Source organism: Delftia sp. HK171 (assembly GCF_001886655.1).
Lineage (GTDB): Bacteria > Pseudomonadota > Gammaproteobacteria > Burkholderiales > Burkholderiaceae_C > Comamonas > Comamonas acidovorans.
Genome location: NZ_CP018101.1, coordinates 2043896 through 2100018, shown reverse-complemented (window position 1 = coordinate 2100018; position 56123 = coordinate 2043896). Strand labels below are relative to the sequence as shown.

General features: G+C 67.6%; 49 protein-coding genes and 2 tRNA genes (2 of these 51 running past the window's edge). 24 read left to right on the top strand and 27 right to left on the bottom strand.

Annotated features, from left to right (window positions below; all coding sequences use genetic code 11):
• The 3 genes from BO996_RS09545 to BO996_RS09535 all read right to left on the bottom strand — a co-directional run.
• A protein-coding gene (locus tag BO996_RS09545; RefSeq protein ID WP_232240495.1) for a multidrug transporter MatE crosses the window boundary here: on the bottom strand, positions 1-807 show its 5' portion. It extends 426 nt beyond the left edge of the window; 807 of the gene's 1233 nt are visible here — the first part of the coding sequence; it begins with the start codon at positions 805-807; the stop codon falls past the left edge of the window.
• Positions 808-1330: 523 nt separating this feature from the next.
• Complete coding sequence (locus tag BO996_RS09540) at positions 1331-2446, bottom strand: 3-deoxy-7-phosphoheptulonate synthase (RefSeq protein ID WP_043825515.1); 1116 nt, start codon at positions 2444-2446, stop codon at positions 1331-1333.
• 71 nt (positions 2447-2517) lie between these two features.
• Positions 2518-4776 (bottom strand): hypothetical protein, encoded by a 2259-nt coding sequence (locus tag BO996_RS09535; protein WP_071954595.1) that lies wholly within the window; start codon positions 4774-4776, stop codon positions 2518-2520.
• Positions 4777-4966: 190 nt separating this feature from the next.
• On the opposite strand from BO996_RS09535, the gene BO996_RS09530 reads away from it, so the two are divergent.
• The 5 genes from BO996_RS09530 (at position 4967) to BO996_RS09510 (ending at position 10268) form a co-directional block, all read left to right on the top strand.
• The gene (locus BO996_RS09530) at positions 4967-5710 is read left to right on the top strand and encodes a GntR family transcriptional regulator (RefSeq protein WP_012203963.1); all 744 of its coding nucleotides are present in this window, start codon (positions 4967-4969) and stop codon (positions 5708-5710) included.
• Positions 5707-6525 carry a 3-hydroxybutyrate dehydrogenase gene (locus BO996_RS09525; RefSeq protein WP_071954594.1) on the top strand — a complete coding sequence of 273 codons (819 nt, stop codon included), beginning with the start codon at positions 5707-5709 and terminating at the stop codon, positions 6523-6525. Before BO996_RS09530 ends, BO996_RS09525 begins: the two co-directional genes overlap by 4 nt.
• Before the next feature lie 73 nt (positions 6526-6598).
• Positions 6599-7915 (top strand): fumarylacetoacetase, encoded by a 1317-nt coding sequence (gene fahA, locus BO996_RS09520; RefSeq protein WP_071954593.1) that lies wholly within the window; start codon positions 6599-6601, stop codon positions 7913-7915.
• A gap of 150 nt (positions 7916-8065) precedes the next feature.
• Entirely contained in the window at positions 8066-9766 is a 1701-nt protein-coding gene (locus tag BO996_RS09515) for an SPOR domain-containing protein (RefSeq protein ID WP_071954592.1), read from the top strand.
• A gap of 151 nt (positions 9767-9917) precedes the next feature.
• Positions 9918-10268 (top strand): I78 family peptidase inhibitor, encoded by a 351-nt coding sequence (locus BO996_RS09510; RefSeq protein WP_012203959.1) that lies wholly within the window; start codon positions 9918-9920, stop codon positions 10266-10268.
• 78 nt (positions 10269-10346) lie between these two features.
• Here the strand turns inward: BO996_RS09510 and hemW are convergent, their stop codons facing one another.
• From hemW to BO996_RS09490, 4 genes are all read right to left on the bottom strand, one after another.
• Positions 10347-11591: a radical SAM family heme chaperone HemW gene (hemW, locus tag BO996_RS09505; protein ID WP_012203958.1), complete on the bottom strand. Its 1245-nt coding sequence runs from the start codon at positions 11589-11591 to the stop codon at positions 10347-10349.
• A complete protein-coding gene (rdgB, locus tag BO996_RS09500) occupies positions 11588-12190 on the bottom strand; it encodes an RdgB/HAM1 family non-canonical purine NTP pyrophosphatase (RefSeq protein ID WP_071954591.1) in 603 nt (200 codons plus the stop codon). The genes hemW and rdgB overlap by 4 nt, the downstream gene beginning before the upstream one ends.
• A 99-nt stretch (positions 12191-12289) precedes the next feature.
• Positions 12290-13195, bottom strand: coding sequence for a PP2C family protein-serine/threonine phosphatase (locus BO996_RS09495; protein ID WP_012203956.1), 906 nt, complete (start codon positions 13193-13195; stop codon positions 12290-12292).
• Complete coding sequence (locus tag BO996_RS09490; RefSeq protein ID WP_012203955.1) at positions 13192-14223, bottom strand: serine/threonine protein kinase; 1032 nt, start codon at positions 14221-14223, stop codon at positions 13192-13194. The genes BO996_RS09495 and BO996_RS09490 overlap by 4 nt, the downstream gene beginning before the upstream one ends.
• Positions 14224-14312: 89 nt before the next feature.
• Here BO996_RS09490 and BO996_RS09485 point away from each other — a divergent pair, with 89 nt between their 5' ends.
• The 4 genes from BO996_RS09485 to BO996_RS09470 all read left to right on the top strand — a co-directional run bounded on the left by BO996_RS09485 (position 14313) and on the right by BO996_RS09470 (position 18470).
• Positions 14313-15206, top strand: a complete 894-nt coding sequence (locus tag BO996_RS09485) for a YicC/YloC family endoribonuclease (protein WP_071954590.1) — start codon at positions 14313-14315, stop codon at positions 15204-15206.
• Positions 15207-15250: 44 nt separating this feature from the next.
• Positions 15251-15880 carry a guanylate kinase gene (gene gmk / locus BO996_RS09480; protein WP_013803794.1) on the top strand — a complete coding sequence of 210 codons (630 nt, stop codon included), beginning with the start codon at positions 15251-15253 and terminating at the stop codon, positions 15878-15880.
• An 18-nt stretch (positions 15881-15898) separates the two neighbouring features.
• Positions 15899-16102 carry a DNA-directed RNA polymerase subunit omega gene (gene rpoZ, locus BO996_RS09475; protein ID WP_012203952.1) on the top strand — a complete coding sequence of 68 codons (204 nt, stop codon included), beginning with the start codon at positions 15899-15901 and terminating at the stop codon, positions 16100-16102.
• A gap of 100 nt (positions 16103-16202) precedes the next feature.
• Positions 16203-18470 carry a RelA/SpoT family protein gene (locus BO996_RS09470; protein WP_012203951.1) on the top strand — a complete coding sequence of 756 codons (2268 nt, stop codon included), beginning with the start codon at positions 16203-16205 and terminating at the stop codon, positions 18468-18470.
• A gap of 30 nt (positions 18471-18500) precedes the next feature.
• Here BO996_RS09470 and BO996_RS09465 read toward each other — a convergent pair whose 3' ends face one another.
• Positions 18501-19367: an NAD-dependent protein deacetylase gene (locus tag BO996_RS09465; RefSeq protein WP_071954589.1), complete on the bottom strand. Its 867-nt coding sequence runs from the start codon at positions 19365-19367 to the stop codon at positions 18501-18503.
• A gap of 86 nt (positions 19368-19453) precedes the next feature.
• On the opposite strand from BO996_RS09465, the gene BO996_RS09460 reads away from it, so the two are divergent.
• Positions 19454-20815 carry a lytic murein transglycosylase gene (locus BO996_RS09460; RefSeq protein WP_071954588.1) on the top strand — a complete coding sequence of 454 codons (1362 nt, stop codon included), beginning with the start codon at positions 19454-19456 and terminating at the stop codon, positions 20813-20815.
• A gap of 4 nt (positions 20816-20819) precedes the next feature.
• Here BO996_RS09460 and greB read toward each other — a convergent pair whose 3' ends face one another.
• The 3 genes from greB to BO996_RS09445 form a co-directional block, all read right to left on the bottom strand.
• The gene (gene greB / locus BO996_RS09455; protein WP_012203948.1) at positions 20820-21386 is read right to left on the bottom strand and encodes a transcription elongation factor GreB; all 567 of its coding nucleotides are present in this window, start codon (positions 21384-21386) and stop codon (positions 20820-20822) included.
• A gap of 117 nt (positions 21387-21503) precedes the next feature.
• Positions 21504-21580, bottom strand: a tRNA-Arg gene (locus tag BO996_RS09450).
• 179 nt (positions 21581-21759) lie between these two features.
• A tRNA-Arg gene (locus BO996_RS09445) sits at positions 21760-21836 on the bottom strand.
• A 182-nt stretch (positions 21837-22018) separates the two neighbouring features.
• On the opposite strand from BO996_RS09445, the gene pdxR reads away from it, so the two are divergent.
• On the top strand, positions 22019-23542 hold the full coding sequence (gene pdxR, locus BO996_RS09440; protein WP_071954587.1) for a MocR-like pyridoxine biosynthesis transcription factor PdxR: 1524 nt from the start codon (positions 22019-22021) through the stop codon (positions 23540-23542).
• Between the two features lie 47 nt (positions 23543-23589).
• Here the strand turns inward: pdxR and BO996_RS09435 are convergent, their stop codons facing one another.
• Together BO996_RS09435 and BO996_RS09430 are read right to left on the bottom strand one after the other, a co-directional pair.
• Complete coding sequence (locus tag BO996_RS09435) at positions 23590-25032, bottom strand: amino acid permease (protein ID WP_012203946.1); 1443 nt, start codon at positions 25030-25032, stop codon at positions 23590-23592.
• Positions 25033-25156: 124 nt separating this feature from the next.
• Entirely contained in the window at positions 25157-25555 is a 399-nt protein-coding gene (locus BO996_RS09430) for a nuclear transport factor 2 family protein (protein WP_013803799.1), read from the bottom strand.
• Positions 25556-25890: 335 nt separating this feature from the next.
• Here BO996_RS09430 and BO996_RS09425 point away from each other — a divergent pair, with 335 nt between their 5' ends.
• Positions 25891-27312: an NAD(P)/FAD-dependent oxidoreductase gene (locus BO996_RS09425; RefSeq protein WP_013803800.1), complete on the top strand. Its 1422-nt coding sequence runs from the start codon at positions 25891-25893 to the stop codon at positions 27310-27312.
• An 80-nt stretch (positions 27313-27392) separates the two neighbouring features.
• Here the strand turns inward: BO996_RS09425 and BO996_RS09420 are convergent, their stop codons facing one another.
• Together BO996_RS09420 and BO996_RS09415 are read right to left on the bottom strand one after the other, a co-directional pair.
• Positions 27393-27794 (bottom strand): group II truncated hemoglobin, encoded by a 402-nt coding sequence (locus BO996_RS09420; protein ID WP_012203943.1) that lies wholly within the window; start codon positions 27792-27794, stop codon positions 27393-27395.
• A 39-nt stretch (positions 27795-27833) separates the two neighbouring features.
• Entirely contained in the window at positions 27834-29333 is a 1500-nt protein-coding gene (locus BO996_RS09415) for an MFS transporter (protein WP_232240540.1), read from the bottom strand.
• A gap of 238 nt (positions 29334-29571) precedes the next feature.
• Between BO996_RS09415 and BO996_RS09410 the strand changes: the two genes are divergently transcribed.
• Entirely contained in the window at positions 29572-30585 is a 1014-nt protein-coding gene (locus BO996_RS09410) for a LysR substrate-binding domain-containing protein (protein WP_232240494.1), read from the top strand.
• 630 nt (positions 30586-31215) lie between these two features.
• Here the strand turns inward: BO996_RS09410 and BO996_RS09405 are convergent.
• Together BO996_RS09405 and BO996_RS09400 are read right to left on the bottom strand one after the other, a co-directional pair.
• A complete protein-coding gene (locus tag BO996_RS09405) occupies positions 31216-33750 on the bottom strand; it encodes an ABC transporter permease (protein WP_071954585.1) in 2535 nt (844 codons plus the stop codon).
• Between the two features lie 96 nt (positions 33751-33846).
• Positions 33847-35067, bottom strand: coding sequence for a porin (locus BO996_RS09400; protein WP_071954584.1), 1221 nt, complete (start codon positions 35065-35067; stop codon positions 33847-33849).
• Between the two features lie 246 nt (positions 35068-35313).
• On the opposite strand from BO996_RS09400, the gene BO996_RS09395 reads away from it, so the two are divergent.
• From BO996_RS09395 to BO996_RS09385, 3 genes are read left to right on the top strand one after another with little or no spacing between them, the layout of a single operon-like run.
• Positions 35314-36282, top strand: a complete 969-nt coding sequence (locus BO996_RS09395; RefSeq protein WP_071954583.1) for a Bug family tripartite tricarboxylate transporter substrate binding protein — start codon at positions 35314-35316, stop codon at positions 36280-36282.
• 20 nt (positions 36283-36302) lie between these two features.
• Positions 36303-37148 carry a TauD/TfdA dioxygenase family protein gene (locus tag BO996_RS09390; protein WP_071954582.1) on the top strand — a complete coding sequence of 282 codons (846 nt, stop codon included), beginning with the start codon at positions 36303-36305 and terminating at the stop codon, positions 37146-37148.
• Between the two features lie 54 nt (positions 37149-37202).
• Positions 37203-38261, top strand: coding sequence for a 3-keto-5-aminohexanoate cleavage protein (locus tag BO996_RS09385; protein ID WP_071954581.1), 1059 nt, complete (start codon positions 37203-37205; stop codon positions 38259-38261).
• A gap of 4 nt (positions 38262-38265) precedes the next feature.
• Here BO996_RS09385 and BO996_RS09380 read toward each other — a convergent pair whose 3' ends face one another.
• From BO996_RS09380 to BO996_RS09360, 5 genes are read right to left on the bottom strand one after another with little or no spacing between them, the layout of a single operon-like run.
• Entirely contained in the window at positions 38266-39348 is a 1083-nt protein-coding gene (locus tag BO996_RS09380) for an AraC family transcriptional regulator (RefSeq protein ID WP_071954580.1), read from the bottom strand.
• A 12-nt stretch (positions 39349-39360) separates the two neighbouring features.
• The gene (locus tag BO996_RS09375; RefSeq protein ID WP_071954579.1) at positions 39361-40332 is read right to left on the bottom strand and encodes a quinone oxidoreductase family protein; all 972 of its coding nucleotides are present in this window, start codon (positions 40330-40332) and stop codon (positions 39361-39363) included.
• A 39-nt stretch (positions 40333-40371) separates the two neighbouring features.
• Positions 40372-41340 (bottom strand): Bug family tripartite tricarboxylate transporter substrate binding protein, encoded by a 969-nt coding sequence (locus BO996_RS09370; protein WP_071954578.1) that lies wholly within the window; start codon positions 41338-41340, stop codon positions 40372-40374.
• A gap of 14 nt (positions 41341-41354) precedes the next feature.
• Complete coding sequence (locus BO996_RS09365; protein ID WP_071954577.1) at positions 41355-42413, bottom strand: 3-keto-5-aminohexanoate cleavage protein; 1059 nt, start codon at positions 42411-42413, stop codon at positions 41355-41357.
• 29 nt (positions 42414-42442) lie between these two features.
• The gene (locus BO996_RS09360; protein WP_016454322.1) at positions 42443-43291 is read right to left on the bottom strand and encodes a TauD/TfdA dioxygenase family protein; all 849 of its coding nucleotides are present in this window, start codon (positions 43289-43291) and stop codon (positions 42443-42445) included.
• Between the two features lie 162 nt (positions 43292-43453).
• On the opposite strand from BO996_RS09360, the gene BO996_RS09355 reads away from it, so the two are divergent.
• The 3 genes from BO996_RS09355 (at position 43454) to nirD (ending at position 47609) form a co-directional block, all read left to right on the top strand.
• The gene (locus BO996_RS09355) at positions 43454-44461 is read left to right on the top strand and encodes an AraC family transcriptional regulator (protein WP_071954576.1); all 1008 of its coding nucleotides are present in this window, start codon (positions 43454-43456) and stop codon (positions 44459-44461) included.
• 241 nt (positions 44462-44702) lie between these two features.
• Entirely contained in the window at positions 44703-47219 is a 2517-nt protein-coding gene (nirB, locus tag BO996_RS09350; protein WP_013803813.1) for a nitrite reductase large subunit NirB, read from the top strand.
• A 48-nt stretch (positions 47220-47267) separates the two neighbouring features.
• A complete protein-coding gene (nirD, locus tag BO996_RS09345) occupies positions 47268-47609 on the top strand; it encodes a nitrite reductase small subunit NirD (protein ID WP_071954575.1) in 342 nt (113 codons plus the stop codon).
• A gap of 338 nt (positions 47610-47947) precedes the next feature.
• Here the strand turns inward: nirD and BO996_RS09335 are convergent, their stop codons facing one another.
• Together BO996_RS09335 and BO996_RS09330 are read right to left on the bottom strand one after the other, a co-directional pair.
• Positions 47948-48301 (bottom strand): hypothetical protein, encoded by a 354-nt coding sequence (locus tag BO996_RS09335; protein WP_071954573.1) that lies wholly within the window; start codon positions 48299-48301, stop codon positions 47948-47950.
• The gene (locus BO996_RS09330; protein WP_232240493.1) at positions 48298-48426 is read right to left on the bottom strand and encodes a Com family DNA-binding transcriptional regulator; all 129 of its coding nucleotides are present in this window, start codon (positions 48424-48426) and stop codon (positions 48298-48300) included. Before BO996_RS09330 ends, BO996_RS09335 begins: the two co-directional genes overlap by 4 nt.
• A 402-nt stretch (positions 48427-48828) precedes the next feature.
• Here BO996_RS09330 and BO996_RS09325 point away from each other — a divergent pair, with 402 nt between their 5' ends.
• Together BO996_RS09325 and BO996_RS09320 are read left to right on the top strand one after the other, a co-directional pair.
• Positions 48829-49239 (top strand): GNAT family N-acetyltransferase, encoded by a 411-nt coding sequence (locus BO996_RS09325; protein WP_013803816.1) that lies wholly within the window; start codon positions 48829-48831, stop codon positions 49237-49239.
• A gap of 25 nt (positions 49240-49264) precedes the next feature.
• Positions 49265-49588 carry a hypothetical protein gene (locus BO996_RS09320; protein ID WP_156897930.1) on the top strand — a complete coding sequence of 108 codons (324 nt, stop codon included), beginning with the start codon at positions 49265-49267 and terminating at the stop codon, positions 49586-49588.
• Positions 49589-49709: 121 nt separating this feature from the next.
• Here the strand turns inward: BO996_RS09320 and BO996_RS09315 are convergent, their stop codons facing one another.
• The gene (locus tag BO996_RS09315; protein ID WP_232240492.1) at positions 49710-50045 is read right to left on the bottom strand and encodes a hypothetical protein; all 336 of its coding nucleotides are present in this window, start codon (positions 50043-50045) and stop codon (positions 49710-49712) included.
• On the opposite strand from BO996_RS09315, the gene BO996_RS09310 reads away from it, so the two are divergent.
• The 3 genes from BO996_RS09310 to BO996_RS29635 all read left to right on the top strand — a co-directional run bounded on the left by BO996_RS09310 (position 49981) and on the right by BO996_RS29635 (position 52245).
• A complete protein-coding gene (locus BO996_RS09310; RefSeq protein ID WP_442856953.1) occupies positions 49981-50508 on the top strand; it encodes a low molecular weight protein-tyrosine-phosphatase in 528 nt (175 codons plus the stop codon). The two genes, BO996_RS09315 and BO996_RS09310, sit on opposite strands and share 65 nt — an antisense overlap.
• A gap of 22 nt (positions 50509-50530) precedes the next feature.
• On the top strand, positions 50531-51298 hold the full coding sequence (locus BO996_RS09305; RefSeq protein WP_071954570.1) for a hypothetical protein: 768 nt from the start codon (positions 50531-50533) through the stop codon (positions 51296-51298).
• A gap of 350 nt (positions 51299-51648) precedes the next feature.
• Complete coding sequence (locus BO996_RS29635; RefSeq protein WP_232240491.1) at positions 51649-52245, top strand: hypothetical protein; 597 nt, start codon at positions 51649-51651, stop codon at positions 52243-52245.
• Positions 52246-52426: 181 nt separating this feature from the next.
• Here the strand turns inward: BO996_RS29635 and BO996_RS09295 are convergent, their stop codons facing one another.
• A complete protein-coding gene (locus tag BO996_RS09295) occupies positions 52427-54265 on the bottom strand; it encodes a sensor domain-containing diguanylate cyclase (protein ID WP_071954569.1) in 1839 nt (612 codons plus the stop codon).
• Positions 54266-54405: 140 nt separating this feature from the next.
• Positions 54406-56123, bottom strand: the 3' portion of a protein-coding gene (locus tag BO996_RS09290) for a TonB-dependent receptor family protein (RefSeq protein WP_071954568.1). It continues 325 nt past the right edge of the window; the window shows 1718 of its 2043 coding nt (coding positions 326-2043); its start codon lies beyond the right edge, outside the window — the gene reads right to left on this strand; its stop codon occupies positions 54406-54408.

Genomic DNA, 56123 nt, shown 5'->3' with positions numbered 1-56123 from the left:
CCATTTTCCACGATTTTTGGATATCTCCATTACCAGAAGAGCACAGACTCCCATGGCAGGCAGTTCTGCCAGCAGCAATATGGCAGAAGCTTGAGATTGAATTGCAGAATACATTGCACCCAGCCCTGCAACAGACATTGACAATATATAAAGCAGATATTTCCCAAAGAACGCATTGGCATAGCCAGGGATCAAGACGGAAAATATTCTTCTACCAGGCAATCCACGAAAATTGAATGAAAAACTGAATTGACCGTATTTCCGCATCAAAGCATATGCGGCAACGGAAAAAATGATGTCACTGAACAGATAGGCAAGAGCGATCGAATCATCACTCATCCACTCATTCTTCCCAAGCAGCGCCAGCACCACAATGACGCAGGCTACATGGAAAAAAACCTGCCACATTCTGAATTTTGCAACGATGGCAGTATGTGATCTTGACTCAAGAACGCAGCTACATACATTGATGATTCCGAAGAAGGGAATACACAGAATTATCAATCTTGCCTGCGATACGGCCCCATCCAACAGTTCCTCTGGCAAACCGGATATCAGGGTCTTCGAGATAACAGGAAGCCAATACACCAGAATAAAACAAAACCCGGTGTATAGGAGGACCAGCCAAAGCAGCAAACTGATGAGTGAGTCTGACTGCTCCTTATCTTTGCTGGCAGCTATTTCCGAAAAGAAGATGGCGCCAATACTCGCTGGCAATACAAAGAAAAGTGATGCAAAGGAAAGGGCTATGCTGAATTGGGCAACGAGAGTCGAGCTATAGAAACTAATGGCAAAAATGGTGACCATGGAGGCAAGCGGTGGGGCAGATCGCCCAACTGCAAGATCAAATACCCGCTTTGCATCACCAGGCCTCATACTTGATCGTCCTCCGCAGAATCAAACCCCATTATATATGACTCAAATTCTTTGAAATGAAGATCCTGCTCTTCTTTGATAGAGCCATTAATTTCCCTTGTCCTTCGCCCCTCTCATCCCGGAATATGGACCACCATAACAATGACGGCCAAATATATTGGTGCAATCCTCGAAATACATCTGGATGCAGCAATAGAAGAATTTTTTAATCCGATATGAATAAATCAATCATTCATTGCAAAAATGCATGATGCAATCGGACTGATCTGAAAGTCTTGATGCACAGCCTGGGCTGCACCAGCGCCTGAATGGAATTCGCAGTCTGCCGACCCTGCTTTTACATCGGCGGCTCATATGCATGCCATTGCGCTGTGGCCGTTGCATTGCAGTCCTGCCGAAGGACAGGACTGCCCCATTGCCTGACGCGGGTCCAAAACAGACCCGGCCAGTCAACTCACCCCCGCAGCTTCGCCCGCCGCGCCTTCACCGCCGCAGCCAGCTGCTCCAGCACAGGCACGGTCTGCTCCAGGCTGATGCAGGCATCGGTCACGGACACGCCATGCGCCAGCGGCTGGCCGTCCACGATGTCCTGCCGCCCTTCCTGCAGGTGGCTTTCGATCATCAGCCCCGTGATGCGGGCATCGCCACCGGCGATCTGCTGGGCCACGTCGGCCGCCACGTCGATCTGGCGGCGGTGCTGCTTGCTGCTGTTGGCGTGGGAGACATCGATCATGACCTGCGGGCGCAGGCCTGCGCCTTCCAGCAGGGCGCAGGCGGCCTGCACATGCTCGGCGCCGTAGTTGGGCTGCTTGCCGCCGCGCAGGATGACGTGGCAGTCGCCATTGCCGCGGGTCTCGAAGATGGCGGACTGGCCCATCTTGGTCATGCCCATGAAGGCGTGGGGCGCGCTGGCCGCCTGGATGGCATCGCTGGCCACCTTGACGCCGCCGTCCGTGCCGTTCTTGAAGCCCACGGGGCAGGACAGGCCGCTGGCCAGCTGGCGGTGGCTCTGGCTTTCCGTGGTGCGCGCGCCAATGGCGCCCCAGCTGACCAGGTCGCTGATGAATTGCGGCGACAGCAGGTCCAGGAATTCCGTGCCCACGGGCAGGCCCAGGGCCAGCACGTCCAGCAGCAGGGCGCGTGCCATTTCCAGGCCTTCGTTGATGGCGAAGCTGCCGTCCAGGTGCGGGTCGTTGATGTAGCCCTTCCAGCCCACGGTGGTGCGGGGCTTCTCGAAGTAGACGCGCATGACCACGAGCAGCTCGCCGGCCAGGGCGTCGGCCTGGGCCTTGAGCTGGCGCGCATAGTCCATGGCCTGGTCGTGGTCGTGGATGGAGCAGGGACCGACGACGACGATGAGCCGGTCGTCCCGGCCCTGCAGCACGTCCGAGATGGCGGCGCGGCTGGTTTCCACCAATTGCTGCGCGGCTTCGGGCGCGGGCAGCCATTCCTGCAGCAGGGCCGGGGTGATCAGGGGGCGCACGGCCTTGATGCGCAGGTCGTCGATGCGGGTGGTGTCGTGCGTGCTCAGGGGCACGGCACTGCGTTGTACGTGGGTGGGGGTGGTCATGGCGCTATTGTGGCGCCTTGAGGTTTCCCGACCGGGGCGGGCAAGTGGCTTGCCCGCCCCTAGGCATCGACTTACTGAGCCGCCGGTGCCGGTGCCGGTGCCGGTGCCGGTGCTGGCGCAGGCGCGGACTCTGGCGCAGCCGGCACAGCGGCCGGTGCCGCGCCGTACTGCCAGCCGGCGGGCAGCAGGCCATCGACCCAGTGCAGGCGCCAGGCCATCAGCGCCAGCAAGGCCACCACGGCCAGCGCCACCAGGGTGTTGCGCAGGCCGTTGCCTTCCGCATAGGGATCGCCCGCCGTGCGCCGCGCGCCCACCGGCACCTTGGCGGTCTGCGACAGGCTGCGGCCCAGCGGCAGGTTGATGCGCATGCGGCCGTTGATGGCCCAGCCGCTGGCGTCCAGGATGGGCCCCAGGCTGCGCTGGCGCAGCTTGAGCCAGGCAATCATCATGCTGGGCCCGGAGATGGCCGCGATGAGGCCGACCAGGGCCACGGGAATCCAGGGCCCCAGGTCGATGAACTTGCCGAAGATGCCCACCAGCACGGCGCTGATGGAGCCCAGCGCCACACCCAGGGCGGCCACGGTGCCTACATCGGTCTTGCGCGATGCGGCCGCAGCGGTGGCGGCTGTGGCGGCTGTGGCGTTGGCCGCAGCGGTGCCGGGCGCCGTGACCAGCTGGCCGGCCTGCGTGCCCAGGCTGGCGGTCACGCCCTCTTCCTTGGCCGAGGCGCGCTTGGCCACCTGTTCCTCCACCATGCGCAGGAACTTCTTGTAGGGCAGGAAGAAGGCCTGGCCGATGCTGGTGGGGTTCTCGATGAGCTTGACGATGGTGGCGTCCCAGTCGTTGCCCGCGCGGTCATAGAACACGCCGTTGCGGCCCACGAAGAGAAAGTCCACATCGCCCGCCGTGAAGGCCGCGACGATGGCTTTCTTCTTGCCCTCGCGCCGCAGCTCGCAGTAGGCCAGGCAGGTCTTGGCACGGCCGGCCAGCGCGGCGTGGGCGGCGGTGTCGCTCACTTCCACGGTCAGGTCGCAGCTGCGCGCATCCAGGTAGAGCGTGCCGGCCTGGAAGGCCGCGCCCTCGCGCCGGCAAAAGAGGCTGAACGAGACGAAGTTGTTGAGCAGCACCAGCAGGTCGCGCTGCAGGCGGATGAGCTTTTCCAGCGCCACGGCCTGCAGGCTGTGTTCCTTCTCGGACTCGTCCTGGGCAATGAGGTCCAGCAGCGCGGCTTCCTGCCCGCCGTCCAGCAGCGCCTGCACCTCCTGTTGCGACAGGGCATCGAGCGGCGTGGCGGGACGGGCCGCCAGCCATTGGCGGCAGGGCTGCAGGGCGGCCTTGACCTGCTCCCACTGCGCGGCGGTGATCTCCTGCAGGTCTTCGCCCAGCACGGGCTGCACGGCCTGCTCGCGCAGGGCCTGCAGCGCACCGGCCCAGGCGGGGTTCACGCCCTGGGCCAGCGGCAGCGCGCGGTCGGCCGCCACGGCGGCCAGCGGCAGCGCGGCAATGGCCTGGGCGCCGCTGTCCAGCACCTCACGGCCCAGGGCGGCATAGCCTTCGATGGAGGGGTTGAGCGGGTCCTGCGCACGCGTGTCGAAGGCGGCCAGCCGCGTGCGTGCGAAGAAGTCGTCCACCTTGGCCTGCACCGCGTCCACGGCGCGGGCCGCGGCCAGGGCCTGGTCGCGCTCGGCAATGCCGCAGCCCAGGGCTTCGGCGCCTGCATGCCAGTCGCGCAGGGAACGCAGGTCGGCATAGAAGGACTCGGCCTGCTTGCGTGCGATGCCGGCCACGCCATCGGCGCCCGCCGCCGTGCCATAGGTCTTGCCGATGCGCTCGACCAGCGCGGCCAGCGCCTTGTCGTCCCCGGCGGTGGCGGGGCTGACGATGCCGTCGCCATTGAAGCGCATGGCCGCCAGGGAGGCCAGGCGCTCGCGCACCTGGGCCAGGCTCAGCGCGGCGCCGCCGGCCTGGCCGGACAGGGCCAGCATGCGCTCGGCCTCGGCATGCAGCAGGGCGCCCTGCTCGCTGTCGCGCTCCAGGCTGGACAGTTGCAGCACGTCGCCGCCATCGGCCAGCACCTGGGGATCACGCACGCGCGCCACGGCCCATTGGCAGGCGGCAATCAGTTCGGGCGGGCGGATGCGGCCGTCCTTGTCTTCGTCGATCAGGTCCAGCGTGTCGCTGTCGAACTCGATGCCGCGCGTGGGGCAGGCCAGGGCCACCCACAGCTTCTGGTCCAGCTCGCCGATGTGCGCAATGTCCTGCCCGGTGCGGATGACCACCTGGTCCACTCCACCGGCGCGAAAAAACTCCCAAGCATGTTGCTGCTGCATGAAATACCCAACGGCCGCTCTGGCCAACATTCAAAAAACGAAAACGAAAAACCGAAAAAGGGCCGCAGTTTAAAAGTCATTCGGCCTGCTCAATTGAAGACATTTGTCAACGATGGGCGTCAGCACAGGCTGTCAGGGCTGGCGCTTTGTGTGAAAATAAAAGCACTGAATAGATACTTTATTGCCTCCCATGCCCTCCAACTCCACCGCATCGGCCCCTCAACAAGGCCGGGACAAGCTGCACCTGCAGCTGGCGCGGCTGTTCCGCAGCAAGGTGTCCACGGGCGCCTGGCCCGTAGGCAGCGCCATTCCCACGGTGCAGGAGCTGGAGGCGCTGCATGGCGTGTCGCGCACCACGGTGCGCATGGCACTGGGCGCCCTGGTGGCAGAGGGCCTGCTGCTCACGCGCAAGCGCGGCGGCACGCGGGTGATTGCGGCGCCCTACAAGCCGCCGTCCTTTCTGCTGCCCACCAGCTGGAAGGAGCTGGTGGCCTTTGGCGCCCACATCGGCCAGATCACCCTGCACACCGGGCGCGACTGCCTGCCGCCGATTCCCGAAGGCTTCCCCGACGTGGGCCGCATGGCCCCCGCCTACGTGCACCTGCTGCGCGTGTACGACCATGACGCGGCGCGGTTCTGCCTGTCGCAGCTGTACCTGGAGCAGGAACTGTTCCCCGAGATCGAGGCCCAGCTGGAGCGCAGCTCCCTGGCCGTGGCCCTGAGCAGCGACCCCTCGCGCATTGCCGTGGCGCGCCAGCACCTGAGCGTGGCGCCGGCCGACGAACTGGCCGCCGAGCACCTGGGCGTGGCCCTGGGCACGCCGCTGATGCAGGCACTGCGCTGGGCATGCAATGCCGACGGGCTGCTGATCTACTGGGCGCGGGTGCGCTTTCTCAGCGAGTACGTGCATATGGAAATGGATCTCCTGAAATGAACCCGACTTCCTCATTCCCCGCTTCACGCCCGCATGCGGGCCGCGTGGCCTGGATCACCGGATCGACCAGCGGCATCGGCCTGGCCGTGGCGCGCCATCTGGCCAGCGAGGGCGCAGCCATCGCGCTGCATGGCCAGGCCGCCGCATCGGCCGAGACCGATGCGCTGGTGCGCGAGATCGCCCAAACGCATGGCGTGCCGGTGCGCCACTACGGGTTGGACCTGCGCGACGCCAGCGCCATCGCCCCGCTGGCCCGGCGCATTGCGGCCGAGCTGGGGCCCATCGACATCCTGGTCAACAACGCAGGCATGCAGCATGTGAGCCCGCTGCTCGAATTCCCGGCCGGCAAGTGGGACGAGCTGCTGGCCGTCAACCTGTCGGCGCCCTTCCACGCCATCCAGGCCTGTGCGCCGCAGATGCTGGAGCGCGGCTGGGGCCGCATCATCAATATCGCCTCGGTCAGCGGGCTGGTGGGCGTGGCGCGCAAGCCGGCCTATGTGGCCAGCAAGCACGGGCTGATCGGCCTGACCAAGTCGGTGGCGCTGGAGTTCGCCACCACGCCCGTGACCTGCAACGCCATCTGCCCCGGCTGGGTGCTGACGCCACTGGTGCAACGACAGATCGATGCGCTGGCAGCGCGCGAAGGGCTGGATGCCGAAGCGGCGGCGCGCCAGCTGCTGGGCGCCAAGCAGCCTTCCCAGGCCTTCGTGACCGTGGAGCAGGTGGCGGCGCTGGCCGGTTTCCTGGCCAGCGAGCAGGCCGCCCAGGTGCGCGGCGCACACTGGAACATGGACGGCGGCTTTGCCGCTGCCTGAGCCGGCCCTGCCTGAACCGCCCCGCCCGACCCCTTTCATACCAACGACAGACAAACCCAACCAGGAGAGACAGATGTCCTTGAACGAAACCCATGACGCAGGCCTGCGCAGCTGGGTGGCCTCGGCCAATACCGGCGCCAGCGACTTCCCCATCCAGAACCTGCCGTTTGCGGTGTTCCGCCGCGCAGGCAGCCAGGAGGCCTGGCGCGGCGGCGTGGCCATTGGCGACCAGGTGCTGGACCTGGCGCGCGCAAGCGCCCTCAAGGCGCTGGGCGATGCCGTGCAGCCGCAGCTGGAAGCCGCTTCGCAGCAGCACCTGAACGGCTTCATGGCCATGGGTCCGGCCGCCTGGTCGGCCCTGCGCCTGGCGCTGTCGCGCGCGCTGCGCGAAGGCGCTGCCGCACAGGCGGCGCTGCAGGATTGCCTGGTGGCCCAGTCCGACGTGGAGTACACGGTGCCGGCCCAGGTCGGCGACTACACGGACTTCTATACCTCGGTGCACCACGCCACCAACGTCGGCAAGCTGTTCCGCCCGGACAACCCGCTGATGGAAAACTACAAGTGGGTGCCGATCGGCTACCACGGCCGTGCGTCCAGCCTGCGTGTGTCGGGCGTGGACTTCCGCCGCCCCATGGGCCAGCTGAAGGCGCCCGACGCCGCCGCACCCGCGCTCAAGCCCTGCGCACGCCTGGACTATGAGCTGGAGATGGGCATCTACACCGGCGCCGGCAACGCCTGGGGCGAGGCGATTTCCATGGACGTGGCAGAGAACCACATCTTCGGCCTGTGCCTGCTCAACGACTGGTCGGCGCGCGACATCCAGGCCTGGGAATACCAGCCGCTGGGCCCTTTCCTGTCGAAGAACTTCGCCACCACGGTCTCGCCCTGGGTCGTGACGCTGGAGGCGCTGGAGCCCTACCGCACGGCCTTCACGCGGCCCGCCGCCGATCCCCAGCCCCTGCCCTACCTGAGCTCGGCCGCCAATTCCGAGCGCGGCGCGTTCGACGTGCAGTTGAGCGTGGCGCTGGAGACCGGCCGCATGCGCGCCGAAGGCCAGGCTGCGCAGCAGATCACCCACACCAGCTACCGCCACGCCTACTGGACCATGGCCCAGCTGGTGGCCCACCACAGCGTCAACGGCTGCGACCTGCAGCCCGGCGACCTGCTGGGCACGGGCACGCTGTCCGGCCCCACCTCCAGCGAGGCCGGTGCGCTGCTGGAGCTGACCGAAGGCGGCAAGAAGCCCGTGGCCCTGGCCAATGGCGAGAGCCGCACCTTCCTGCAGGATGGCGATGCCGTGATCCTGCGCGGCTGGTGCGAGAAGCCGGGCGCCGCGCGCATCGGCTTCGGCGAGTGCCGCGCCACCGTGCTGCCCGCGCGCCAGGCCTGATGGCAAAGGCAGATCGATCGGGGCCGATGGAGGGGCCCGATTGATCTGCGCGATTGATCTGCGCGATGGATCTGTCCGATTGATTCACCCGATCGATCCGCCCGAATGTCGTGATTCCGACAGCCATGAGTGCATGACACAATTGCTGACATGCCCGCCCCATCGGAAGACGCCATCTCAGCACCTCCCGCCACCATCGACTTCGGAAGGCAGGCGGCCCCTGCTCGGCAGGAGCCCGCCTTTGCCGAGCCCGGCAGTGCCAGCAGTTCCGACACGGCCGACTCTCCCAAGAGCCCCAGCAAACTGCCGCCCTCTATAGCCAGCGCCTTCGCCGCCGCAGCCTATGCACTGCAGCACGGCGATGACGGCACTGCCCCCAACGAACGGGCAGGCGCCGGCGCACATGCCGGCGTCACCAGCTTCACGGGCGGACAGGGCACCGGCCTGATGCCGGGCCTGTACGCCAGCCTGATTGGTGAGCCCTCACGCGACTACTACCTGCGCCTGTTCGAGCGCTTTGACGCGCTGGGCAAGCCCTTGCCTACCTGGAACCTGGCCGCAGGCCTGTTCACCCTGCCCTGGTGCGGGCTGCGCGGGCTGTGGCAAGAGGGCGGCCTCTATGCGCTGGCCGCCGGCGGCACGGGCCTGGTCTGGGGCCTGTTGCTGCGCCCCGCGCTGGGCCTGCCCCCGGCGATTGCCCACGGCATCGATGCCACGCTGATCCTGCTGGCCATCGCCATTCCCGGCCTGGGCGCCAATGCCCTGTACTGGCACCATGTGCGCCGCCACACGCTGCAAGCCATTGGCGAGGCCCCCAACATGGCCGCAGCGCACGAACGCCTGGCCCGCCGCGCGGCCACGCCCCTGCACAAGCGGCTGGCCGTGGCGGCCGGTGCGGTGCTTGCCGCCGCTGCCGGTGCAGGCATCTGGGCGCTGTCGGGCATGCCACATTTCATGGCGGCACAGACCGAGGTGATTCCGTCCGAAGCCATACCGGCCACTGCACCAGTTTCGCCCGCTGCACCAGCCGTGGTGCCAGCGCCCGCCGCAGCCGTACCTGCCGTCGAAACGCCAAGGACGGAACCGGCGCCCACTCCCGCCTCCACTCCCACGCCCCAGCCCCAAGAGCCGGTTGCCCAGACCGAGGCGCGCCCTGATCCGCAAGCGCCCTTGCCCGCCGCCGGCAGCACCGTCTCCGGCACGGTCGAACCCATGCCCGTCGTGGCAGCGGCCGGCGCTGCGGGAGCCGTCGCGGCCACTGCAGCTGCAGCCATTCCCGTCAAGGCCGCGTTGGTGCCAGCCAAAGCACCTGCACCTGCACCTGCACCTGCACCTGCACCTGCACCTGCACCTGCACCTGCACCTGCACCTGCACCTGCACCTGCACCTGCACCTGCACCTGCACCTGCACCTGCACCTGCACCTGCACCTGCGCCTGCGCCTGCGCCAGCGTCCGTGCACGCAGCCACGCCAGCGCCCGCCAAGCCCTCCAAGGCGGCGGCTGAAACCAAACCAGCCAAGCCCGCCAAGCCTGCCGAACCCGTCGCAAAGGCCGCGGCACCTGCCAAGGCCGCCTCGGCGGCTCTGGAGCCGGGCAACTACTACATCAACATCGGCGTGTTCTCTGAAGCTGGCAATGCCGGGCGCGTGGTGGAGCGGCTGGAGAAAGCCAAGCTTCCCACGCTCAGCCAGACCCTGCACAGCAACAAGGGCGAGATCGTGCGCGTGCGCTCGGGCCCCTTTGCCAAGCAGCGCAGCGCCGATCAGGCGGCCGCCAAGATACGCGCCATGGGCATGGAGGCCACGGTCTTCCACCACGCCCCCGCGGAAGGCCGCAGCGCGCGGCGCTGAAGCCTTTGCTGCCACCTGTTACTTCCGCATGCCTTCGGCTTCGCCTTGGCCCGGCTCAGCCCGGCTAAGGTATGCGGCATTGTCCGAGGCAGCGCGCCCGCGCCCGCCCTGATACTGCGCAGCAACACCCCATGAATCGAGGAGACAGACCATGCCGATGACCGCCCCCGCCCTCCAACGCCGCCTTGCCGCCCTGGCCCTGCTGGGCGCCACCACCCTGGTGGCAGGCTGCGCCGGCATGAGCAATCCTTTTGGTGGCAGCAGCGGCGGCGCGGCGCAACCGGCACCGCGCCCCGTGCAGGTCTGCAATGCGGCATCGGCCCAGTCGTTCGTGGGCAAGAGCAATACATCGGCCACGCTGGAGGCCGCCCGCAAGCAGTCGGGCGCCTACATGGCCCGCGTGCTGCGCGAAGGCCAGCCAACGACGATGGAGTTCAACCAGGAACGCCTGAACCTGGTGGTCGATGGAACCGGCCGCATCGTGGCCGTGCGCTGCGGCTGATCGCCGACCGATTGCGCTGTGGCGCTGGATGAAAAAAAGGACGCCTCGGCGTCCTTTTTTCAACGGCGGTTCGCAGGTTCACTCGGCAAGAAACAGCTCCTGCAGGTCGCTGAGGAAGTCAAAGCCCCGCTCCGTAGGCACCACCCGGCCCAGGTCGCGCGTGATCAGGCCCTTGGCCTGTGCGGCGTCCAGCCCCTTGGCGATGGACGACAGCGGCAGGCCCGTGCGCTCCATGAAGTCCTGCAGCGCAAAGCCTTCGCGCAGGCGCAGCGCGTTGAGCATGTACTCGAAGGGCAGGTCGGCACGGCGCACCTCGCCGTCCTGCGCCAGCGGCGCGCCGGCCAGGGCCTGGTCCATGTAGCGCGCGGGATCGCGAAAGCGCACCTGGCGCACGATGCGGTGCGCAAAGCTGAGCTTGCTGTGCGCGCCCGCGCCTATGCCCAGGTAGTCGCCGAACTGCCAGTAGTTGCGGTTGTGCCAGCACTGGTGGCCCTCACGCGCATAGGCCGAGATCTCGTAGCGCTGCATGCCCGCGGCAGCGGTGCGCGCGGTGATGCGGTCCAGCATGTCGTAGGCCAGGTCGTCCTCGGGGATGGCAGGCGGAAACTTGGCGAAATACGTATTGGGCTCGATGGTCAGGTGATAGACCGACAGGTGCGGCGGGGCGAAGGACATGGCCACGTCCAGGTCCCGCGCCAGGTCCAGTTCGGTCTGGCCGGGCAGCGCGTACATCAGGTCGATGTTGAAGGTCTCGAAGCTGTCGGCCGCCTCGCGCACGGCCGCACGCGCCTGGGCGCCGTCGTGCACGCGGCCCACGGCCTGCAGCAGGCGGTCGTCAAAGCTCTGCACGCCAATGGACAGCCGGGTGACACCGGCCGCGCGGAAGGCGCGGAAGCGGTCGGTCTCGAAGGTGCCGGGGTTGGCCTCCATGGTGATCTCGCAGTCGGCCTCCATGCGCAGGCGCGCGCGGATGGCGGCCAGCAGCCGGTCGATGGACTCGGGCGCGAACAGGCTGGGCGTGCCGCCGCCGATGAAGATGCTGTGCACGGTGCGGCCCCAGATCAGCGGCAGCGCGCTTTCGAGGTCGGCGACCAGGGCGTCGATGTAGCGGTCTTCGGGCAGCTCGGGGCCGTCACGGCCATGCTCGTGCGAGTTGAAGTCGCAGTACGGGCACTTGCGAATGCACCAGGGCAGGTGCACATACAGCGACAGCGGCGGCAGGCTGCCCAGCTGCAGCGTGCCTGGGCGCATGTAGTGCTGGATGTCGCGCTGCACGGCGGCCTGGGCGCCGGAGGCCGAATCCTGGGGCTGGATGGGAATCATCGCACCCAGCGCTCGCGCACGAGTTCGATCATCTGCAGCGTGGCGCGGCCGCGGTGGCTGTGCGCGTGCTTCACGGCCGGGTCCATCTCGGCAAAGGTCTGGCCCAGCTCGGGGATGTACATCACGGGGTCGAAGCCGAAGCCCTGCATGCCACGGCGCTCGGTGGTGATCTCGCCCTGCACACGGCCCATGGCGATCAGCGGCTCGGGGTCCCTGGCGCTGCGCACGCCCACCAAGGTGCTGACCATGGCGGCACGGCGGTCGGCCACGCCCTGCATCTGCTCCAGCAGGGCGCGCACGTTGTTGTCGTCGCTTTTCTCGTAGCCGAACTGCGTGCAGTAGTAGGCCGTGTCCACGCCCGGCAGGCCGCCGAAGTGCGAGACGCACATGCCGGCGTCGTCGGCAATGGCGGGCAGGCCCGTGCGCTCGGCCGCGAAGCGGGCCTTGGACAGCGCGTTCTCCACGAAGGTGCAATGCGGCTCGGGCGCCTCGCCCTCGAACAGGTCGCCCTGGCGAATCAGTTCAACGCCCAGCGGGGCGAACATGGCTTGCAGCTCGGCGAGCTTGCCGCGGTTGTTGGAGGCCAACACAATCTTCATCGTAGAAATCCAGTCGGGCGCCCGTGCGCCCTTTGTCGTCAATAGGTTCGGTAGTCCATGCGCGCCACCGGCACCGCTGCTGCGGGCCGGCAGCGGTGTTCAGCGCTTGAACTGGCGCTCGGCCGAGCGGCGTATCGCCTCGTTGATCTCGGCGATGGAGCGCTCGATGGCGGCGTCATCCAGCTCATCTTCCAGGTCTTCGATTGGCCCCCCCTGGATCGTGGATTCAAACGCGTCGTTCTCGATGTCCTGGGTGGAGATGCCCATGGTGGACTCGAAGGCGTCGGGCGTCTCCCACTCCATGGCGATGGCCGTGACGTTGTCGCTGGCATCGCCCGCGTTGCGCAGCGCCGTTTCCACCAGCTGGGGGATGGCCTGGGACACGGTGCGGCCGTGCAGGGTGCGCATCAGGTGCCCTTCGTCCACGCTGCCCCACAGGCCGTCGGAGCACAGCAGCAGCTTGTCGCCCTGCTCCAGCCGGCGCGGCTCGGTCACATCGTAGATGGGCTTGGACGGCGAGCCCAGGCAGGTGAACAGCACATTTCGGCTGGATGTCTTGAGCTGCGCGGCGATCTCGCCCATCTCCAGATAGGAGTGGTCGCGCGTGCGCACCAGCAGCTCGCCACCGCGCACCAGGTACAGGCGCGAGTCGCCGCAGTGGATCCAGGTGATCTTGCCCTTCTGGATGACGGCCGCCACCAGCGTGGTGCGCGGCGTATCGATCATGCCCTTGGCGCTGGCGTAGCGCAGGATCTGCCGGTGCGCGTGCAGCAGCGCATCGACCAGAAAGCCCTGCGGATCGTCCAGCAGCGGCTTGGCCTGGCGCTGGAAATGCACGGACATCACCTGCAGCGCCAGCTGCGCGGCGACCTCGCCTTCGGGATGGCCGCCCATGCCGTCGGCCAGCACGAAGAGCACGGCCTCCCGCGTGTAGCAGTAGCCCATGCGGTCTTCATTGAGCGCCCGGCCGCCGCGGCGGCTCAGCTGAAATACCGAAAACCTCATGGCTTGCGCTCCTGGCCGACGGCCGGCAGGCCTGCCGCGCCGCTGATCTTCTGCATGTTCTTCTTGGCGTCGGTCACCAGCGTGTCCAGTTGCAGGCGCATGCGTTCGGAGACACTGAGCTTGGTGTAGCGGCGCTCACCCTCGCGGCTCAACTCCTTTTGCAGCGCAAACACCGACTGCGGGCGCGAACCCGGGTCCATGGCCATGCACCACTCGACGACTTCGATGAGGTTGTCCGAGTACACGCCGCGCAGCTTGGTCAGCGCCAGCGTGAGCCGGTCCTTGTCCTGGCGCTGCGGCGCCTCGTTGGGCGGAAAGCCCTGCATGCAGGCATAGATGCAGGCGCCAATCGCGTAGATGTCGGTCCAGGGGCCGAGCGACGCATCGCGGCGGTACATCTCGGGTGCGGCAAAGCCCGGCGTGTACATGGGGCGGATGAAGTTGCCTTCCTTGGACAGCACCTCGCGCGCCGCGCCGAAGTCGATCATCACGGCACGGTCGTCATTGGTGATGAAGATGTTGGCCGGCTTGATGTCCAGGTGCAGCATCTTGTGCTGGTGCACGATGCGCAGGCCGCGCAGCACCTCGTCGAACAGCGAGCGGATGGTCGATTCGCGGAACACCTTCTCGGCCTTGAGCTCGCGCGCCGTGACAACGAAGTCCTGCAGGGTGGCACCCTCCAGGTAGTTCATCACCATGTAGACGGTTTCGTTCTCGCGAAAGAAGTTGAGCACGCTGACCACGGAAGCGTGCGAGATCTGTGCAAGGGAACGCCCTTCCTCGAAGAAGCTCTTGAGGCCCAGGCGGTACAGTGAAAGCTTTTCGGGAGCCACGGCGGGCTGCAACTCTCCGGGGGCACGGGTGGCCAGCGATGCGGGCAGGTATTCCTTGATCGCAACCTGCTTGCCCTCTGCATCCAAGGCCAGGTAAACGACGCCGAAACCGCCGGAAGCAAGCCTGCGCACCACCCGATAGCCGCCGATCGTGCTGCCTGGCGGCAATGGCGCCGGCTTGATCTTGGAAGACATTTTTCTCCGGTGAGTCTCAGGGATGAGGCGAAACCCGGATAATCGGGCAATTGCAAGCATCCATCAAAAGTCCAATGCCAGTTTACAGCATGACCGGATACGCCAGTGCCCAGCACGGCGCGTCCGCAGAAGATGGTGGAGCGTCGGGCCGCAACAGCCGGCTCGGTCTGGAGATCCGCTCGGTCAACAGCCGCTTCCTGGATCTTTCGTTCCGCCTGCCCGACGAGTTGCGCGCCCATGAGCCGGCCCTGCGGGCCCTTCTGACCGCCCGCCTCAAGCGCGGCAAGGTCGAAGTGCGCGCCGCCATCGACAACGACGACGGCAACTCCCTGCCCGACCCCTCCACCGCCATGCTGCAGCGCCTGGCCATGCTCCAGGACACCGTCCAGTCATGGCTGCCCGACGCTCGCAGCCTGTCCGTCTCCGACGCACTGCGCCTGGCCAGCAGCGGCGCCAACTCGGCCATCGACTGGAGCAGCATGCTGCCCACGCTGGCAGAGCAGGCCCTGACCGAACTGCTGGAGGCCCGCGCCCGCGAAGGCAAGCGCCTGGCCACCATGCTGCTGGACCGCATCGCCCAGCTGCGCAAGCTCGCGGCAGACGCCACGCCCCTGGTGCCCCAGCTCGTGGAGCAGCAGCGCCTGCGCTTCATGGAGCGCTGGAAGGAAGCGATGGCCCTGGCCGAAGGCGCCGTGGCGCCCGAAGCCGCCCAGGACCGCGCCCTGACCGAGGCCACGGCCTTTGCCATCCGCATCGACGTGGCGGAAGAAGTCACCCGCCTGGACTCGCACCTGGACGAGATCCAGAGCCTGCTCAAGAAGGGCGGCGAGATCGGCAAGCGCCTGGATTTCCTGATCCAGGAACTGCACCGCGAAGCCAACACGCTGGGCTCCAAGTCCGCCACGCTGGAGCTGACCCGCATCAGCGTGGACATGAAGGTGCTGATCGAGCAGATGCGCGAGCAGGTGCAGAACATCGAATAAGCCCATCACAGATGCCCATGCGTAACCAAACTGCGCACAAATCCATGGATTACCCCGGAAACCTCTTTGTCGTCTCGGCCCCCAGCGGGGCCGGCAAGTCCAGCCTGGTGCGAGCCCTGCGCGAGTTCGATGCGCGCGTCTCGCCCTCCGTCTCCCACACCACCCGCGCGCCGCGTGGCCAGGAAAAGCATGGCCGCGAGTACTACTTCGTCTCCGACCAGGAATTCGACACCATGGTGTCGAACAACGCCTTCGTCGAATGGGCGAATGTGCACAGCCGCCGCTACGGCACGGCCAAGAAGGCGCTGGAAGAGCGCATCCAGGTCGGCACCGACGTGCTGCTGGAGATCGACTACCAGGGCGCGCTGCAGGTCAAGGAAGCGTTTCCGAACGCCGTTCTGATCTTCATCCTGCCGCCCAGCTGGGACGAGCTTCGCGCACGCCTGGAAAACCGGGGCGAGGATGCGCCCGAGGTGATCGAACTGCGCCTGACGAACGCGGCCGAGGAGATGGCCCAGGTGGCGAAATTCGACTTCGTTATAATCAACGAATTGTTCGAGAGCGCACTGTTTGATCTCAAGACGATCATCCACGCCCAGCGCCTCAAGTATGCGGCTCAGCGCAGCCGCCGCGCAGAGACCTTCGAGTCTCTCAATATTTCTGTACCCAACTGACGTTTCCCGGAGATCCTGATGGCACGCATCACTGTTGAAGACTGCCTGGAGCAGATCCCTAACCGCTTCCAGCTCGTGTTGGCCGCCACTTACCGCGCCCGCATGCTGAGCCAGGGCCACACGCCCAGGATCGAAACCAAGAACAAGCCCGGTGTCACCGCCCTGCGCGAGATCGCCGAAGGCAAGGTCGGCCTGGAGATGCTGAAGAAGGTTCCGGGCTGATTTGCTGCAAAGCAACACAATGGCCCCACAAAGAGCACCGCACAGCGGTGCTTTTTTACATGAAGCCTGCACAAACCCGCATGCACGCTACATTTAAGTCATGAAAGCGGCCTTGACTTCGTTCACAGCCCCCTCTGATCCCGTACCGACACCCCGGCCCGAGCGCATGTCTGCAGAGCAGGCAGCGAGCGTGTCGGCCAATGCCTTTGCCGGACTGATGGAGCACCTGGGTTACCTGGATGCCACCAGCATCGAGCAGGTGCGCGAAGCCTATGCCTTTGCCGACCTGGCCCACAGCGACCAGTGGCGCAGCAGCGGCGAACCCTACATCACCCATCCCATTGCCGTCACCGCGCTGTGCGCGAGCTGGAAGCTCGACGCCCCGGCCCTGATGGCCGCGCTGCTGCACGATGCGATGGAAGACTGCGGCGTCACCAAGGCGGACCTCGCCCAGCGTTTCGGCCAGGACGTGGCCGAACTGGTCGACGGCCTCACCAAGCTGGACAAGCTGCAGTTCAACACGCGTGAGGAAAACCAGGCCGAGTCCTTCCGCAAGATGCTGCTGGCCATGGCGCGCGATGTGCGCGTCATCCTGATCAAGCTGGCCGACCGCACCCACAACATGCGCACCATGGGCGACATGCCGCGCAACAAGTGGGGCCGCATCTCGTCGGAGACGCTGGAGATCTACGCACCCATCGCCCACCGCCTGGGCCTGAACCAGACCTACCGCGAGCTGCAGGACCTGGCCTTCCGCCACCTGCACCCCTGGCGCTATGCCACGCTGGAAAAGGCCATCGCCCGCTCGCGCAAGCGCCGCCGCGACCTGGTCCAGCGCGTGCAGGACGAGGTCAATGCGGAGTTCGCCGGCGCAGGCCTGCAGGCACGCCTGGCCGGGCGCGAAAGCACGCTGTATTCGCTCTATCTGCGCATGGAGAAGAACCAGCTGAGCTTTGCCAAGGTGACGGACGTCTACGGGTTTCGCGTCATCCTGCCGCGCGTGATCGACTGCTACACCGCGCTGGGCGTGCTGCACCAGATGTACAAGCCCATGCCGGGCCGCTTCAAGGACTACATCGCCATTGCCAAGAACAATGGCTACCAGTCGCTGCACACCACGCTGGTGGGCCCCTCGGGCGTGAACATCGAGTTCCAGATCCGCACCGAGGAAATGCACATCGTCGCCGAAGCCGGCGTCGCCGCGCACTGGCTGTACAAGGCCCAGCCCGGCCACGATTCCGAGCAGCTGGGCACGCAGTGGCTGCAGTCGCTGCTGGACATCCAGAACGAGACGCGCGATGCGGCCGAGTTCTGGGACCACGTCAAGGTGGACCTGTTCCCCGACGCCGTCTACGTGTTCACGCCCAAGAGCGAGATCATGGCCATGCCGCGCGGCGCCACCGTGGTGGACTTCGCCTATGCCATCCACAGCAAGGTCGGCAACCACATGACGGCCGCGCGCATCAACAACGAGGAAGTGCCGCTGCGCACCGAACTCAAGAGCGGCGACGTGGTCCAGATCGTCACCTCCGAGGACGCCACGCCCAACCCGGCCTGGCTGGGCTTCGTGAAGACGGGCCGCGCGCGCTCCAAGATCCGCCACTACCTGAAGTCGGCCGCGCAAAGCGAATCGGCCCGCCTGGGCGAGAACCTGCTGGCCCAGGCCATGCGGGCCGAAGGCATGGATGCCGTGCCGCCGGCCGACGAGGCCAACCAGGCACTGTGGGACGAGGTGCTGCGCATGGCCGGCAGCCGCAGCCGCGCCGACCTGATGGTGGACATCGGCATGGGCCGGCGCATTGCGTCGCTGGTGGCCTCGCGCCTGACGGCGCTGATGGCGCGCCACGGCCACCGGCCCGACGCCCTGCTGCTCACACGCGAACGCTTCAACTCCAGCAACCGCCCCTTCCAGGGTGCCGTGCTGCTGGACGGCTCCAACCAGGGCTCCATCCACTACGCGCAATGCTGCCGCCCCGTGCCGGGCGACCCCATCGTGGGCTACCTGGGCAGCGGCGAAGGCCTGATCGTCCACCATGCGCAGTGCAAGATCGCGCAGCGCCTGCAGGAAAAGGACAGGGACCGCTTCATCGTGGTCGAGTGGGCCGATGACATGGATGCCGCGCGCCTGTTCGAGGCACGCATCGTGGTCACCGTCAACAACGGCAAGGGCGTGCTCGCGCGCGTGGCGGCCGAGCTGGCCGGCGCCGAGGTGGACATCCTGCGCGTGGACATGGCCGACGAGGCCGCCATGAGCACCACGGACCTGTGCTTCGTGATCTCGGTGCACGACAACCAGCAGGTGGAGTCCGCGCTGCGCAACCTGCGCCGCGTGCACTCGGTGGTGCGCGCATCGCGCGTCATTCCCTGATGAACACTGCCCCGCTCCTGCGGGGCTTTTTCATTGCGCCAGGTCCTGGGCCAGTTGCTGCAGCAACGGGCCGCAGTCCTGCTCGATCTTGAGGGCCAGCAAATCCTCGGAGCGCATGCGGCCCTGGTTGATGGCGGCCACAGGCTTGCCCTGGGCCACGGCCTCATGCACAAAGCGCAGGCCTGAATACACCATCAGCGAAGAACCGGCGACCAGCAGCCCGCCGGCCTGCTGCAGCATGGCGCGCACGGCCTGCAGCCGCTGGCTGGGCACGCCCTCCCCGTAGAACACCACATCGGGCTTGAGCACGCCGCCGCAGTGCGGGCAGGCCGGCACGTCGAAGCGGCTGAAGTCGCGCCCCTCCAGATCGGCATCGCCGTCGGGCGCGGCCTGGGCGCTCAGGCCGGCCCAGCCGGGGTTGCGCTCCAGCAGCATGGCCTGCAGCACGGCGCGCTCCATGCCGGTGCCGCAGCCCATGCAGCGCACGGCGGCGATGCGGCCGTGCAGGTCGATGACGCCATCGCTGCCCGCTGCCGTGTGCAGGCCGTCCACATTCTGGGTGACCAGGCCTTCGATCCATCCGTGCCGCTGCAACTGCGCCAGTGCCGCGTGGGCCTGGCCGGGCCTGGCCTGCGCCATCACGGGCCAGCCCAGCAGGCTGCGCGCCCAATAGCGCTGGCGCGTGGCATGGCTGCCCATGAAGGCCTGCAGCGTCACCGGCTGGGGGCGCTTCCACTGGCCTTCCAGATCCCGGTAGTCCGGAATGCCGGAGCCCGTGCTGCAGCCCGCGCCCGTCAGCACCAGCCAGCGCCGGCCGGGCGGCAGCAAGGCGCGCAGGGCCAGCCCGGCATCGTGCAGAACCGGGGATGGTGATGGCGGCGGAGCGATGGCAGTCATGGCCGCACAGCATAGCGGCCCCGCACGCCCAATGCAGAAACACCGTGTTGCACTCCGAGCCGGGGCGCAGCGGAGACAATGGCCGGATGCACCACGCACACGCCACCGCCCAAGCCACAGCCCAAGCCTTTCCCACCGCCCGCCATCCCGCCGCGCTCAACCGTGCCGCCCTGGCCACCGCCCTGGCCACCGTGCTGCTGGCCGGCTGCGCGTCACGGCCGGCGCCTGCGCCGGTCACGGTGCCGCCCTCCAGGCCCGCCCCCACGGCGCCTGTCGCGCCCGTGCAGCCCGAACCGGCCCCCGCGCCGGATGCCGCCCAGCAGGCCGAAGCCACCAGCTTCGAAGCGTGGAAGCGGGATTTCGCGCGCAGGGCGCTGGACGCCGGCATCTCGGAGAAAACCGTGCGCAGCGCACTGGAGCCTACCCGGCTGCAGCGCCGCGCGGTGCAGCTGGACCGCTCGCAGCCCGAGTTCACGCGCACGCCCTGGCAATACCTGGACAGCGCCGTATCGGCCCAGCGCATTGCCCAGGGCCGCGCCAAGCTGCGCGAAGCGGCTGCACCGCTGCAGTCGGCCAGCCAGCGCTATGGCGTGCCGGCCGAGGTGATCGCCGCCATCTGGGGTATGGAAAGCAATTTCGGCAGCAACTTCGGCAACTTCCCCACGGTCGATGCGCTGGCCACGCTGGCCTTTGACGGCCGGCGCGCCGCCTGGGCGCAAAAGGAGCTGCTTGCAGCCCTGCGCATCATCGACAACGGCGATATCGATGCGGCCCACATGATCGGCTCCTGGGCGGGTGCCATGGGCCACACGCAATTCCTGCCCTCCGTGTTCCTGGCCTATGCGGTGGATGCCGATGGCGACGGCCGCCGCGACATCTGGGGCAGCCTGCCCGATGTGACGGCCTCCACGGCGAACTACCTGGCCCATTCGGGCTGGAAGACGGGCGAACCCTGGGGCGTGGAAGTGCGCCTGCCGGCAGGCTTTGACCATGCACGCGCCGAGACCAGCGTGCGCCAGGACAGCGCGCAATGGGCGGCCGAGGGCGTGCAGGCCGTGGACGGCTCCGCCCTGCCCTCCATGGCCGATGCCAGCGTGATCGCACCGGCCGGCGCGCGCGGGCCGGCCTTCATGGTGGGTGCCAACTTCCGCACCATCCTGCGCTACAACAACTCCGTGAATTACGCGTTGGGCGTGGGCCTGCTGTCGCAGCAACTGGCCGGTGGCCCGGGTGTGCAGGCGGCCTGGCCGCGCGATCTGGCACCGCTGTCGCGCGACCAGTTGCGCGCCTTGCAGGCCGCGCTCAACGAACGGGGATTTTCGGCCGGCACGGCCGATGGCGTGATGGGCCCGGCCACACGCGCGGGCCTGCGCCAGTTCCAGCAAAGCCAGGGCCTGGTGGCCGACGGCTATCCCACGCTGGAGCTGCTGCAGAAACTGCAGCCCTGAACGCTTACCCGGCGGCGCTGCCCGGCTCCGGGTAGGTGACTTCCAGCACTTCCAGCGTGCGCACACCTGCGGGTGTGGGCAGGGCCACCTCGTCGCCCACACGGGCCTTGAGCAGGGCGCGCGAGACGGGTGCGATCCAGCTGACCTGCTGGCGTGCGCTGTCGGCCTCGTCGATGCCCATGATGGTGATGGTGCGCTCCTCGCCCTCGTCATCGACATAGGTGACGGTGGCGCCGAAGTAGATCTGCTCGCTGCCGGCATGCACGGAGGGATCGACCACCTCGGCGATCTCCAGCCGCTTGGTCAGAAAGCGGATGCGCCGGTCGATCTCGCGCAGGCGCTTCTTGCCGTAGAGATAGTCGCCGTTCTCGGAGCGGTCGCCATTGCTGGCCGCCCAGTGCACGATCTCCACGATGCGCGGGCGCTCGTTGTCGATCAGGTCCAGCAGCTCCGTCTTCAGCCGCTCGAAGCCCTGGGGCGTGATGTAGTTCTTGCCGCCCGGCGGCAAGGGCGGCAGGCCGACTTCATCATCGTCGTCGCCGTCGGATTCCTTGGTGAAAGCCTTGCTCATAGGGAGCCGATCTTCACACAGATCACCGCAGGAGGCGAAGACGCCGCACAAACCACGACACCAACCGAGCACAAACGAAAAAGCCTCAGAACTTTGCAGTTCTGAGGCTTGTCGTTTTGGTGCGGCTGGCAGGAATCGAACCCACGACCCCTTGGTTCGTAGCCAAGTACTCTATCCAGCTGAGCTACAGCCGCCAAGCTTTGAATTATAGCGTGCTTTTTGAACGCTTACGGAAAACCATGAAAATATCGAAAAATAACCGTTGCCCAGCGCCTGAACCATTGCCACGGCCTCCGTGCGGGCCTGTGCGGGCCTGTGCGGGCGCCTGAAACGAAAAAGCCTCAGAACTTTGCAGTTCTGAGGCTTGTCGTTTTGGTGCGGCTGGCAGGAATCGAACCCACGACCCCTTGGTTCGTAGCCAAGTACTCTATCCAGCTGAGCTACAGCCGCCAAGACAACGATTGTATATCAATTTCCGGCCTCTCCGCAAAAATTGCAACCATCGCAAACTCCGGGCCCCGTGGCGCACCGGCTGGCCTATATTGGCCGGTCGCGGATGCAGGCCCTGCCCTGCACCTGCGCGGGAGACAAACACAGCGAGCGGCCCGCCGCAGCGGCGGGAACGACAAGACATGACAGACAAGCGCGCGGCCACGCAGCCGCAACCGCCCGAGGGCGCCATGTGGGGGCAGCTGTTTCGCCGCAGCGCCCGCCCCTCCCTGAGCCTGCAGGGCCAGATCCGCGAGATGCTGGTCGATGCCATCCTCTCGGGCATCCTCGCACCCGGCGAATCCATTCCCTCCAGCCGCGAGCTGGCGCGCCACCTGGGCGTGGCACGCATCACCGTCGTGCTGGCCTACCAGCAGCTGGCCGAGGAAGCCTTTTTGCTGAGCCGCCAGCGCAAGGGCCACTTCATCCATCCCGACGTACTCAAGGGGCGCACGCCGGGCGGCGCTGCGGCCAGCAGCACCCCTGGCGAAGGCCGCCGCACCGACTGGTCGCGGCGCCTGTGGCTGCTGCCCAGCCAGCAGCGCAGCATCGTCAAGGAAGAGGACTGGCAGCGCTACCCCTATCCCTTCCTGTACGGCCAGTTCGACAAGGAGCTGTTTCCCACGGCCGCCTGGCGCGAATGCTGCCTCAAGGCCCTGGGCGTGCTGGACATACGCCAGTGGGCGCCCGACCAGATCGCGCGCGACGACGAGATGCTGATCCAGCAGGTACAGACCAAGATCCTGCCGCGCCGCGGCGTCTGGGCCTCGGCCGACGAGCTGATCATTACCGTGGGTGCGCAGCACGCCCTCTACATGGTGGCCGACCTGCTGATGCGCGAGGGCACGGCCGTGGGCATTGAGGAGCCCGGCTACCCCGACGCGCGCAACATCTTCAGCAGCCGTACCTCCCAGGTCATCCCGCTGCCGGTGGACGGCCAGGGCCTGCCGGTCACGCCGCTGCTGCGCCAGCTGGACTACCTCTACGTGACGCCCAGCCACCAGTGCCCCACGGGCGTGACCATGCCGCTGGCCCGGCGCGAGGCGCTGCTGGAGATGGCCGAGGCGCACGACATCATCCTCATCGAGGATGACTACGAGAGCGAGAGCAGCTTCGACGGCCAGCCCATTCCGGCGCTCAAGAGCCTGGACCGCAGCAACCGCGTGATCTACGTGGGCAGCCTGTCCAAGAGCCTGGCGCCGGGCCTGCGCGTGGGCTACATCGTGGCTGCGCCCGAGCTGATACGCGAGCTGCGCGCGCTGCGCCGGCTCATGATCCGCCACCCCGCCACCTTCGTGCAGCGCACGCTGGCCATGTTCATCTCCCTGGGCCACTACGAGGCCCAGCAGCGGCGCCTGGCCCAGGCGCAGAAGGAGCGGCACGCGGCCCTCACGGCCGCCATGGCCGAGCATGCGCCCGGCTGCCGCATCACACCCGTGCGCGGCGGCGGCTCATGCTGGGTGCAGTTGCCCGACCACATTCCGGTCGATGCCCTGGCGCAGCGCGCCGCAGCGCACGGCGTGCTCATCGAGCCCGGCGATGTGTTCTTCGCCCGCCCGGGCACGCCCGGCAGCTTCATGCGCATGGGCTACCAATCCATACCCGCCAACGACATCGGCCAGGGCGTGAAGGCCCTGGCCGATGCGATCCGTGAGGAGCAGAAGTAACGTGAGGAGTAGCCGGGACCGGCCCTGCCGGTCCCGTCGCCCCTGGGTCAGTACTTCTGCGGCTCGGGCTGCGCGGCCTCGGACAGCGAGGACACCACCGGCGCCACGCCACGCTGCAGGAACTGCCGCACGCCATAGGCCAGCAACAGGATGCACAGGCTGGCCACGCCCAGCGCCAGCGGTGTGCGCTGCTCGGGGATGAAGGCCATGGCGATGACGATGGACAGCATGCCGAAGATGGCGAACCAGGTCAGGTACGGATAGCACCACATGCGCACCTTGAGCAGGTGCGGCGCCTCACGCTCCAGGCGGGAGCGCAGGCGCAGCTGCGAGATGGCGATCAGGATGTAGACGAAGATCGCCACCGTGCCGTAGGAATTGACCAGGAAGGCGAACACCTTGTCGGGCGACACATAGGACATCACCACGGCGCCGTAGCCGAACACCGTGGCCACCAGGATGGCGCGCGTGGGCACGCCGTTGCGGCTGACCTTGGCCAGCGCCTGGGGCGCATCGCCGCGCCGCGTCAGCGCGAACAGCATGCGCGAGGATGCATACAGCCCCGAGTTCAGCGCCGACAGCACGGCCGTCAGCACGATGGCGTTCATGATCTGCGCGGCAGCCGGCACGCCCATGGTGTTCAGTGCGCTCACATACGGCGTGGCGATGCCAACCGCATTCCAGGGCACCAGGCAGGCCACCAGGAAGATGGAACCCACATAGAACACCAGCACGCGCGTGATCACCGAGCTGGTGGCCTTGGCCACGGCCTTCTGCGGCTCGGCCGTTTCAGCCGCCGCAATGGTCACGATCTCGGCGCCGAAGTAAAAGCCCGTGGCCGCCACGGCCCCGGTCAGCACCGGCACGATGCCGTTGGGCATGAAGCCGCCATTGCCGGTGAGGTTGCCGAAGTGCATGCCCTGCGACGCAGGCGTCAGGCCCAGCACGTAGACGCCGGCCACGAACAGGAAGACCACGATGGCCGCCACCTTGATGGAGGCGAACCAGAACTCGAACTCGCCAAAGGACTTCACCGAGACCAGGTTGGTCAGCGTCAGCATCACCAGCAGCACCAGGCTGATGCTCCAGTTGGGGACATCGGGCAGCCAGTAGCGCACCAGGTCGGCACCGGCCACGGCCTCCAGCGCCACGACGATGACCCAGAAGTACCAGTACATCCAGCCCGTCAGAAAGCCTGCCAGCCGGCCTACGCCGGGGCGGTCGCGCCAGGCCTCTCGCGCATATTCGTAGAAGGACCCTCCGCCGGGCATGGAGCAGGCCAGCTCGCCCAGCATGCGCATGACCAGCACCACGAGCAGGCCCGTGATGAGGAAGGAAAGAATCGCGGCCGGCCCGGCCGACTTGATGACGACGCCGCTGCCCACGAACAGCCCGGCGCCGATGACGCCGCCCAGGGCGATCATGGTCATGTGCCGCTGTTTGAGCCCATGTGAAAGCCCCGGCGAAGAGGCTTGCTGATGTCCGATCATGTCTTGTCTCCTGTTGCGTTCAGGCGCCACGGCTGATGCTCTGTTGTGGTGGCTGCGCAGGTGCGCGCCTTGCCGTGGCGTATCCGGTGTTCCCGGTGGCACGGGGCCGCAAGGCCCCGCGCCGTCAGGCGGCCGCCACCGGCGGGCGGTCCTTGCGGAAGGCGTTCTTCACGGCGATCTTTCCGTCCTTGAAGGTGAAGACATCCACCATGCGCGCTTCCACGCGCAGGCCGTCGGCCTTGGTGCCCTTGAAGGTGCTCTCGGACACGCCACGGTCGCCCTGCACGAAATGGTCTCCATCGAGCCAGGCCGCATCGGGGAAGGCCTGCCAGGCCATCTGGAAACCCTCGCGCACCGCCTGGCGGCCGACGAAGCTGCGGCCCATGAGATCGGGCCCGGCCACGGCGTGGAACTCGCATTCATCGGCCATGAAGCCCATCAGGGCCTCGATGTCGTGGCGGTTCCAGGCCTCGGCGAAGCGGGCCAGGAACTGGGCATCCGGAGGGTTGGTGTCTGCGCTCATGCTGTCTCCTTGTCTGTGGTGGGTACCACGGCGCCGGGCCCCGGGCAGGGCCGCCGCGCCGCGTCATCGAAATGTCGATGGGCCATGGTAGGTAGCAGGCACACGGACCCGTTAGAACCAGATGCCATCAATCGTTAGGTCCAGGCGCGCGCACCGGCCGCCACTGGCTCTATCGAAAGCTGGGCTGTGGCGCTAACTGGCTCCATGGCCTGCTGGCTATGCTGATTCCATCGTCGGCGCACCGCCTTGCAGGGCTCGCCGGCATTGGCCCCATTCCACCGAATCCATAGCAAAAAGCGGCAGATCCCAAGCCGCCGCACCAGGAGACATCCGCCATGAAAGCCGAGGACATCCGCCCCAGCCACCTGCGTCCCTACGACCCTCAGTACGACCCGCTGGTGGCCGCCAACCCGGGCCACGGCACGGGCTATGCGCCCACCTACTGGGTCGGCACGGCGGGACGCCCGCCAGACGATGACGGCCCGGTCAGCGGCGACATGGACGTGGACGTGGCCATCGTCGGCTCGGGCTTCACGGGCCTGGCCACGGCCCTGTTCCTGGCGCGCGAGCACGGCATACGCGCCGTGGTGCTGGACGCCAACCAGACCGCCTGGGGCTGCACCAGCCGCAACGGCGGCCAGGGGCAGAACGCCAGCGGGCGCCTGTACCGCTCGCAATGGATCGCACGCTGGGGCAAGGACGTGGCGCTCAAGCTCGACGCCGAGATCCGCGAGGGCTTCCAGACCTTCAAGGACCTGGTGGCCGAATTCCCCGAGTGCGAGCCCCAGCCTGGTGGCCACCTCTACATCGCCCACCGCGAAAAGAAACTCGACTTCCTGCGCAACGAGACCCAGATCATGCGCGAGGTCTTCGGCTACGACGCCCGCATGCTCAGCCCTGAGGAGCTGCGCCGCGACTATGTGAACGACGCCGACAGCCACGGCGCCATGCACGAGCCCGACGGCATCGGCGTGCACCCGCTCAAGCTGGCCTTCGGCTACCTGCGCAAGGCGCGGGAGCTGGGCGTCAAGGTGCACCCGGCCAGTCCGGTGCTGGGCGTCGAGACGCGCAACGGCGTGCACCACCTGCGTACGCCCGGCGGCACCGTGCGGGCGCGTGCCGTGGGCTTTGCCACGGGTGGCTACACCAGCAACGCCCTGCATGGCAGCCTGCGCTCCAAGATCATGCCCATCCTCTCGAACTCGCTGGTCACGCGACCGCTGACCGAGCAGGAGCTGGAGGCCACGGGCTTCAAGACCACCCAGGTCATCACCGACACCCGCACGCTGCGCTTTTACTACCGCCGCCTGCCCGACAACCGCGTGCAGATCGGCAGCCGCAGCGCCGTCACGGGTGCCGATGCGCCCAACCCCATCCACATGGCCAAGCTGGTGGACGGCCTGCACCGCAAATTCCCGGCGCTCAAGGGCATCACCATCGACTACTCCTGGTGGGGCTGGGTCGATGTGAGCCACGACATGATGCCGCGCGTCTTCCAGCCCGATCCGGCCCAGAGCATCTTCTACGCCGTGGGCTATGGCGGCAACGGCGTCTCCTTCTCGGCCCACGCGGGCCGTCGCATGGCCGAGCGCATCGCGGGGCGCCAGAGCAAGACCTTCGAGCTGCCCATCTACAACTCGGAGCTGGAGTATCCGAACGTCTTCAACATGGTGCGTTCGCCCGCGTTTGCGCCGTTTCGCCGGCTGGGGCAGCGGTTCCTGTACCACTGGTACTACATGCGCGACGAAAAGCTCTGAACCCCAACCGATTGCTGCTTGGGCCGGCCTCCTGCAGGGGGCCGGCCCTTTTTTTCAGCAGCGCCGGGGGCAGCCACCTGCTACCGGTTCCGCATCCAGTCGGCCGTGTTCATGAAGCTGGCCTTGAGGCGCACGCGCAAATCCTCGGGCACGCCGGTCTCGCCCATGGCCTGGTCCATGCAGGCCACCCATTGGTCGCGTTCCAGGATGCCGATGGAAAACGGCATGTGGCGCATGCGCAGGCGCGGGTGGCCGAAGCGGTCCTGGTAATGGTCCGGGCCGCCCAGCCAGCCGCACAGGAACCAGAACAGCTTCTGGCGCGCATCGGCCAGCGTGCTGCCGTGGGCGGCACGCAGTTCGGCATAGCCGGGCTCCAGGTCCATGAGATCGTAGAAACGGTCCACCAGGGCCTGCACCCTGGGCTCGCCGCCGATCCATTCATAGGGGGTCTGGGGGGCGTTGTTCTGGGATTCCTCTGACATGGCGAAAAGCGGCTGGCGGCTGAGTGAAACCCGCGATTGTCAGGCATGTGCCATGTCCGTGCCCGTACCGGTATCCGTGGGGGCCCCGGCACGCAGGAAGCCGTACACCGCCAGCGCCGTGAGCACCGTGATGCCCGCCAGCACATCCAGCAAGACGCCAAAGGCCTGGCCATAGGCCGCCAGCACGGCGGGTGCAGACAGGCCGGGCAGCAGGGCCATGGCCTCGGCGATGTTCCCCGTCACCAGCAACTGCGCCGCGCGGCCGGTGGCATGCACCGCCTGCGCCGCCTGGGGCGCCTGAGCTGCCAGGGCCGACAGACGCCATGCCAGCAATGCAGCCAGCCCCGCGCCCACCAGCGCCAGCGCCATGCCTTCGCCCGCCACGCGCACCGTGCTGAAAATGCCCGTGGCCATGCCGGCGCGCTCGCTGGGCACCACGCTCACGGCCAGGCCATCCATCAAACCCCAGGGCAGCCCGATGCCCAGGCCGATCAGCAGCAGCGGGGGCGCCATCTGCGCAAAAGCCGTGCCCGGCGCGCACCCGCCCAGCCACAGCAGGCCCGCCGCGCACACCAGCAGCCCCGCCAGGCACAGCAGCGCGGCCGAAACCCAGCGTGTGAGCCAGCCCGCCAGCAACGGCACGAACAGCATGGGCAGGGACAGCACAAACATCAGCTGCCCCGCCTGCAGCGGCGCCATGCCCTCCACGCCGATGAAGCGCACCGGCAGCAGCACCAGCAGCACCACGAAGGCATAGGCCGGCGCACCCGCCAGCAACTGCACGCCCACGAAACGCGGATAGCGAAACAGCGACAGGTCCAGCATGGGCTGCCCCGTGCGCTGCTGCACGCGCCGCTCCACGGCCACAAAGGCCGCCAGCGCCAGCGCGGCACCGGCCAGCGGCAGCAGCGCCGCCCCGCTGGACCAGCCCGCCTCCGGCCCCTGCAGCACGCCCCAGGTCAGCAGCGCCAGGGCTGCGGTGAACAGCAGCGCACCCGCCCGGTCCAGCCGCTGCGCCTTCGGATTGCGCGACTGCGGCATGCAGCGCTGCCCCAGCACCAGCGCGGCCAGCGCCACGGCGGCCACGCAAAGCACCACGCCGCGCCAGCCCGCCAAGCCCAGCAACCAGCCTGACAGCAGCGGCCCGAAGGCCAGGCCCACGCCGAACGACGTGCCCACGCAGCTGAAGGCCCGCATGCGCCCCGCTCCATCGAACACCTGGGCCAGCGCCGCCGTGCCGCCCGCCAGCGCGGCCGCCGCGCCCAGGCCCTGCAGCGCACGCAGCAGGTTGAACACGACAATGGCCCCCTGCCCGCCCAGGCAGGCCTGGGCCAGCGCACTGAGCAGCACCACGCCCAGCCCGGTCAGGAAAACGCGCCGCCGCCCGTGCAGATCGGCCAGCGCGCCGGCCGCCATCAGCGTGGCGCCAAAGCTCAGCATGAAGGCATTCGTCACCCAGTTGAGCGCCAGCGGCCCGCCGCCCAGCGCCTCGCGCAGCGCAGACAGGGCCACGGCCGGCCCGGTAAAGCTCAGCGGCATCGCCAGCGCCGCAAGGCACACCGACAACAGCACCCAGACCGGGGACGCACGCGGTCGCGCTGTACCGTGGAGCGCACCCGGTGCGCGGGAAGAAGTCAGGCAGGAGGACATGGTTGGCAAGGCTTTCGCAATTTCCCGGCCGCACATGGCCAGGCATGCATGAACGATAAAAGCGCTGCAATGCCGTGAAAATAGGCGCCAGACTCCCCACACTCCCAACCCAAGGTTGGCAATCGACATGGACAGCTTCAGCGGACTCGAATCCTTTGTGCGTGCAGCCGACCTGCTGAGCTTTGCCGAGGCCGGGCGCGCCCTGGGCATCTCGGCCTCGGCCGTAGGCAAGAACGTGGCGCGGCTGGAACAGCAACTGGGCCTGCGCCTGTTCCAGCGCACCACGCGCCAGGTGCGGCTCACGCAGGAAGGCGCGCTGTTCCATGAGCGCTGCCGCCGCATCCTGGATGAACTGCACGATGCGCGCGCCACCATGCAGGCCGCCGCCGAGGCGCCGCGCGGGCGGCTGCGCGTGAGCCTGCCCACCATCGGCTACCGCTTCCTGCTGCCCGTGCTGCCCGAGTTCCAGGCCCTGTACCCGGAGGTTGACCTGGACCTGGACTTCAACGACCACCTGGTGGACGTGGTCGAGGCCGGCCTGGACGTGGTCATCCGCAGCGGCGAACTGGCCGACTCACGCCTGGTCGCGCGCCGGCTGGGTCCGTTCCGCTTCATCCTGGCCGGCTCGCCCGACTACCTGGCGGCACGGGGCATACCGCAATCCCCCGCCGAACTGGCACAGCACAGTTGCCTGCGCTATCGCTTCCTGAGCAGCGGCAAGCTGGAGGAATGGGTGCTGCCCGGCATGCCGCCCCACCTGCCCGCCGCCCTGGTCTGCAACAACATGGAAGCCATGCTGGGCGCGGCCGTGGCGGGCATGGGGCTGGCCTATATGCCGGACTTCCTGGCGCGGGATGCACTGGGGCGTGGCGAGCTGCAGCGGGTGCTGGCGGAGGACCTGACGCACACGGGGCAGTTTTCGGCGCTGTGGGCGTCGAGTCGGCAGTTGTCGCCTAAGGTGAGGGCGTTTGTGGATTTTGTGGGGGGAGGTTGTTCAAGGAGGGCTGAGTTGTGTCTCTGCTCGCCGGAGTCGCCTTTTTTTGCCCCTGCCGGGTGGTTGTTTTTCGAGGCCGGGTCTCGGCCCGGCGGCCGACCTACTTTCCTTTGTTTCGCCACCGGTACGCCGGCCGAAGGAAAGTAGGCAAAGCAAAGGCGACCCGAATGTCCGCGACCCCTTCGCTTCGCTGCGGGGCAACCTGCGTCGTGGCGGTTGCGGGGTTCGCTGCGGAACTCGCTGCGTTCACTTCGTGAACTCCGCTCAGACAACCGCAGCGAGTCAGATCACGAAGCAGTCCTGTCCTTCGGCAGGACTGCAACCCCGCAACCACCACGCCGCAGGCGCTGACATACGGGGAGTTTTGACGGGCCGTCGCTTCGCTCGGCGCCGGCTGTTGGCTGTTGGCTGTTGGCTGTTGGCTGTTGGCTGTTGGCTGTTGGCTGTTGGCTGTCCCTCAGCCTCCCCCCTTCTGCCCACGCCTGCGTTGGGCGGGATGCGGGGTGGCAAGCCTGCCGAAGGACAGGCTTGCTTCGTCATCTGACTTGCCGCAGTTGTTTGAGCGGCGCGCGAAGCGCAAAGCGAGTTCTGCGGCGCACCCCGCATCCCGCCCAACGCAGGTCGCCCCGTAGCGAAGCGAAGGGGTCGTGGGCAGTGCGGGGCGCGCTTCTTTGCCTACTTTCTTATCGCGCGATAAGAAAGTAGGTCGGCCGCCGGGCCGAACCCCGGCCTCGAAAAACAACCACCCGGCAGGGACAAAAAACAGAACCCAAAGACCTACTCAGCCACCTGCCTCAACGTATCCATCACAGGCCTCCTCAACACCTCCCGCAACGCCCACCACCCCGCCATCCAGGCCAGCAAGGCCCCGGCAACAGCCCCCGCCAGCGGAGCCCACCAGGGCACGGTCCAGTTGAACTCGAACACCCAGCGCGCCAGGGCCCAGCCCACCGCCCCCGCCGCGCAGCTGGCCAGGAAACCCGCCAGCAGGCCCACACCGGCCAGCTCGGCCCGCTGCACCTGCGCCAGCAGCCGGGCCTGGGCACCGACGGCGCGCATGATGGCGTACTCGCGCGCGCGCTCCTCGCGCGTGGCGGTGACGGCGGCGAAGAGCACGACCAGGCCGGCGGCCAGGGTGAAGCCGAAGAGGAATTCCACCGCGCGTATCACCTGGTCCAGCACGCGCTGCACCTGGGCCAGCGTGGTGCTCAGGTCCACGTTGGTGATGTTGGGAAACTCGCGCACCAGGGCGTTGTCGAAGCCCGCCACGTCGGGCGCGCGGTAGGCGGCCAGGTAACTGACGGCCACGTCGTCCAGGTGGTCCACGGGATAGATGACGAAGAAGTTGGCGCGCATCGATCCCCAGTCCACCTTGCGCAGGCTGGTGATGCGCGCCTCGCTGGGCACGCCGCCCACGTCGAAGCCCAGCGTGTCGCCGAGCTTGAGGCCCAGGGTCTCGGCAATGCCGTCCTCCACGCTGATCTCGCCCTTGGCGCCAGGCGTCCAGGTGCCCGCCGTGATCAGGTTGTGTGCGGGCGCCTGCGCCGTGGTGGAGAGGTTGAACTCCCGGTCCACCAGGCGCTTGGCGCGGTCTTCGCTGAAGTCGGCGGGGCCGACCGGCTTGCCGTTGACGGTGACCAGACGCCCCCGGATCATGGGGAACCAGTCATAGGAGGTGACGCCAGCCTTGGCCAGCGCCGCGCGGAAACCGTCGGCCTGCTCGGGCTGCACGTTGATGACGAAGCGGTTGGGCGCATTGGCCGGCGTGGCCTGGCGCCAGCTACCGATGAGGTCGGTGCGCAGCAGCACCAGCAGCATGAGCGCCAGCAGCCCCACGGCCAGGCTGCTGATCTGCACCACGGCATAGGCGGGGCGCGCGGCGATCTGGCGCGTGGCCAGCACCAGCCAGCGCGGCGCCGTGCTCTCGTGCACCAGGCGGCGCAGCACCTGCACGGCCAGCCAGCCCAGGGCCGCGAACAGCAGCACGGCCACGGCAAAGCCACCCACGGCGATCAGGCCCAGCTTGATGTCGCGGCTGGCCGCCAGCAGCAAGGCCGCAAAGCCGGCCACGCCCACGGCCAGCACCACCACCGAGGCAGGCTTGAGCGCGCCCAGGTCGCGGCGCATGACGCGCAGCGGCGGCACGCGCGCCAGTTGCAGCACGGGCGGCAGGCCAAAGGCCAGCAGCAGGGTCAGCCCCATGCCCACGCCGAAGGCCGCAGGCCACAGGCCTGGTGCGGGCAAGGCGGTTTCCACCAGCCCGGCCAGCAGCAGCACGAACACATGGTGGATGGCCCAGCCCAGCAGCACGCCCGCGGCGCTGGAGGCCAGGCCGACCAGCACGAACTCCACCGTGTAGGCGCCTGCAATGCGCCGCTGGCTCTGGCCGAGCACGCGCAGCATGGCCGAGGCGTCGAGGTGGCTGTTGGCAAAGCCGCGTGCAGCCAGGGCCACGGCCACGGCCGACAGCAGGGCCGCCAGCAGGGCGACCAGGCTCAGGAATTTCTCGGCGCGGTCCAGCGTCTGGCGCATCTCGGGGCGGCCGCTGTCCAGCGACTCCACGCGCACGCCATGCACGCCGGGCGCCTTGGCCTGCTGCTCGGCCCAGACGCGGTAGCGCTGCACGGCTGCCTCGGAGCCATCACCCGCGCCGGCCACGGCCAGGCGGTAGGTGATGCGGCTGGCCGGCTGCACCAGGCCCGTGGCGGCAAGGTCGGCGGAGGTAATCATCACGCGCGGCGCAAAGTTCATGAAGCCCGCACCCCGGTCGGGCTCGATGGAGATGATGCGCGCCACGCGCAGTTGGGCGTCGCCCAGCAGCAGCATGTCCCCCACGCCTATGCCCAGCGACTCCAGCAGCGGCGCATCGACCCAGGCCTCGCCCCGCGCCGGTATCTCGCGCGTGGCCCGGTCGGCCGCGCCGGGGGCATCGGCCACGCGCAGGCTGCCGCGCAGCGGATAGCCTTCGGGCACGCTCTTGAGCGCCACCAGGCGGCTCATGCCGCCTTGCGCATCGCTGGCGCGCGCCATGGTCGGGAAGCTGGATGTCTCCAGGGCCTGCAGCCCTTCGGCGCGTGCGCGCTCGGCAAAGGCCGGCGCCGTGGGGTTGTCGCCCACCACGACCACGTCGCCGCCCAGCAGCTGGCGCGCATCGCGCTGCAGCCCCGCCTGCAGCCGGTCGGCAAAAAAGCCCACCGAACTGAGCGCGGCCACGGCCAGCATCACGGCGACGATCAACAGGCGCAACTCGCCCGCGCGCAGGTCGCGCCACAGGGTGCGCCAACCCAGGGTCCATGCAGAAGATCCATTCATGCCGCGCAGATTAGCGCAGGCGAAGATGGGCACCCGGGCGCCACGGCTATTGGCACGGCTATTGGCACGGCCGTTCAGAACGATTGGCACGGCCGTTCAGAACATCAGCCGCAGGCCAAAGTCCAGCCCGAGCGCGCCGGCCGGCTGCATGCCGCCCGTGGTCAGGTAGCCGGGCTGGGGCAGGATGGCCGGGTTGCTGACCACCAGCGGCGTCACGCCCATCACGCCCGGGTTGTTGCGCCCGTTGCCCACGCTGATGCGCGACACCGTGGCGTACAGCGCCGTGCGTTTGGACAGCGGGTGCACATAGCCCAGGGCGAGCTTGTTCACCGAGGAATCGCCGTCGGCCAAGCCCTGGCCATTCCTGAACTGCACACGTGCATAAGAGGCGCGCAGCGCCCCCTGGCCCACGGGGATGTTCACGCCGGCCAGAACGCCCAGGTAGCGGTCGTTGATGGCGGCCAGCGTGCCGGGGTCGCGCCGCTCGTTGCGCACGCCGGACCATTCGCCAAACAGCTTGACCGGGCCGAAGTCATAGGAGCCGCCCAGGTTCAGCGAACGGATCTTTTCCGCGCCGGCGCCCGAGGTGCCCAGGGTGTTCTCGCCATAGCCCAGCGCCACATCGGCCGCCCCCATGGCCCAGCCGATGCGGGCACCCGCGTAGCGCCCCCGCTTCGAGCTGTTCTCGGGAAAGGCGTACATGGCCTGCCCGTAGACGCCGCCCAGGCCCGGCGGCAGGAAATAGCCGATGGAGTTGCCTGCGCGCAGATAGGTGTCCGTGCCCGCCGACAGCCCGCCGCCCAGCAGGCCGCCCGTGGCCAGCGCGCGGGCGATGGCCAGGTTGCTGTTGACCACGGCGATCAGGTTGGTGCCCACGCCGTTGACGGTGAAAGGGTCGAAGGCCCAGTCGTTCAGAAACGAAGGCGTGTGGTCGCGCCCCATGCGCAGCTCGCCCAGGCGCCCGGACAGGCTGATGGTGGCGCGCCGCCCGAAGTTGAGCGCGCCGCCGCCCGTGTCATTGGCCACCGGCGCCTCCAGCCACAGGCCGGCCATGAGGCCGCCGCCCAGGTCTTCGCTGGCGCGTATGCCGATGCGGCTGGCCAGGTTGCCCGAGGGCGACAGCGCCCAGGTGCTTTGCCGCGCCGAGCGCGCGGGGCCCGTGTCCCAGGATTCGCTGCGCACGCTGTAGCGGCTGATGCCGGCGTCCATCACGCCGAACAGCGTGACCGAGGTGGGCGCCTGGGCGGCGGCCGCGCCTGTCAGACACAGCAGGCCCAGCGCGTGCAGGCCGCAGGGATGGGGGTGAAGTCGGGGCATGGAGGTCTCCTGTTCATCGTGGGGCTGGCGCGGTCCTGCGCCACGAATCGACTCTAGGAAAGCCATCGCGCCGCTTCTTGGCAGTTCATGCCAACGGCTTTGCAATTCACGACATGCGCGGGTTGCCCTGGTCAGGGTTGCCATGGATTTGTCCCAACAAGGCAAATGCCTGTCCCCCAATGGCAAGTCCCGGGAAAGCGGGCTTTCGATACTGGATGCCAGAACACGGAACAAGGAGACACGGATATGAGACTGCCCCACGCCATCGCCACGCTGCTCGCGGGCTGCGCCATCACCATCGCCATCGGCGGCACGGCCTGGAGCCGCCAGCCGCTCAGGCTCATCGTGCCCGCACCGCCGGGCGGCACCATGGACATCGTGGCGCGCGTCGTGGGCCAGCAGCTCGCGTCTGAAACAGGCCAGGCCGTGGTGATAGACAACCGCCCGGGCGCAGGCGGCCTGCTGGGCATGCAGACCCTGCTGCAGGCGCCCGCCGATGGGCAGACGCTGCTGGTGGGCGCAAGCAATCTGCTGGCCGAGATCCCCCATGTGATCAAGATGCCCTTCGATCCGCTCAAGGACCTGGTGCCCCTGGCCTCGTTGGCCCGCTCGGGCGTGGTGCTGGTGGCCGCGGCCAGCCAGCCCGCCCAGGACTTGCAGGAGCTGCTCGCGCAACTCAAGGCACGCAAAGGCCAGACCAGCTTTGCCAGCTACAGCCCCGGCACCGTGTCGCACTACGCCGGCCTGATCCTCAGCGACAAGGCGGACCTGGACCTGCAGCACGTGGGCTACGCGGGCTCGCCGCCGGCCGTGCAGGCCCTGCTGGGCGGCCAGGTGGACGTCATGTTCGACGGCATGCTGACCTCGGTGCCCCTGATCAGGGCCGGCAAGCTGCGTGCCTACGCGTTTTCCGGCCCCCGGCGTTCGCGCCACCTGCCCCAGGTGCCGACCACCGCCGAACTCGGCTACCCCGAGCTGCAGTTTCGCGGCTGGGTGGGCCTGATCGCGCCGGCCCGCCTGCCGCCCGAAACCATGGAACGCCTGCGCGCCGCCATCGGGAAAGCCGCCAGCGCGCCGGCCGTGCAGCAAAAACTCTCCGACGTGGGGCTGGAGCCCGAGGTGCTCACCGACACCGCCGCGCTGCAGCGCGAGACACGCCAGATGTCCGAGCGCAACGCCGGCATCGTGAAGAAATACCAGATCACCGCGAACTGACTTCCAGGGAAACACCGACCATGCAGATCCGACAGATCACCCCCGCCATCGGCGCCGAAATCTCCGGCATCCATCTCGGCGATGCCGCACGCGACGCCGCACTGTTCGCGGACATCCGCGCCGCGCTGCTGACCCATCGCGTGCTGTTCTTCCGGGACCAGGACATCACGCGCGCCCAACATGTGGCCTTTGCCAGCCGCTTCGGCCCACTGGAGGACCATCCCGTGGCAGGCAGCGATCCCGAGCACCCTGGCCTGGTGCGCATCTACCGCAGCGACGATCCGCACAGCTACGAAAACACCTGGCACTGCGATGGCCTGTGGCGCCCCAACCCGGCCATGGGCGCGGTGCTGCGCTGCATAGAGTGCCCGCCGATCGGCGGCGACACCATCTGGGTCAACATGGTCAAGGCCTACGAGGAGCTGCCCGAGAGCATCAAGCGCAGCATCGACGGCCTGCGCGCCAAGGCCGGCATAGAGCACACCTTCGGCGCCGTGATGGCGCCCGAGGCACGCGCGCGGCTGGCCAGCGAGCACCCGCCCGTGGAGCATCCCGTGGTGCGTACCCACCCCGAGACCGGCGAGAAGCTGCTGTTCGTGGGCGCAGGCTTCAGCACCCACTTCGTCAACTACAGCACGCCCGAGAACGTGCGCCACGGCATAGACAAGGCGCCCGGCGCCGCGCTGCTGATGAACTACCTGATCAGCCGCGCCACGATTCCCGAATACCAGGTGCGCTGGTCCTGGAAGCCCGGCGACGTGGCCGTCTGGGACAACCGCAGCACCCAGCACTACGCACTCAACGACTACTACCCGGCGCCCCGCCGCATGGAGCGCGCGGGCATCGTCGGCGACATCCCGCGCTGAGGCCCTGCACAGACTCTTTCCACACCCCCCCCCACCTACCCACCGGAGCGTCCCATGAATTTTCTCGATGGCCACCTGTTCCCCGAAAACCAGCAGCCCCTGATCATCACGGCGGCCCCCTATGCGCCGGGCTGGCTGCCCGGCGATTTCCCCGAAGACATTCCCGTGACCATGCAAGAGCAGATCCAGAAGGCCGTGGACTGCTACAACGCCGGCGCCACCGTGCTGCACCTGCATGTGCGCGAGCTGGATGGCAAAGGCAGCAAGCGTTTGTCGAAGTTCAACGAGCTGATCGCCGGCGTGCGTGCGCGCGTGCCCGAGATGATCATCCAGGTGGGCGGCTCCATCAGCTTCGCGCCGGAGACCGAAGGCGCAGCCGCCAAGTGGCTGTCCGACGACACGCGCCACATGCTGGCCGAGCTGGAGCCCGTGCCCGACCAGGTCACGGTGACCGTCAATACTTCGCAGATGAACGTGACGGAGCAGGCCGAGGACGCGGACTTCAGGGGCACCTCGCGCGAGAAGCCCGCCATCTTCGACGCCTACAAGGAGATGACCGTGCCCGCCCAGCCCGGCTGGGCCGAGGAGCACATCCGGCGCCTGTCGGCCGCCGGCATCCAGAGCGCCTTCCAGTGCTACAACATCAACAGCTTCGAGTCCGTGGAGCGGCTCATGCGCCGCGGCATCTACAAGGGCCCGCTGGTGATGAATTGGGTGGCGATTGGCGGCGGCATGGACGCGCCCAGCATCTACAGCCTGGCCCACTTCGTGCGCGCCGTGCCCGATGGCGCCGTGCTCACCGTGGAAAGCAATGTGCGCAACGTGCTGCCCGTGAACATGATGGGCATCGCCATGGGCCTGCACGTGCGCTGCGGCACCGAGGACTGCCTGTGGAACCAGTCGCGCAGCGCCAAGGCCAGCACGGTCTCCCAGATCGAGCAGCTGGTGCGCATCGCGCGCGAGTTCGGCCGCCCCATCGCCACGGCGCAACAGGCGCGCGCCATCAGCAAGATTGGCGTGTTCTACGACACCCCCGAAGAGACATTGGCGGCCAACGGCTTCGCGCCCAACCGCAACGGCGGCAACCAGGGATTTCTGCGCAAGACCGCCTGACGCACTAGGCCTCGCCAACCCTTCCCTGCCCCCGCCTGCGCCAGTCCGAGACGCTGGCGCCGAAAGCGGCCCGGAACCAGTGGCAAAAGCCGCTGGGCGCGGCAAACCCCAGCAGGCCCGCCACCTCGCCCAGGGGCTGGCCACCGTCTTGCAGATGGCGCAGCACCAGTTCCCTGCGGAGGGTGTCGAGCAGCGCCGAGAAAGTCTGCCCCTCCGCAAGCAGGCGGCGGTGCAGCGTGCGGCGGTCCATTCCCAGCTGGCGTGCCACCTGCTGGGCCGTACAGCGGCCGCCCGGCAGCAGTGCAATGATCAGCTCCCTGCAGGCCGCCTGCATGCCTTCGCCCCGGCTGCGCAGCGCCTGCTCCAGATGGCTTCGCGCAAAGCGCGCAACGCCCGAGCCCTGCGCCTGGCCGCATTCGCGCAGCAGTTGCAGATCCGCCAGGCGGCAGACCATGCCGTTGAAAGGCTGGTCAAACAAAGGGGTTACGCCGAAGAAGGCACGGTGGGCCGATGCATCGGCCGGTGCGCGGTGTGCGAAGCTGACCTGCTGCGGGCGCCACTGGGCGCCGATCAGCTCGCGCAGCACGCGAAACATCACGCCCACCGCCAGCTCCATGGACTGGCGCATGGCCATGCCCGCGATGGGCACCAGGTCCTGGCGCACCAGCACCCCGGAGCCCGCGTCCTCGATGCGTACGAACATGCCCGCACTCAGCAGCTTGAGGTAGCGGCACAGCGTGTCCAGCGCCTGGCGCGGCGTGGGCTCTTGCTGCAGCACAAGGCTGATGGGGCCCAGGTGGGACAGGCTGCGCCGCGCCGCCAGGCGCAGCGCGAAATCCTGCGTTCCCGTGGTGCGCGCGGCCACCTCCAGCAGCTCGCGCACGGCATGGATGGGAATCAGCGTCTCCGGGTCGTCGAGCAGGCGCGCCGACAGTCCCGCCGCGCGCACAAGGACGGCGGGATCATGGCCCAGGCTTTTCACCAGGTCGGCATAGCCATGCAGGCTGGCACTGCGGATAAGGCCGCAGGTGACGGGCCTGCGGCCTGCGGCCACGGTGCCGATGGCATGGAGCGCAGGGGTCTGCATGGCAGGTCCATTTCAGGGAATCAGCACCGTCGCGCCCGTGGTGCGGCGCGACTCCAGCGCCCGGTGCGCCTGGGCCGCATCAGCCAGCGCAAAGCTTTGCTGGGGCTCGCTGGCGATGCGCCCGGCCAGCACATGGTCGAACAGCTCGCGCGCCATCTCCAGCATGTGGGCGCGCGGCTGGATGTAGTGCACCATCGCGGGCCGCGTCATCCAGATCGATCCCTTGGAGGCCAGCAGCTGGGAGTCCACCACCACCGAGCCCGACGAGGTGCCGTTGCTGATCAGCCGGCCGCGCGGCTGCAAGCAGTCCAGCGAATCCATGAGCGTGTCCTTGCCCACCGAGTCATAGACCACGGGCACGCCCTTGCCGCCCGTGATCTCCATCACGCGGTCCACGATGCGCTCGCGCGAGGTCACGATGACGTGGGCGCAGCCGTTGGCGCGCGCGGCGGCGGCCTTCTCGTCGGTGCTCACCGTGCCGATCATGGTCACGCCCAGGGCCCGCGCCCATTGGCAGGCGATCAGCCCCACGCCGCCGGCCGCCGCGTGGTAGAGGATGGTTTCGCCCCCCTGCAGCGGATGGACCTGGCGGAACAGGTACTGCGCCGTCATGCCCTTCATCATCAGCGTGGCCGCCGTGCGGTCGCTGATGCCATCGGGCAGCGGGATCAGCACCTCGGCCGGCATCACGCGCACATCGCTGTAGGCGCCCTGCGGGCCCATCAGGTAGCCCACGCGGTCGCCGGGCCGCACTTCGGTCACGCCCTCCCCCACGGCCTCGACCACGCCCACGGCGTCCGAGCCCAGGCCGTTGGGCAGGGCCAGCGGATAGCGGCCCGTGCGGAAATAGATGTCGATGAAGTTGACAGCGATGAAGCTGTGGCGCACGCGCGCCTGGCCGGGTCCGGGCGCGCCGGCCTCGGCATGCTCCAGCCTGAGCACCTCGGGGCCGCCGGTGGTATGAAAGCGTATGGCCTTTGCCATGGAGTCTCCTTGTGTAGCGCCTGGGTGGGGCGCCCTGCATCAGTTGAGCCGGATGTCGAAGTTCCGGACGATCTCGGCATTGCGGTCGAACTCGGCGCGCAGGTCGGTGGACATCTGCTCCAGCGAGCGATCGCCTTCGACGGGCTCGAAGCCCGTGCCCGCATAGCGTTCGCGCACGGCCTTGCGGGCGTTGACCCGGGCCAGCGCGCCGTGGATCTTCTCCAGCAGCGGGCGCGGCGTCTGCGCCGAGGCGAACACGCCGCTCCAGTTGCTGAAATCCACCTCGGGGTAGCCCAGCTCGGCCAGCGTGGGCACCTGCGGGTAGTCGGGCAGCCGGCTCTTGTAGGCCACGGCCAGCAGCCTGACCTTGCCGCCCGCGATCAGCGGCTTGGAGGTGACCGATCCGTCGAACATGAGCGGGATCTGGTTGCCCATGACCTGGGCCAGCGCGGGCGCCGAGCCCGGGAAGGCCACATGCTCCATGTCCAGGTGGGCCCTTCTGTTGAGGATGGCGCCCGCGTACTGCGAGGCCGTGCCCTGGCTGTACGAGGCGAACGACAGCGTGCCCGGGTGGGCCTTCACGTAGGCGATGGCCTCGGCCCCGTCGCGCGCGGGAAACTGCGGCGAGGCGATGAACAGCATCACCGAGCGCGCCATCTGCGCCACGGGCCGCACGTCCTTCAGAGGGTCGAAGCCGACCTTGAGCACATGGGGCACCTCGGTGAGGATGTTGGTCACCGTCACCAGCAGCGTGCTGCCGTCGGCCGGCTGGGACAGCATGTGCTTGACGGCGATGGCGCCACCGGCGCCGGGCCGGTTCTCGACGATGACGGGCTGGCGTATCTCATGCGCCAGCTGGTCGCTGATGATGCGCGCGAACACATCGATGGTGCCGCCGGGCGGCGCCGGCACGATGAGCCGGACCGGCTTGTCGCCGAAGGCGTGGGCGCCACCGGCCAGCAGCGAGGCGGCCAGGGCGATGGCAGTCCAGGGGGGCATGCGTTGCATCGTGGGCTCCCGGTTCAGGCGGCCTTGCGCAGAAATCCCTGCTGGGCGCCGTTGCGGTTGGGTGCGAAGCCGTTGGCCGCCAGCGTCTCGTCCACGGTGCCGTAGAACTGGCCGATCCGGCAGATTTCCCGCGCCTGCTGCGCCGTGGCGATGGGGCGGCCGAACTCGCCTGCGATGCGCACCAGCTGCTCGATCTGCGCCACCGTGCCCATCTTGGCCGTGCGGCGCTGGTTCCAGAGGTTGTCCTCGGTGCCGCAGCGCACATGCAGGCCCATGGCGATGCCCATCATGTTCACGGGCAGCACGTTGAGCACCGAGCTTTCCACGGTGAGCACGGCGCCGTCGGGCACGGCACGCACGAAGTTGGCCAGGCTGTAGACGCTGGGCGCGTCCATGCCGCCGCCAATCGCCACCCAGTTCATCACCAGCGGGCCCTTGTAGATGCCCCGGCGCATGAGCCGCTCCACGGACTCGAAGCTGTTGATGTTGTAGCACTGGAAGGCGCTCTGGATGCCGGCGGCCGACAGGCGCCGGATGTGCTCCTCGGCCCAGCCGGGCTGGGCGGGCACGGTCATCTCCTTGTAGGCATTGAAGACGGCCGGGTCCTCCATGGAGGTGCCGCGTATGTCGCGCGCATCGAACTGCTCCAGGAAATTCATCTGCGAGGTATTGATGGTCACCGTGACCTGGTCGGGCACGGGCTCCAGCTCGGCCAGCATGTGGCGCGTGTCGTCGGACAGCCACTTGGCGGCCGCGCCGTCCGTCTCGGGAGCAAAGCTGATCGATCCGCCCACCTGGATGATCATCTCGGGCACGCGCGCACGCACGCCGGCGATCAGCTCGTTGAACTTGGATAGGCGCTTGCTGCCTTTGCCATCCAGCTCGCGCACATGCAGGTGCAGCACGGTGGCGCCGGCGTTGTAGCAGTCCACGGCCTTCTGGATCTGCTCGTCCATGGTCACGGCGATCTCGCCGGGAAAGTCCGAGGGCAGCCACGAGGGCGCATAGGGCGCGGCCGTGATGATCAGGGGCTGCTGGTTTTCGGGGAACAGGTGGCCGTCGAGAAAGTTCATGGCATGTCTCCTTGTGTCGTGATCGTGGTTCAGAAGGTCGGCGTGCCGACGATGCCCGCGCGCTCCATCTTCCGGTGGCTGGGCGGGTAGTCCATGGCCGCGTAGTGCTGGGTGGCGCGGTTGTCCCAGATCGCCACGCTGCCCGCCCGCCAGCGCCAGCGCACCTGGTACTCGGGGATGGCAGCCTGGCCGATCAGGTACTGCAGCAGGCCGGAGGCGCCCTGCGTGAAGTCCTGGCCCACTCGCACATTGGCGGGCGTATGGAAATTGGTGAAATGCGTGGTGAAGCCGTTCACGAACAGCACCTTCTCGCCGGTCTCGGGATGGGTGCGGACCACGGGATGCTCGGCATCGGGGTACTGGGCCTTGAGCGCCAGCCGCCTTTCGATGGGCATGGCCGCACCGAACGTGCATTCGATGCTGTGGCGCGCGCGCAGCGGCGCGATCAGCGCCTTGACGGCGTCCGGCAGGCGTTCGTAGGCCAGCGCCATATTGGCCCACAGGGTGTCGCCGCCCACGGGCGGGCATTCCACGCAGTGCAGCACGCAGCCCATGGGCGGCGCCTCGCGCCAGGTGGCGTCGCAGTGCCAGGAATTCTCGTAGCGGTCGTTGGGCTGCTCGGGCGTCCTGTAGATGCGCACCAGGCCCGGATGCTCGGGGTCGCTGCCGGCCACCGGATGGTCCTCCAGCTCGCCGAAGCGCCGCGCAAAGGCCACGTGCTCGGCGCGCGCCAGGCCCTGGTCGCGCAGGAACAGCACCTTGTGGCGCAGCAGCGCCGCCCGGATCTCCGAGAAAAGCGCGTCGTCGCGCACCGCGTCGGCCAGCCGCACGCCGAGCAATTCGGCGCCGATGGCGCATGTCATGGGCTCTATGCGCATGCCTGTCTCCTGTCATTGTTGTGAAGGCCCGTGGCGGCACGGTCCGCCCGGCGTGGGGCCGGTCTCTGCAATGTAGGAAAACCCGGTTCCGCGGACTATGCAAGCCATGCCATCCTCTTTGCATTTCGTGCCACCAGGCCACGGACTGACAGGAGGGCAAGCATGGTCACCATGGTGCGCGCGGCGGCCTTGACCCATTTTTCGGACGTCATGCGCGAACTGGGCGGCGACCCCGACAAGGCACTGCGCCAGGCCGGCCTGCGGCCCGCGCTGCTGCGCGAGCAGGACCAGCTGATCGACGTGGCCATCGTCGCGCGCCTGCTGGAAGACGCGGCCCAGTCCACGGGCTGCGAGTCCCTGGGCCTGCGCATGGCCCGGCACCGCCAGCTGTCGAGCTTCGGCGCCGTGAGCCTGCTGCTGCTGCACCAGCCCACGCTGCGCCATGCGCTGGACACGCTGGTCGCGCACATGCACCTGGTCAACGAATCGCTGCTGATCCACCTGGAGGATGCAGGGGGCATCGTCATCCTGCGCGAGGACTTCGTCCTGCACGGCGCCATGCGCCAGTCCGTGGAACTGGCCATGGGCGTGCTGTGGCGCATGTGCGAGGCATTGCTGCGCGAGCGCTGGCGGCCGCAGGGCGTCAGCTTCAGCCACGCGCCACCGGCCGACCTGTCCGAGCACCGCCGCATGTTCCGCTGCCGCATCACGTTCGGCGCCGAGTTCAACGGCATCGCCTGCCGCGCCGCCGACCTGGACGAGCCCAACCCGCTGGCCGACCCCGCGCTGGCGCGCTATGCGCTGCGGCTGGTGGAGGCCATGCCGGCCCACCGTGCCGCCTCCGTGGGGCATCAGGCGCGCCGGGTCATCTACCTGCTGCTGCCCTCGGGCAACGCCACCTGCGCAGGCGTGGCGCAGGGTATGGGGCGCAGCCTGCGCACGCTGCAGCGCGAACTGGACCGCGAAGGCCTGAGCTTCAGCGAGCTGCTGACCGAAGTGCGCCACGAGTTGGCCCTGCGCTACCTGGACCACCCCCACTACAGCGTGGGCCAGATCGCGTCCATGCTCGGCTATGCCAGCCACAGCGCCTTCACGCGCTGGTTCGCCGCGCAATTCGGTTGCGCGCCCGAGTCCTGGCGCAGCCGCGCGCAGGGACTGCCTCGCGCCTGACGCACCGGGCGTTCCTGGCGCACCTGGCGCACTTGGCGCACCTGACGCACCACCACGGCGCACCCCGCCCCTGCACGGTGCGGCGGGCGCATTGCGGTGCACGCTGTCTGCGCACCAGACAGCGTGCACCACGGGCAGGCACCGCGCCGCGGTGCTGGCACGGCACTTGCATTGGCTGCCCTGACCCGCTGGCCCTGGCCTGCGGCCCGCAAAACACTGGATGCGCAACGCAGGACGCCAGATGAACATCGTTGTGATCGGCCACGGCATGGTGGGCCACAAATTTCTCGAGCAGCTGCATGCCCTGGGCGTGGCAGACGCGAACGTCACCGTGCTGTGCGAGGAGCCGCGCGCCGCCTACGACCGTGTTCACCTGTCGGAATTCTTCTCCGGCAAGAGCGCCGAGGACCTGAGCTTGGTGGCGCCCGGCTTCTTCGAGGCCAGCGGCTTCACGCTGCGCCTGGCGGCCAGGGCGGCAGCCGTGGAGCGGCGCGAGCGCACCGTGACCACGGCCGATGGCGAAGTCATCCCCTACGACAGGCTGGTGCTGGCCACGGGCTCGGCGCCCTTCGTGCCGCCCGTGCCCGGGCGCGACCGGCCGCACTGCTTTGTCTACCGCACCATCGAGGACCTGGAGGCCATGCAGGCATCGGCCGCGCGCTCCAGGACCGGCGTGGTGGTGGGCGGCGGCCTGCTGGGCCTGGAATGCGCCAAGGCCCTGCGCGACCTGGGCCTGGAGACCCATGTGGTCGAGTTCGCCCCGCGCCTGATGGCCGTGCAGGTGGACGACGGCGGCGGCCGCGTGCTGCGCAGCAAGATCGAGGACCTGGGCGTGCAGGTGCACACGGGCCGCAATACGCTGGAGATCACCGACGGCGCCACGGCGCGCCACCGCATGGTGTTTGCCGACGGCACGCACCTGGAGACGGACATGATCGTCTTCTCCGCCGGCATCCGCCCGCGCGACGAGATCGCCCGCCAGTGCGCCCTGGCCATAGGCCCGCGCGGCGGCGTGGCCGTGGACGACCATTGCCGCACCAGCGACCGCAACGTCTACGCCATTGGCGAATGCGCCTCCTGGCGCGAGCAGACCTTCGGCCTGGTGGCACCCGGCTACGACATGGCGCGCGTGGCGGCCCGCCACATTGCGGGCGAGGCCGAGGCCGCCTTCGGCGGGGCCGATCTCAGCACCAAGCTCAAGCTCATGGGCGTGGATGTGGCCAGCATCGGCGACGCCCAGGGCAAGACGCCGCGCAGCCGCAACTACCAGTTCATCGACGAGCGCAAGCAGGTCTACAAGAAGATCGTGGTCAGCGAGGACGGCCGCCAGCTGCTGGGCGCCGTGCTGGTGGGCAATGCCGACGAATACGGCACCCTGCTGCAGATGACGCTCAACAGCATCGCCCTGCCCGAGGAGCCCGAGTTCCTCATCCTGCCCTCCAGCGACGGCAAGGCCAAGCCCGGCCTGGGCGTGGACGCCCTGCCCGACACGGCGCAGATCTGCTCGTGCAACAACGTCACCAAGGCGCAGATCTGCGCGGCCGTGGGCGAAGGCGCCTGCACCATGGCCGAGCTCAAGTCCTGCACCCAGGCCGGCGCCACCTGCGGCGGCTGCGTGCCGCTGGCCACCCAGGTCATGAAGGCCGAGATGGCCCGGCGCGGCATGGCCGTCAACAACCACGTCTGCGAGCATTTCCCGCACTCGCGCCAGGAGCTGTACCACCTGGTGCGCGTGGGCGGCATCAAGACCTTCGACGAGCTGCTGCACCGCCACGGCAAGGGCCTGGGCTGTGATGTCTGCAAGCCGCTGGCGGCCAGCATCCTGGCCTCGTGCTGGAACGAGTTCGTGCTGCAGCCGCAGCTCGCCAGCCTGCAGGACAGCAACGACTACTACCTGGGCAATATCCAGAAGGACGGCAGCTACTCCGTGGTGCCGCGCATGCCCGGCGGCGAGGTCACGCCAGACGGCCTGATCGCCGTCGGCCAGGTGGCCAAGAAATACGGCCTTTACACCAAGCTCACGGGTGGCGCCCGCGTGGACCTGTTCGGCGCGCGCGTGGAACAGTTGCCGCTGATCTGGGAGGAGCTGATCGCGGCCGGCTTCGAGTCCGGCCATGCCTACGGCAAGTCGCTGCGCACCGTCAAAAGCTGCGTGGGCTCCACCTGGTGCCGCTACGGCGTGGACGACAGCGTGGGCCTGGCCGTGCAGCTGGAAAACCGCTACAAGGGCCTGCGCGCGCCGCACAAGATCAAGTTCGGCGTCTCGGGCTGCACGCGCGAATGCGCCGAGGCCCAGGGCAAGGACGTGGGCGTGATCGCCACCGACAAGGGCTGGAACCTCTACGTCTGCGGCAACGGCGGCATGAAGCCGCGCCATGCCGAGCTGATCGCCTCCGACCTGTCCAAGGACAGGCTGCTGCAGCTCATCGACCGCTTCCTGATGTTCTATGTGCGCACGGCCGACCGCCTGCAGCGCACCAGCACCTGGCGCGAAAACCTGGAAGGCGGCCTGGACTACCTCAAGGACGTGGTGGTCAACGACAGCCTGGGCCTGGGCGCCGAACTTGAGGCCCAGATGCAGCATGTGGTGGACACCTACCAGTGCGAGTGGAAGACCGCCGTCACCACGCCCGAAGTGCGCCAGCGCTTTCGCAGCTTCATCAACAGCGACCAGCCCGACGAGCACATCGTCTTCGTGCAGGAGCGCGGCCAGATCCGCCCGGCACGCAGCGAAGAGCGCAGCGAGGCCCTGGTCTGATCCAGGCCTGATCCCGGCCCGCACCCACACCACCGACAAGGCACCGCCATGACACACCCCGCCCAAGAACAGTGGATGCCCGTCTGCGCCACCCGCGACATCGTCCCCGACACGGGGGTCTGCGCCCTGGTCGAAGGCCGGCATGTGGCGGTCTTTCGCCTTGGCGAAGACCGCTTCTACGCCATAGACAACGTGGACCCGCGCTGCGGCGCCAGCGTGCTCGCGCGCGGCCTGGTCGGCAGCCTGGGCGAGCGCGTCGTCGTCGCCTCGCCCATCTACAAGCACCACTTCGACCTGGCCACCGGCGAATGCCTGGAAGCGCCCGAGCACTCTGTGCGCGTGCATGCGGTGCGCAATGAGAATGGGCAGCTGCTGGTCGCGCTGCACTGAGGTCTCGGTCAGATCAGCAAAACTGGGCATGGCGCCGAGAGCTGGTTTGAGCAAGGTCTTCACGAAAGGCGATTCACGGCCTTCGAAGTTGGAAATTTCCAGCGTTGATATGGACGTCAGACCGGGCTGCTTGACGCAGATCGAAAAGCGCGCCGTTCAACATACGCAAGCCATCATGTTGCACTTCATCCAGAAGCCAGACTTCGGTCTCGCAAAAAGCAGGCTTCAAGCGCATTCACTTCGCACCTTCGAGGAGGCGAGCTAAGGCGCCAAAGGTCACGCACACAGCAAACAGAAAAGCCCGCTGGCTGTGTCAGCGGGCTTTCCGTCACAACCCCTTAGACAAGGGGTTCTGTCAACAGGTCATAGGTCATGTTGACGCTGCCGTTTCCATTGGCAACAGCCCAAATCCCCTGGCCAGGCGGCACATACAAAGAGTACTGCGCGCTGATCGTCGGAATGGGAGTGCCGATGAAGATCAAGCGCTTCGTACCATCGCCATATGCCGATGGGGCGGCTGTGTCAGCGTACACCTGCACACCGATCGTGCCAGCATAGGAATTGACGTACAGCGTGCGGATCACCAGGCCATGGAGATTGTTGCCAGGCGCGACCACCTGCACGACGGAGGTATTGACACCCAGGTTCGCGTACAGGGCGCCGATGGGGGTGGGCTTTGCAAGAGTTGTCATGGCGATTGCCTTTCATCTAAGTTGACAGGCGCTCGATGGCACTCATATTGGGGGCTCTCGACCCTCAAGGAATTCAGCGTCCCGCAGCGCGGGCACTTGATGCTCAGTTTCTGGAAGATGCCCATTGCAAGTTTGCGATTGCAGCTGGAACACCTCACCTCTTGCATTCCATACTCCATTTGGACGGTATCCGTTGATTGTTGCGATGGCTTCATTCTGCTGGACCGATTGCGCCAGTGCGCAGACCAGGCGGCTGTTTGTCTTGTGGCGCATCGGCTCACATGTCCCCCGCCATGCAGCGGCTGCTGCGACAAGATGCGCGCGAGACCCGCAACGTAGGCGCAACGCTGTTCACCAGCCTGCTGCGCGCCGAGCTGCGCGGCGTGCGCTGGATACGGTGCAAGCGCACTCCAACGCAGTCACCAGGGCCGGCCTGGCCGAAAGCTCTGCCTTGGGCATCGGGCAGACGCCTGCCTATGATGGCGCTCTGCCGATCCTCCGATATGCCCCTGGCGCCCTCACCATCCATGAACTACCGCATTGAAGACCACGTCCCCGCCGTCCAGGACTACATCCAGATCCGGCTGGCTGCCGGCCTGAGCCGCAAGTCGCCCGAGGCGGCCGCCATCGGCCTGAAAAACGGCCTGTTCAGCGTGGTCGTCTATGCCGATGCAACGCCGGTTGGCATAGGCCGCGTGATCGGAGACGGCGGGTGCTTCTTCGAAATCGTGGACATCGCCGTCATCCCCGAGCACCAGAAAAAGGGCCTGGGCCACCTCATCATGCAGCGCCTGATGCAGTACATCCACGGCAATGCCCTGCCCACGGCCTATGTCAGCCTCATGGCCGACCACGGCACGCCGGAGTTCTATCGCCGCTATGGGTTCGAACCCTCCCTGCTGCCCAGGAAGGCGGGCATGTCCTTGCGCATTGTTTGACTGCAGAGGCCCGATCAAGACAGAGATGAACAACAAACTGAGAGCAGCGGCAGTGATCGCCGCAGCGTTTTTGGCCGTTGCCTTCCTTGTGCCTGCGCCGAAAAGTGTGCCGCTCACCGAGCGCTATCCCAGTCCGTGGAAAACTGATTTCAGCCGAGACATCGCCATCGCGCTGGGCAAGAACCAAGCTATCGGCTGCGTGCAATTCCAATACCGGGAGAGCCGCCTGGACCCAGGCGAGTACCTTGTGTACTGCAATGATCGGGGCATGTGGAGGTCCTACCTGGTCTGGATCCCGTCGCAGAAGATCACCGGGCCGCACATGATTGATGCATCGATTCCGCCGTGATCGAAGAATCCTCACTGGCGTGCAAGATGGCGCTGCATTGAGTTCAGCCACGTCCCATGCCGGCGGCGCGGCACCATGAAATCCGCCCGACAGGGCGCCTGCCCGTGCCCGACCTGCGGGCTCAGGCGTACAAGGACAGCAACGCCAGGCACACGATGACCACGATGGCCGCCGTGATGACCATCACCCTGAAGCCGCCGTCGCTGCTGCGCAGCAACCGCAACTCCAGCAGGGCCGCGCCCACCCGGGCCATCCAGAAACAAAGCAGTTCCACCATGGGCGCAGCATAAGCGGCCCGGCAGATCAGGTGCGGGGCGTGGAAAATGCCGGCGAGCGCCTGGGCATCGCAGGCCATCGAGATGTCGTGAAGCCCGTTACCCACAGGGAGGTTTATGGAACAGATTCGGGAACAGTCAGCTGGCAGCAGGCCAGCCACAAAGAGGAAAAGAATCCTCATGGTCTGCACAGGGAACATCTGCCGCAGCCCCACGGCCCATGGCGTGCTCGAGAAAATGGTGGCCGACGCGGGCCTGGCGGGCCGCATCGAAGTGGACTCCGCAGGCACGCACGGCTACCACGTGGGCGAGGCCCCCGACCGCCGCTCCCAGGCCCATGCCGCGCGGCGCGGCTATGACCTTTCGCAGCAGCGCGCGCGGCAGCTGCGGGCCGAGGACTTCACGGCATTCGACCAGGTGCTGGTGATGGATGGCGCCAACGAATCTGCAGCGCGCAGAATCTGCCCCGAGTCCGAATGGCACCGCGTACAGCGGCTGACGGACTTCTGCACCGAGCACTCCGCGCGCGAAGTGCCCGACCCCTACTACGGCGGCGACCGGGGTTTCGAGGACGTGCTGGACCTGGTGGAAGACGCCTGCGCGGGGCTGCTGGCCACGCTGGGCATGGCGCCGCGCAAGGGTTGACAGGCCACGGCACCGCTTGCGCATGCGAACCCTCATTCTTTGCTTCGGCATCCTGGGCACGCTTGTGTTCGGCGCAGCCTTCGCCCTGTCGTTTTCCTCGCCATTGCTGGTCGAGAGCCTGGGCAAGGAGATCATCCGCATCGAGATCGAGCGCAGGCTGGGCACCCAGCTGGATACGCTTTCAGGCTCGCGCATGGCGGGCCTGGCCCAGAAAGCGCTTGGCAGGACAGATAGCGAGATCGCCGCAGTGCGGCGCGAGATCGAGGCAGGCATTCCCGACAAGGTGGCCTCGGTCATGACCGACATGCGCCGTGCTGACTGCGAATGCCGCAAGCGCAAGGCCGTCTACACGCAGCAGCGCCAAGCCACCCAGCTGGCATCGCTGATCCAGATGCGCGCCCGGCTGGTGGAATTCATCGAGTCGGCCTACCACCAGACCACGGCCAGCCTGCTGCGGGAGTTCAGGATCTTCACTGCGTCCAATGCGCTGGTGTTTCTGGCCCTGACCGGCGTGACGGCGCGACGCAGGCGGGCGGGGCTGCAGCTGGCACTGCCCGCCATCGTGCTGGTGACCGCCTCGGCGGTGACTGCCATGCTGTATCTGTTCGCACAGGACTGGCTGCACACCATTGTGTTTGGCAGTTACATCGGCCTGGCCTACATGGCCTATCTGGCCTTTGCCATCGCACTGCTGTGCGACATCGCACTCAACCGGGCACGCCTGTGCACACGGGCCATCAACGGCCTTGCGTCGTCTTTTGGTTCGGCATTCGAGGTCTTGCCTTGTTGAGCCCAAGGCCCACCTTGGCCCGGTAACTGCCCCGATCACAGCAGCGGCACGGCCTCCATAGCCCTACCCACCCGCCACCACAATCCGCCCCTTGCCCGCACGCTTGGCCGCGTGGGCACCGAAGGTGCGCGCATGCTGCTGCAATGGATGCGCGCAGAGGCCGGGGAATCGCCAAGCCTGGATCTGGGTTATGAGCTGGTGGTGCGACAAAGCAATTGACTGGCTGATGCCTGGATATCCATTCGCATATTGAGATAGAGTTCGGCGGCTTGGCCATTCCCGCCCAGGCCCTTCTTCTCCACTGCGTCTGCGCAATGGAGATTTTTCATTTCAATCCATCTTCAAAGAACATGAACACCATTGCATTGGGAGGACGCCTGCGGCCGCAAGGCGCAATCCGGACTCGCCGGATCATGGCCGCCTTGCTGGCTGCGAGCGCTGTACTGTGTGTGCCGAACGGAGTATCGGCGGCCGAGAACGATGCACTATCTGCCTCTCTGGCCGCATTCGGTGATGCCGCTGCGGCAAGACGCCTGGAGGACCAGATCGCGGATCTTGTGAAAAAGCGCAATCAGGCGGGCATGACCAAGCTGGTGGGGCAGATCGCGCAGAACGACGGGGCTTTCATGGAAAAGATGGACAGCCTGACGCAGGCCAAAAATCGGGTTCCTGATCCTGAAATGACCAGGATTGCCATGGCCCTGGGCCCTTGCCACCATGCCGGTTTTCTTCTCAGGAAAATGGCCTTCACCCTTGCCGATGGTCAGGCAAAGCCCATCATTCGCAATGGGGTGATCATGATTGACGGAACGCACATGGACGATATGTATGCCGAGCAAATGTCGCGCTGTGAAAGGCTGGCCAAGCAGCCCATGCGGAAAATCAAGATAGGCTCCATGTGCTCCGTCAATGGCTCGGGTTGCGACGAGGATCCGGATATGGATTGAAGAGGCCGAGCGCTGAAAAGCGAATGCAAGGAAAGAAAAGGCCGGGTCTGCCGCCCGGCCTTTGGTGACCGGCCCGGCGGTGACTTTTGGTTCGGCATTCGAGGTCTTGCCTTGTTGAGCCCACGGCCCCACCTGCCCCGGCAACTGCCCCGATCACAACGGCGGCATAGCCCCAAAATCCCTACCCGCCCGCCACCACAATCCGCCCCTTGCCCGCACGCTTGGCCGCGTACATGGCCTCGTCGGCGCGCTGCAGGAGCTGGGTGGCATCTTCCCGGGAGGCATTGAGGGCGATGCCCATGCTGGCGCCGACCTGCACGGTGGCACCGCTGTGCAGGCGGATGGGCTGGCGGATGGCGGCCAGGCAGCGCTGCATGATCTGCCGGGCGTCGTCGGCCGAGGCCAGTTCGTCCAGCAGCAGCACGAACTCGTCTCCGCCCAGGCGGGCGACGCAGTCGGTTTCGCGGGCCTGGGTGGTGAGGCGGCGGGCGATGATGCGCAGCACTTCATCGCCGGCGTCGTGGCCTTCGGTGTCGTTGACTTGCTTGAAGCCGTCCAGGTCCATGAAGCAGACGGCCAGCTGGCCGGGGCCGCTGGCCTGGGCCAGCGCGCGCTGCAGCCGCGCCTGCAGCGCGCGGCGGTTGGCCAGGCCGGTCAGCACGTCGTGCAATGCCTGGTGCTGGGCCGCCTGCTCGCCGCGCTTGAGGGCGTCGATGTCCACGAAGACCCATATCGATTCGCCATCGGCCAGGCCCGCGCCGCTGACATCGACCCAGAGCAGGCTGCCATCGCTGGTCTGCAGCTGCATCTGGGCGTGGCATTTGCCGCTGGAGCGCAGTGCGCCGTAGGCCAGTTCGCCGGAGCGTTCGTAGGTCTCCTCGTCCGGGTAGAGGATGCGCGCCGAGTGGTCCAGCAGCTCGCCGGCCGGGCGCTTGAGCATGCGCTGCAGGGCCTGGTTGGTCCACAGCAGCCGGCGCTCACGCAGGCGGGCGATGCCGATGAGGTCGTTGTCCATGAACAGTTCCTGCTGGCGCAGCAGCTCGGCGAGCCGGATGCGCGCCACGCGTTCGCGCTGCTGTAGCAGATAGAGGCTGACCGAGCCCAGCGCGATCAGCGCGATGCTCAGGCCCGTGAGCGCCCAGGCACGCCAGGCCGATGCACGCCACCCCGCCAGGTAGCTTTCCGTGCCCAGGCCGGTGAAGACGGTCAGCGGGTAGCCGGCCAGGCGCTGGTAGGCCGTGATGCGCTCCACGCCATCGAGCAGCGTGGGCGTGATGTACCAGCCAAGCTCCCGGTCATCGGCCAGGGCCCGGTGGTACTCGCCCGAGACTTCCGAGCCGCCGATGCCGGCCATGGGCTGGGGATCGCCTGCCGCGTAGCGGGCCACCAGCAGATCCTTGTCCGAACGCAGCGCAATGGCGCTGTCGGGCCCGAAGGCCTGGCGGCGGAACAGCGACTGGAAATGCTCGGCCGCGACGACCGCGTAGACGATGCCCTGGAAATCCCCGTCGCCGGATTGCAGCCGCCGCGCCAGCACGATGGCCCATTTCTTGAAGGAGTGGCTGACCAGCGGGTCGGAGACCACCATGCGGTCGGTGTTGCGCGCCCGGTCGAAGTAGCCTCGCTCGGCCACGGAAAATGCCGGCTCCTCCTCGTTCGCACTCTGCAGGACCTGGCCATTGGCGTCGGTGACGCGCAGCGCCGTGACGAAGGGAACGAGGGCGCGCTGCTCCTGCAGGATTTCATAGAGGGCCAGCGCCGCCACGTCCGCGCCTTCCAGACTCCGGCTGCGGTAGCGGCCCGCGACGGTGGCCAGGGCGTTGTCCACCAGCCGCATCTCGGCGTTCAGCTCCAGGCTCAGGCTGCGGGCCTGGTTCCGGGTGACGGCCACGCCCAGGTCCAGGTCGGCCTGGTGGTTGGCACGCAGGCTCAACCAGGTGGCCAGGCCCAGCAGGCCGGCCACCAGCAGGTTGCCGAGCACCAGGCGCAGGAGCACCTTGTCGGAAAGAAGCCTCTTCATGGCGCCGGGTGTCCCTTTCCTACTTGCTGGATGGGCATCGGGGTGGATGGACCGGCCCATTTTTAGCACAAGGCAAGAGCACTCCATGCCAGGTCGCACGCCATGGCAGCGGCGCCTTTCGGCGCTGCGCCCGGCCCCCCTCAGGGCATGCGCCAGCTCAGGCCCGCGTACACGGCCCGGCCATCTCCGGGAAAGTAATAGGCACCGTCCACGCCGCGCACATTGGCCTGTACGGCCGTAGTCGCGGCATAGCGCCGGTCGGTCAGGTTGCGGCCTTCGACGAACCAGCTCCAGCCATCGCCCAGTGTCCCGCTCAAGCGCAGGTTGAGCAGCGCATAGCCATCGGAGGCCACGGTGTTGGCATGGTCCACCCAGGTGCGCGAGGGCAGCCACTCCAGGCCGGGCGCGACCGTGACCTGCTGCGTGGCCTTCCACTGCAGCTCGGCCCGCAGCAGGTGCGGTGGAATGCCGGCCAGGCGGCGGCGGCCGTAGACGGCGTCGTTGTCAAAGCGCAGGTCGCTGTAGAGGTACTGGGTGCGCAGCGACCAGCGCGGCGCAAGCCGTGCCTGCATGGACAGCTCCAGCCCCTGGTGGATGGTGCGGTCGGCATTGGTGGTGCCCAGGGCCGCGCCGCTGGCGTCGGTCAGCGCCAGCAGTTCGCGGCGCACGCGCGAGTGGTAGATGGCGGCGTCCCAGGCCAGGGCCTCGCCGTGGCCGCGCCAGCCGGCCTCCACCGTGGTTGCGCTTTGCGCGCGCCCCAGCGGCAGCGAAGGCTGGTAGACCAGCTCGCCAATGGGCGGAGCCTCGAAGCTGCCGCTGATGTTCGCGTACCACTGCGACGTGGGCGTGGCCGCGAACAGCAGGCCCAGCTTGGGCGAGGTGTGGCTGAAATCCACGTCGTAGCTGGAGGCGGGCGCCAACAGATTGTCCTGGCGGCGCTGGGCGCGCACGAACTGCAGGCCGGCCTGCAGCGTCCAGCGGGTGCTCAGGCCATGGCTGTATTCGCCATAGACCACGTCCTGCTGCGCCTTCACGCGCGTGCGCCCCGTGGACGTGCCGGCCGCGCCGCCCGCATTGGTGTAGCGCCATTCATCGCCATCGAGCTGCGCGCTGGAAAAGCCCAGCACCAGCCTGCGCGTGAGGCCGCCGCCCTGCCCCAGCTCGGCCACCAGGCGCGAGTCCAGGCCCGTGTCGCGCATGTCCTGCTGGACGATGCCCATGGTCATGGGGTGGAAGCGGTCGCGCTGCGCCGCGAACAGCGAAGTGGTCCAGCGCAGGCCTTCGCGCGGCTGCCAGTCCATGCGCAGGGCGCCGCGCGTCTGGCGGTAGTTGTTGCCGGCGTCCTGCGCCACATAGCCGTGCGCGGCCTGGCGCGGATTGGCCAGCATGGCCGCGCGCGTGAGGCTGCCGGGCATCTGCATGTCGGCATCCACATGGGACAGGAAGGCGCGCAGCTCCAGCGTATCGGTGAGCTGCAGGCCCACATTGCCGGACAGGCGCTGCGTGCGCCAGGCCGACTGTTCGCGCCAGCCGTCCTGCTCGCTGCGGCTGAAGTTCAGAAGGCCATCCACCCGCTCGCCACGGCCCGCCAGCTGGGCCTGTGCCTGCCGCTGGCCGAACGATCCGGCCTGCAGCCGCAGCGATGCGGCAGGCGCCGTCAGGCCGGTCGGCGAGACAAAGTTGATCGCGCCGCCCAGGCTGCTGGCGCCGTACTCCAGCGCATTGGCGCCACGCCAGACCTCGACATGCTGGGCCGCCATGGGGTCGATGGACTGGAAGTCCGCCGCGCCATCGGCCTGGTTCAGCGGTATGCCGTCCTGGTACAGCTGTATGCCGCGCATCAGATAGCCGCGCTGCA

Bases quoted from the DNA above. Each gene is read 5' to 3' on its own strand.
- BO996_RS09540 (WP_043825515.1), bottom strand. From the start codon at position 2,446: ATGACCACCCCCACCCACGTACAACGCAGTGCCGTGCCCCTGAGCACG.
- BO996_RS09535 (WP_071954595.1), bottom strand. From the start codon at position 4,776: ATGCAGCAGCAACATGCTTGGGAGTTTTTTCGCGCCGGTGGAGTGGAC.
- BO996_RS09530 (WP_012203963.1), top strand. From the start codon at position 4,967: ATGCCCTCCAACTCCACCGCATCGGCCCCTCAACAAGGCCGGGACAAG.
- BO996_RS09525 (WP_071954594.1), top strand. From the start codon at position 5,707: ATGAACCCGACTTCCTCATTCCCCGCTTCACGCCCGCATGCGGGCCGC.
- fahA (WP_071954593.1), top strand. From the start codon at position 6,599: ATGTCCTTGAACGAAACCCATGACGCAGGCCTGCGCAGCTGGGTGGCC.
- BO996_RS09515 (WP_071954592.1), top strand. From the start codon at position 8,066: ATGCCCGCCCCATCGGAAGACGCCATCTCAGCACCTCCCGCCACCATC.
- BO996_RS09510 (WP_012203959.1), top strand. From the start codon at position 9,918: ATGCCGATGACCGCCCCCGCCCTCCAACGCCGCCTTGCCGCCCTGGCC.
- hemW (WP_012203958.1), bottom strand. From the start codon at position 11,591: ATGATTCCCATCCAGCCCCAGGATTCGGCCTCCGGCGCCCAGGCCGCC.
- rdgB (WP_071954591.1), bottom strand. From the start codon at position 12,190: ATGAAGATTGTGTTGGCCTCCAACAACCGCGGCAAGCTCGCCGAGCTG.
- BO996_RS09495 (WP_012203956.1), bottom strand. From the start codon at position 13,195: ATGAGGTTTTCGGTATTTCAGCTGAGCCGCCGCGGCGGCCGGGCGCTC.
- BO996_RS09490 (WP_012203955.1), bottom strand. From the start codon at position 14,223: ATGTCTTCCAAGATCAAGCCGGCGCCATTGCCGCCAGGCAGCACGATC.
- BO996_RS09485 (WP_071954590.1), top strand. From the start codon at position 14,313: ATGACCGGATACGCCAGTGCCCAGCACGGCGCGTCCGCAGAAGATGGT.
- gmk (WP_013803794.1), top strand. From the start codon at position 15,251: ATGGATTACCCCGGAAACCTCTTTGTCGTCTCGGCCCCCAGCGGGGCC.
- rpoZ (WP_012203952.1), top strand. From the start codon at position 15,899: ATGGCACGCATCACTGTTGAAGACTGCCTGGAGCAGATCCCTAACCGC.
- BO996_RS09470 (WP_012203951.1), top strand. From the start codon at position 16,203: ATGAAAGCGGCCTTGACTTCGTTCACAGCCCCCTCTGATCCCGTACCG.
- BO996_RS09465 (WP_071954589.1), bottom strand. From the start codon at position 19,367: ATGACTGCCATCGCTCCGCCGCCATCACCATCCCCGGTTCTGCACGAT.
- BO996_RS09460 (WP_071954588.1), top strand. From the start codon at position 19,454: ATGCACCACGCACACGCCACCGCCCAAGCCACAGCCCAAGCCTTTCCC.
- greB (WP_012203948.1), bottom strand. From the start codon at position 21,386: ATGAGCAAGGCTTTCACCAAGGAATCCGACGGCGACGACGATGATGAA.
- pdxR (WP_071954587.1), top strand. From the start codon at position 22,019: ATGACAGACAAGCGCGCGGCCACGCAGCCGCAACCGCCCGAGGGCGCC.
- BO996_RS09435 (WP_012203946.1), bottom strand. From the start codon at position 25,032: ATGATCGGACATCAGCAAGCCTCTTCGCCGGGGCTTTCACATGGGCTC.
- BO996_RS09430 (WP_013803799.1), bottom strand. From the start codon at position 25,555: ATGAGCGCAGACACCAACCCTCCGGATGCCCAGTTCCTGGCCCGCTTC.
- BO996_RS09425 (WP_013803800.1), top strand. From the start codon at position 25,891: ATGAAAGCCGAGGACATCCGCCCCAGCCACCTGCGTCCCTACGACCCT.
- BO996_RS09420 (WP_012203943.1), bottom strand. From the start codon at position 27,794: ATGTCAGAGGAATCCCAGAACAACGCCCCCCAGACCCCCTATGAATGG.
- BO996_RS09415 (WP_232240540.1), bottom strand. From the start codon at position 29,333: ATGCCGCTGAGCTTTACCGGGCCGGCCGTGGCCCTGTCTGCGCTGCGC.
- BO996_RS09410 (WP_232240494.1), top strand. From the start codon at position 29,572: ATGGACAGCTTCAGCGGACTCGAATCCTTTGTGCGTGCAGCCGACCTG.
- BO996_RS09405 (WP_071954585.1), bottom strand. From the start codon at position 33,750: ATGAATGGATCTTCTGCATGGACCCTGGGTTGGCGCACCCTGTGGCGC.
- BO996_RS09400 (WP_071954584.1), bottom strand. From the start codon at position 35,067: ATGCCCCGACTTCACCCCCATCCCTGCGGCCTGCACGCGCTGGGCCTG.
- BO996_RS09395 (WP_071954583.1), top strand. From the start codon at position 35,314: ATGAGACTGCCCCACGCCATCGCCACGCTGCTCGCGGGCTGCGCCATC.
- BO996_RS09390 (WP_071954582.1), top strand. From the start codon at position 36,303: ATGCAGATCCGACAGATCACCCCCGCCATCGGCGCCGAAATCTCCGGC.
- BO996_RS09385 (WP_071954581.1), top strand. From the start codon at position 37,203: ATGAATTTTCTCGATGGCCACCTGTTCCCCGAAAACCAGCAGCCCCTG.
- BO996_RS09380 (WP_071954580.1), bottom strand. From the start codon at position 39,348: ATGCAGACCCCTGCGCTCCATGCCATCGGCACCGTGGCCGCAGGCCGC.
- BO996_RS09375 (WP_071954579.1), bottom strand. From the start codon at position 40,332: ATGGCAAAGGCCATACGCTTTCATACCACCGGCGGCCCCGAGGTGCTC.
- BO996_RS09370 (WP_071954578.1), bottom strand. From the start codon at position 41,340: ATGCAACGCATGCCCCCCTGGACTGCCATCGCCCTGGCCGCCTCGCTG.
- BO996_RS09365 (WP_071954577.1), bottom strand. From the start codon at position 42,413: ATGAACTTTCTCGACGGCCACCTGTTCCCCGAAAACCAGCAGCCCCTG.
- BO996_RS09360 (WP_016454322.1), bottom strand. From the start codon at position 43,291: ATGCGCATAGAGCCCATGACATGCGCCATCGGCGCCGAATTGCTCGGC.
- BO996_RS09355 (WP_071954576.1), top strand. From the start codon at position 43,454: ATGGTCACCATGGTGCGCGCGGCGGCCTTGACCCATTTTTCGGACGTC.
- nirB (WP_013803813.1), top strand. From the start codon at position 44,703: ATGAACATCGTTGTGATCGGCCACGGCATGGTGGGCCACAAATTTCTC.
- nirD (WP_071954575.1), top strand. From the start codon at position 47,268: ATGACACACCCCGCCCAAGAACAGTGGATGCCCGTCTGCGCCACCCGC.
- BO996_RS09335 (WP_071954573.1), bottom strand. From the start codon at position 48,301: ATGACAACTCTTGCAAAGCCCACCCCCATCGGCGCCCTGTACGCGAAC.
- BO996_RS09330 (WP_232240493.1), bottom strand. From the start codon at position 48,426: ATGGGCATCTTCCAGAAACTGAGCATCAAGTGCCCGCGCTGCGGGACG.
- BO996_RS09325 (WP_013803816.1), top strand. From the start codon at position 48,829: ATGAACTACCGCATTGAAGACCACGTCCCCGCCGTCCAGGACTACATC.
- BO996_RS09320 (WP_156897930.1), top strand. From the start codon at position 49,265: ATGAACAACAAACTGAGAGCAGCGGCAGTGATCGCCGCAGCGTTTTTG.
- BO996_RS09310 (WP_442856953.1), top strand. From the start codon at position 49,981: ATGGAACAGATTCGGGAACAGTCAGCTGGCAGCAGGCCAGCCACAAAG.
- BO996_RS09315 (WP_232240492.1), bottom strand. From the start codon at position 50,045: ATGAGGATTCTTTTCCTCTTTGTGGCTGGCCTGCTGCCAGCTGACTGT.
- BO996_RS09305 (WP_071954570.1), top strand. From the start codon at position 50,531: ATGCGAACCCTCATTCTTTGCTTCGGCATCCTGGGCACGCTTGTGTTC.
- BO996_RS29635 (WP_232240491.1), top strand. From the start codon at position 51,649: ATGAACACCATTGCATTGGGAGGACGCCTGCGGCCGCAAGGCGCAATC.
- BO996_RS09295 (WP_071954569.1), bottom strand. From the start codon at position 54,265: ATGAAGAGGCTTCTTTCCGACAAGGTGCTCCTGCGCCTGGTGCTCGGC.